A 53,892-nucleotide genomic window follows, 5' to 3' on the forward strand; every position below is an offset into this window, starting at 1 on the left:
ACCCCGACCAAACCCGCGGCCCCCACGCCCGCCGCACCGACGGTGGTCGCCGATCCGGACGACCTGCCGCCGTGGCACCAGGACGGGGCCGCCGACGACCGCGACGAAGCCCTGGCCGCCGAAATGGCCACGCCCGATGCGGCAATGGTCGCGCCGTGGGAAGCACCGCCGGAACGACCGGCCCCGTCGGCCGCTGTCCCGCATCGTCCGCAGGGGATCGCGATTGCGCCGTCGTCCGCGGCCGATGAACCGGCGGCCGCCGTTGTGGCTCCGGACGCGCCGATCGGCCTGGCCAGCGCCGAAGCCTGGCTGGAACTGGTCGCCCAGAGCCAGCTCAGCGGTCCGTCGCGGCAGCTCGCGGCGCACGCGGCGTTCATCGGCTATCAGCGCGGTGTCTTGAAATTGGCGGTATCGCCCGGATTTGAGTACCTGTGTTCGGACCGCTCGCTGGCGGCGCTGACCGACGCCCTGACCGGTCCGCTGGGCCAGGCGCCGAAGATCGTCATCGAAGCCGGTGGCGCGGAGGCCGAAACGCTGCACCAGCGTTCGGACCGCCAGCGTGGCGAACGACAACAGGCGGCCGAAGCCGTTTTCATGGCCGATCCGGATGTGCAGTTGCTGATCCAGCAACACGGCGCCCGGGTCGTGACCGATTCCATCCGTCCCTTTGATGAGTAAAGACCCATGCGTGGCAATATCGCCCAACTGATGCAGCAGGCCCAGAAGATGCAGGAGAACCTGCAGAAGGCCCAGGAAGAACTCGCCAAGCTGGAAGTCACCGGCAGCGCCGGCGGCGGCATGGTCAGCGTGACCCTGACCGGCGCCAAGGAGTGCCGCAAGGTGCGCATTGACCCGGCCGTGCTGGCTGACCCGGAAATGGCCGAAGACCTGATCGCGGCGGCGTTCAACGATGCCTCCAACAAGATCGATGCCGAATCCAAGAACCGCATGGGCTCGGCCACGGCCGGCATGCAGCTGCCTCCGGGCATGAAGCTGCCGTTCTGATCCCAACGCCGCGCCGGCCCTGCCCGGCGTCCCGCGTTGCCTGCGCCGCGAAGCCTTCGGGCTTCGCGCGTTTGTTTCTGGAGTGAGTCCGCCGCCATGAGCCTGCCCCTGCTCGAACAACTGATCGAGGCCTTCCGGGTGCTGCCCGGCGTGGGCCAGAAGACCGCACAGCGCATGGCCTACCACGTGCTGGAGCGCGAACGCGATGGCGGGCAGCGCCTGTCGGAGGTGTTGGCGCAGGCGATCGAGCGGATCGGGCATTGCGTGCAATGCCGCGATTTCAGCGAGAGCGAGCTCTGCACGGTCTGTGCCAACGGCAGCCGCGAGCGCCAGCAGCTGTGTGCGGTGGAGTCGCCGGCCGACCGCCTGGCGATCGAACACGCCACCGGCTTCCGGGGCGTGTACTTCGTGCTGCAGGGACGCCTGTCGCCGCTGGACGGCATCGGCCCGCGCGAACTCGGGCTGGACCAGCTCGACGCCCGCCTGAAACAGGGCGAGGTGCAGGAGCTGATCATCGCCACCAGTGCAACCGTCGAGGGTGAAGCGACGGCCCACTATCTGGCGCAGCTGGCGCGCACGCACAACGTGCGGCCCAGCCGCCTGGCCCAGGGCCTGCCGCTGGGCGGTGAACTGGAGTACGTGGACCGCGGCACGCTGTCGCATGCCTTCGGCACGCGCACCGACATCCAGGAATGACCGCGCGCGGGATGGGTCGAATCCGGCAGCGCATCCGCGCTACTCTCCAGGGCCCTGTTTCCTACGGTGCCCCATGAGCCACGACACCCTGTTCGGCAAGATCATCCGCCGCGAGATTCCCGCCACCATCGTCTATGAAGACGACGAGGTGCTGGCCTTCAAGGACATCGCACCGCAGGCGCCGGTGCACGTGTTGTTCATTCCGAAGAACGAAGCGATTCCGACCCTGGACGATGTGCAGCCGTCGCAGGCACACCTGATCGGCAAGCTGGCGCTGGCCGCGGCCGAGTACGCCCGCCGCGAAGGGTTCGCCGAGAACGGCTACCGCATCGTCATGAACTGCCGGGGCGATGCCGGGCAGACCGTGTTCCACATCCACCTGCATCTGCTCGCCGGCGCACCGCTGGGGCATTTCGGGGCATGAAAAAACGCCACCCTGGGGTGGCGTCTTTCTGCTGCTTGTTTACCACCAACCCCAGCCGCGGTAGCCCCAGCCCGGGCCCCATGCCGGGCCCCACGGGCCGTAGGGGTAGGCCGGCACGACGTCGACCTGGCGCTGTTCCGGCCACAGGTAGATCACGTCCGCGTTGATCTTGGGCAGGCGGTAGTCGTACTCGCCGATGCGGGTGTTCTGGTAGCCGTCGATCTTGCCGATGAAGGTCACGTCGCGGCCCGGCTCGAACACGGCCGGATCGTAGAAGCCGGCGCGGCAGGCGATGAAGCGGCCGTCGCTGGCATCGGAGGAGGTGGTGCTCGGGCGGCCACTGCCGTTGAGCGGGCGCGAGATGAGCTGGAAGCAGGTTTCGCCCTGGCCCGGCGTGGTTTCGATGATGCGTCCGCCCCAGCGGACGGGCGTACCGACCTGCTGGGTGGCCACCGAATCGCGCGGGGTGACGACGCTGAACTGTCCCTGCAGCGGTTTGGGTGCGGTTGCACAGGCGGCCAGTGCCAGGGAGGCGGCCAGGGGAAGCAGCAGTTGGATCTTCATGAGGATGCTCCGGGGTTCGGGCGATGCCTGCGCAGGTCGCGCAATAATGAAGCGAGGTCGACGTCTGCGCCAGCGTACCGCGCATGAACGAAACGGACGCTGAGTGCCAGCAGGGCGGGGTCGGGCCGTTGCGCGTGGACACGCCGCGCCCAGTCGCCGGCCGTCTCGGCCGGGGCACGGGCCAGGCCGTACCGCGCGTAGCGCCGGTTCACCCGGTGCCAGGCGCGCAGCAGCGGATCGCGCTCGCGCTCCCCGCGTGCCAACAGCCACGCCATCCAGCCTAGCGCGGCCAGTGCGAAGACCATGAAAACAGCGATCAGCTGTGACGGTTCCAGCCGCTCGATGCCCAGCGGACGCAGCAGCTGCTGTTGGCGGTTGGCATCGAAGGACAGCACCATGTCGTTCCAGCCGCGGCGCAGCCAGTCGCCGAGCTCGCCGGCCTGCAGCCAGCGCGATTGCAGGCCGCCGTCGGCGCCGGCCCCCAGACGGTCTTCCAGCGTGTCGTAGACGCGCTCGGGCGCTACAGCGGCTGTCGGATCCACCCGGACCCAGCCGCGGCCGTCCAGCCAGACTTCGGTCCAGGCATGGGCATCCATGCGCCGCACGACCCAGTAATTGCCATAGCGATTGCGGACACCGCCGGCAAAACCGGTGACCACCCGCGCGGGGATGCCGGCATTGCGCATCAGCACCACGAACGACCCGCTGAAGTGTTCACAGAAGCCAGCCTGGTGGTCGAACAGGAACTCATCCACGCCGTCGCGCCCGGGCAGCGGCGTGTCGAGGGTGTAGGCGAAACGCTGGCCGATCCAGTCCAGGGCGCGCTGCACGATCGCCGCATCGTCCTGGCCGGCATCGCGGCGCCACGCCCGGGCCAGCGCCGCCGTGCGCGGATTGAAGCCGGCCGGCAGCGCCAGCGCGAGCTGGCGCTGGTAGGGCGTCAGTGGCTGGGAGTAGGCGGTGGCCGGGGAGGACTGCAGGCGCCATCGGGTCAGGGATGCGAGCGGAGCGCGGCTGCGCAGGCTGTGGTCGGCGTTGAGTTCGCTGCCCGGCGGCGCCGCCAGTGGCAGGTCCAGGGCCACCAGCTGCCGGCGGTCGGTGGGTTCGTAGTCGATCTGGTAGTCCCAGCGCGTCGCCCCGTGGGTCACCTGCGGCGGCGGCCGTCGGTCGAGGCTGCGATCCTGTTGCCACCGCCGGCCGTCGAACCGCGTCATCACCGGGCCGCGCCAGTAGCGTTGCGACGGCGCCGGCACGGCCCCGAAGAACTGCACGCGCAGGGCAGGCGTGTCATCGGCCATCAGGTCCAGCCAGGTGCCCGGTTCCATGCTGTCAGACAGGCCCGGCTTGGACACCGCGCGCTCGGGGATGCCCCACAGCGGCTCGCTCAGGCGCGGGAACAGCCAGAACGCGGCCAGCGCCAGCGGCAGCCCCAGCGCCACCAGCCGGGCGATGCCGCGTGCCTGCCCGCGCGCGGCGGGAGGCGCGGCCTGGCCTTCCACATGCGCAAGCCGCTGCAGGGCGAGCAGGGCGGTCAACGCGGCCAGCACCGCCAGCGCAAGCGTCAGCGGCCCTTGGTCGAGCAGAAACGCGGCGAACGGGGCGAACAACGCAAAGCCGAGCAGGCTGCGGGCATCGCGCAGGGAGCGCAGCTCGCTGGATTTGATCGCCAGCATCGCCGCCAGCAGCGCGCAGCCGGTGTCGCGGCCGGGCCGGGCGCCCATCTGCCAGTAGATCGCGCCGAGCATGGCCAGGACCAGCAGCACCCGCAGCGGCGCGGGCAGCACCCGTCCGCGCGAGGCCAGCGCCGTGCCGATCGCAACCGCCGCGATTACCGCCGCCAGCGCATCGGGCAGTTGCAGCAGCAGCGGCAGCAGGCCCAGCGCGGCGCTGGCCAGGCTCCAGTCGCGCGCGCTGCGCGGCAGATCGGGGGGCAGCACGGGATCAGCCATGCGGCAGCACCGCCAGCGCGCGCTGGCACAGGTGGTGGTGGGCGTTGCCGCTGCCCGGGCCCAGCACCGGGTGGCCGGGCAGGGTCAGCGTGTAGCGGCGGCCCTCGCGTTCGGCCAGGTCCACCCAGCGTGCCAGCCGCGCGATCCGGGCTTCGGTCGGCAGCGGTGCCAGGTGCCGCCAGTCCAGCTGGACGTCCAGTCCCACCGGGCGCTCGTACTCGCGCACGAGCAGCGCATCGCGGCGGGCCGAGTGCTTCCACGCGATGCTGCGCGGCGGGTCGCCGGCGCGATAGGGGCGCAGTTGATGCAGCTCCTCGCCACTGGGATGCACGCGGGTGTGCAGCGGGTCACCGCCGCCTTCGGGCAGTGCCGGCGCCTGGGTGTCGGGCGCGGCGTAGACCAGCAGCGGCGTGTCCGGCCACACCCAGGTCCAGGCGCGCACCAGGCCCAGCGGCTGGGTGGTGGAGAGCCGGATGCGGTCCAGGTCCAGCCAGCCGCGCTGCGTGGTGGGCACATCCAGATCGACTTCGGTCTGGTCGTCGTGCGCCAGGTGCGCAAAGGCCAGGGCGTTGTGGTGTTCGATCCGCAGTCCACGCCGGGCGCGCGCGTCGCGGCGCGACAGGCTGATGCGCAGGCGCAGCGGGTGGCCGGCGGTCACCGGGTCGGCCGACACCGCGTCCACCTGCACGCCCGACAACTGCAGGTGCGCGCTGATCGCGCTGGCGATGCCGGTCGCACCCAGCAGCAGGGCCAGCAGCAGCGCGGGGTTGTTGTTGTAGTTCAGCGCGCCCAGCAGCATCGCGCCCAGCAGGACGGCCACGAACAGGCCGAAGCGGGTCGGCAGCACATAGATGCGGCGGCGGTCGATCCGCTGCGGCAACGTGTCGGGCTGGCGCGGACGCGTGTAGTGCCGGCCATTGGCCGGCAGCATCCTCTGCTTCAAGCGGTCTCCCCAGCCGCTGTGCATCTCAGTCGACCTGGACGGTCTGCAGGATCGCCCGCGCCAGCGCCGGTCCCGTGGAGGCCTCGGCCTCGGGTACCAGGCGGTGGCCTGCCACGGCGACGAACAGGGTCTGCACGTCTTCGGGCACCACATGCGCGCGCCCCAGCAGCAGTGCATGCGCCTTGGCCGCGCGCAGCAGGGCCAGGCCCGCGCGTGGCGACAGGCCGACGCGCACCCCGGCGTGCTGCCGGCTGCGGGTCAGCAGCGCCTGCACGTACCCGATCAGCGCGTCGCTGGCGTGCACCTGGCCCACGGCCTCGCGCAGCGTGCGCACGTCGGCGTCGCTCAGCTGGGCGGTCGCCCGGGCGATCAGGTGGCGGCGGTCGGTGCCGCGCAGCAGTTCGCGCTCCGATTCCGGATTGGGATAGCCCAGCGCCAGCCGCAGCAGGAAGCGGTCCAGCTGCGAGTCCGGCAACGGGAACGTGCCGGACAGGTCCACCGGATTCTGGGTCGCGATGACGAAGAACGGATCAGGCAGCGGATGGGTGGTGCCATCAAGGGTGACCTGCTGCTCGGCCATCGCTTCGAGCAGCGCGCTCTGCGTGCGGGGCGGCGCGCGGTTGATCTCGTCGGCCAGCAGCACATGGGTGAAGACCGGGCCCGGATGGAACTGGAATTGACGGCTGCCTGCGTCGTAAACCGAGACGCCGAGCACATCCGCTGGCAGAAGGTCCGAAGTGAACTGCACCCGCTGGAAGCCCAGCCCGAGGCTGGAGGCCAGCGCATGGGCGAGGGTGGTCTTGCCCAGGCCGGGCAGATCTTCGATCAACAGGTGACCGCCGGACAGCAGCGCGACGAACGCCAGCCGCACTTCGTGCTGCTTGCCCAGCAGCAGGGCGTTGACCTGGTCCTGCGCGCTGCGAAGGGACTGTCGCAGGACATCGGTTAGCATGGCTGGCACGTGGGGCGAGTTGTCCATGTCCGTCTCGTGTCGATGATTCCACTGATTCTATAGAGCAATGCAAGGCGAACAACGCGCACGCACAATTTTCCTGTTGCTATGGACGCTGGTCACCGCCGTCAAACTGGTGGTGGCCGCGCGCCTGCCCCTGTTCGTGGACGAAGCGTTCTACTGGCAGGAAGGGCAGCATCTGGCGGCCGCGTATTCGGACCTGCCCGGCCTGACGGCGTGGCTGTCGCGGCTGGGCGTGGAGATCGGTGGTCCGCATGTGCTGGCACAGCGCCTGCCGTTCCTGGCGATCGGTGCCTGGTTGCCCTGGGCGGTATCGCGGATCGCCACGCGCTGGTTCGGTGCGGTGGCAGGGTGGCAGGCCGGCAGCCTCACCCTGTTGATGCCGCTGTCTGCCACGCTGGGCATGCTGGCGGTGCCGGACGTGCCGATGGCGTTGGCGGCGGTGCTGTGCCTGGACGCCGGGGCCCGCCTGCTGCGCCAGGTGGATGCGGCGGCGGCGGTGAAGCTGGGGCTGGGCCTGATGATCGGCGCGCTCAGCCACTACCGCTTCATCGGTGTGATCGTGGTGGGGTTCATTGCGCTGCTGCTGCTGCCGCAGGGCCGCCGCATGCTGCGCGATCCGCGCGTGTGGGTGGCGCTGGCTGTCGGCGTGCTGGCCTGGCTGCCGCTGCTGGCATGGAATGCCGACAACCACGAGGCCGGCCTGAAATTCCAGGTGGTCGAACGCCATCCGTGGGCCTTCCAGTGGAGTGGCCTGTGGTTCCTGGTGATCCAGCCGATGCTGGTCACGCCGATCCTGTGCGTGGCGATGTGGAAGGTGGCACTTGCGGGCACCCGCGCTGGCGGTGGTGCGCGCGCGCAATGGCGCTACTTCGGCCTGATCGGCGCGGTATCGACAGTGGCGATCTTCGTGCTCGGCTTCTTCACCGATGTGGAGCGCATCAGTTTCCACTGGCCGCTGCCGGGCTACCTGGCGCTGCTGATCGCGGTGCCGGTGGTGTTCAATGGCTGGCCGCGCTGGCTGCGCCGCACCGGCTGGTGGATGGCCGGCGCCGGTCTGGCGCTGGCCTTCTCCTACTATCTGGTGGCCTCCACGCCGGCGCTGCGCGAGCAGTTGGCCGGCTACAAGTACTACCCGCGCAATTTCGCCGGCTGGCAGCCGTTGGCCAGCGCCGTGCGCGAGTCGCTGGCGACGATGCCGCCCGGCACGCGGGTGCTGGCCGGCAACTTCAAGGTGGGTGCGGAGCTGGGCTTCCAGTTGCGTGACCCGTCGATCGAGGTGCTGCAGCACCCGTTGAACGACAAGCACGGACGCAGTGCACAGCTCGGCCTGTGGGGGCTGCTGCACGAGGGGCAGCGGAATGCGCCCATGCTGCTGGTGCTGTCGCCCAGCGACCAGCGCTATCGCGATCTGCTGGAGCGCTACCACGATGTCTGCCGCCAGGTGGGCCCGCTGCCGCCGCCGCAGGTGGTGAGCAACGACCACGGCTTCCAGCGCTTCCTGCTGTTCAAACTGCCGGCCGAGCGCGCCGCCGGGCCCTGCGTGACGCCGGCGATGGCGTGGATCGATACGCCGGTGGCCGATGCCACGGTGGACGGCATGCTCGATGTGCGCGGCTGGGCGTTCAAGGATGGCGTCGGCCTGGCCCGGGTGGAGCTGCTGGTCGATGATCGTCCGGTGGCCGAGGCGCAGTACGGTCGGGCCTACGACGTGACCGCCTTCTGGAAGATCTCCAACGACCCGCAGCACCCCAACGTCGGCTTCGATGCGCGTATCGATACCCGCGCGCTGGCGCCCGGCCGGCATTGGCTGGGCCTGAACCTGTATGGACGCGATGGCAGTGTCGAGCGCTGGCAGGACCAGGCGTTCGTGGTCCCCGCGCGCCCCGCCGGCGAGGCTCAGGGCAAGCGATAACCGGCCAGGCGCAGCAGCTGCGCCACGGCGATCAGCGGCAGCCCGATCAACGCGGTCGGGTCGCGGTTGTCGATTGCATCGAACAGGGTGATGCCCAGGCCTTCGCACTTGAAGCTGCCGGCGCAGTCCAGCGGCTGCTCGGCGGCGACGTAGCGGGCAATCTCATCGGCGCCCAGCGTGCGGAAGCGGACCTCGGTCCGGTCGCAGGCCTGGTGGATCTCGCCATCGCGGATCAGGCAGATGGCTGTGTGGAAGGCCACCGACTGGCCGGACATCGCCGCCAGCTGGGCCTGCGCGGCGGCCACGGTGCCGGGTTTGCCCAGCGGGGCCCCGTTCAGTTCGGCGACCTGGTCCGAGCCCAGCGTCCAGCGGCCCGGATGCCGCGCGGCGACCTCGGCCGCCTTGGCCTGCGCCAGCCGCACCGCCAGCGCGCGCGGCGCCTCGCCGGGGGCGGGGGTCTCGTCCACGTCCGGGCGCGCGGTGTCCAGGGGCAGCCCGAGGCGCGCCAGCAGTTCGCGGCGGTAGCGGGAGGTGGAGGCAAGCAGGAGCGGGGTCATGCGACAATACCGGGCGCGGAAGGCCGGCAGTCTGGCTGCTCCAGGGCGGCCGCTGCAACCTGACTGAAACCGGATTTGACAGCAGGCCGGGCGATCCTTAACATTCAGCGGCTTATGTCCGCGAACGTGCCCGAATTGCTGGATGCTTGGCGGATGGTCGCAGCGCGCAGGCGCTTCGACGGCCAGGTCGATCTGGCTGAATTGACCCGCCTGCAGGGCCTTGTTGCCGATACCGAAGGCCGGTGCACCTATGCACTGGAATTCGCGCACGACGACATCCTGCGGGTATCCTATGTTGAACTGACCATCGACACCGAGTTGCCGCTGATCTGTCAGCGCAGCCTGCAGCGCTTCCTGTTGCCGGTCTCGATGGTGCAGCGGCTCGGCCTGATCCGCAGCGAAGAGGATGAATCCTCGTTGCCGGAAGGGTATGAGCCGTGGCTGGTCCCCGAGGACGGCCAACTGCGTCCGCTGGAACTGGTCGAGGACGAACTCGTCCTGGCCGTCCCGGTGGTACCGCTGTCTCCCGATGGTGAGGCAGTGGATCGCGACTGGGCACCGACCGAAGAAGAAATCAGCAAGGCCAATCCGTTCGCGGCATTGGCGGCGTTGAAAAAACAATAGCAGCCGGTTGTCGTCGGCGGCTGCGGCGAAAGCGAAGACTGTGCTGGGCGCTGGCGTCCTGTGCGACGAAACGACGAAGCAAAACGAACCGAGTTTGGAGCAATCCCATGGCTGTGCAGAAATCCCGTGTTACCCCGTCCCGCCGCGGTATGCGCCGTGCGCATGACGCCCTGAGCGCCAAGCAGCTGTCGACCGACCCGACCACGGGCGAAGTGCATCTGCGTCACCACATCACCGCTGACGGTTTCTACCGTGGCAAGAAGGTGATCACGACCAAGTCGAACTCGGCCGTCGAAGAAGATTGATTCGTGAAGGCCGCTGCCCGGTCGGGCAGCGGCCTTTGCCCCATTCTTCCCGGTCGTCGCTGTTGACGATCGTGCTACAGGACATGCAATGAGCAAGCGGATCTACTCGAGGATCGCGGGCACTGGTAGCTATTTGCCCGAAAAAGTGTTGACCAACCAGGATCTGGAGAAAATGGTCGACACCAGCGATGAGTGGATCCAATCGCGCACCGGTATCCGGGAGCGGCACATCGCCGCGGACACGGAAACCACCAGCGACCTCGGCTATCACGCCGCGGTGCGTGCGCTGGAAGCGGCGGGTATCGACGCTTCGCAGCTGGACATGATCGTGGTGGGTACGACCACCCCCGATCTGATCTTCCCGTCCACCGCGTGCCTGATCCAGGCCAAGCTCGGTGCGACCGGTTGCCCCGCTTTCGACGTCAACGCGGCCTGTTCGGGCTTCGTGTTCGCGTTGAGCGTGGCCGATAAATTCATTCGCTCCGGTGACGCACGCCATGTGCTGGTCATCGGCGCGGAAACCCTGACCCGGATCGTCGACTGGACCGAGCGCACCACCTGCGTACTGTTCGGCGATGGCGCCGGCGCGGTCGTGCTCAAGGCCGACGAAGACACCGGCATCCTCAGCACCCACCTGCATTCGGATGGCAGCAAGAAAGAGCTGCTGTGGAATCCTGTCGGCGTGTCGGCCGGTTTCGGCGAGGGCGAGAACGCCCGCGGCGCGATCCTGATGAAGGGCAACGATGTGTTCAAGTACGCCGTCAAGGCGCTGGACTCGGTCGTGGACGAAACCCTGGATGCCAATGGCCTGACCAAGGCCGATCTGGACTGGCTGATCCCGCACCAGGCCAACCTGCGCATCATCGAAGCCACCGCCAAGCGGCTGGAGATGTCGATGGAGCAGGTGGTGGTGACCGTGGACAAGCATGGCAACACCTCGTCGGCCTCGGTGCCGATGGCGCTGGATGTGGCGATACGCTCCGGTCGCGTCGAGCGCGGTCAGCTGCTGCTGCTGGAGGCCTTCGGTGGCGGCTTCACCTGGGGTTCGGCACTGCTGCGCTATTGATAGCGCACGTTACGACAACGTGATGCAGTCGTTACGGCCCCATTCGGGGCCGTAAGCATTTCAGGAGATCCGTCATGGTTGAGCCCATCGTCATTGAAGGGCAACGCGCCTGGCTGAAGCAGTACGGCGAAGGAAGTCGGGTGGTGGCCTTGGGCCTGCTCAATTTCATCGCGCGGCGGTTCCAGTTGGACGCGCTGCGTCCGCCGCCGCACCGGGGAGGCGATGCCGCCCGTGAAACCGAAGCCCGCCGCCTGGCCGAGCTGAAGGACCAGGGAGTGAATGTGCCGCCGGTGATCGGCAGTGGCCATGCCGCGCTGGTGCTGGGCGACAACGGCAGCTCGTTCAATACCTGCCTGCGCCAGGCCGACGACGCCGGCCGCGATCGGCTGGTTTCGGCCGCGATGCAGGCGATCGCGTCGGCACATCGCAACGGCGCCTATTTCGGCCAGCCGTTGCCGCGCAACCTGACCTGGGACGGACAGCAGGTGGGCTTCATCGATTTCGAGGAGGACCCGTTGGAAGTGATGGACCTGGCCCAGGCCCAGGCGCGCGACTGGCTGATGTTCGGCTATGGCGTGGCCAAGTACTACGAGGACCGCCCGCAGCGGCTGCAGCAGCTGATGGCCGATGCAATGGACGGTGCCGAGGCACCGGTCCTGGCGCACGCGCACGAAGTCTCCGGCCGCCTGCGCGGTCTGGCCCGCGCCAGCCTGAAAATGGGCCGCTCGGCCCGCGCCCTGGCCCATGCGATCCTGATCGTGCACGGCGCCACCACCCTGGGCGTGCTGATGCTGGCGGTGATCTGTTTCGACTTCTTCTCCGACGGCGACCTGGACATTCTGCAGTTGCTGGTGTGATCGAAAGCGCTGGTTGAAGTACGTCCCTGTAGGCTCCATCGCCGCATCCATGCGGCGAAGGGTCCCGTGAACCCACGCACGCCGCACCGCCGACAGTTGGCCGGCGCGCATGGGCAATCCACGTCACCGCACACAGCATTCGCTGTGCCACGCCAGCCCGCTGCACCCGCTTCTGCCCGTTCCATGCGCACCGACGCACCGTGCGGGGACCGGGCGAGTGGGGGTGTGGGACCGTAGAAAACATGGATGTTTTCTACGCGCCTACAGGGACGTATTCACGGCGTGTCCCGCACCCCCACTCGTCGCGGTCCTCATCAGGGACCGTGCAGCCTAGGTGCTGTTGCCGTTCGCTTGAAGGGGCTGTACGCGCCGCGCCCAGCCCCCTCAATACGCGTCAGTACAGACGGAGGGCGGTGTTCGCCCTTATCATTTGCCGTTCGATTTTTGCAGGCGGATGACCGCGTGACCGATTCCAATCTCGCTTTCGTGTTCCCAGGCCAGGGCTCGCAGTCCGTGGGCATGCTCGCCGAACTGGCCGAACTGCACCCCCAGGTGCGTGAGGCCTTCAGCGAAGCGTCCGACGGTGCCGGCGTGGACCTGTGGGCGCTCTCGCAGGGCGGTCCCGAGGAAATGCTCAACCGCACCGAGTACACCCAGCCGGCGCTGCTGGCCGCCAGCATTGGCGTGTGGCGTGTCTGGAATGCCGTGGGCGGTGCCCAGCCGGCGGTCCTGGCCGGCCACAGCCTGGGCGAGTACATCGCCCTGGTCGCGGCGGGCGCCCTGTCGCTGCGCGATGGCGCCCATCTGGTGCGCCTGCGCGGCCAGCTCATGCAGGATGCCGCGCCCACCGGCGTCGGCGCGATGGCTGCCGTGCTTGGTGCCGAGGATGCGCTGGTGCTGGAGGTCTGCGAGCAGGCCGCCGGCAGCCAGGTCGTGGTTCCGGCCAACTACAATTCGCCCGGCCAGATCGTGATCGGCGGCGATGCGGCCGCGGTCGACCGCGCGCTGGCGCTGCTGGCCGACAAGGGCGTGCGCAAGGCGGTCAAACTGGCCGTCAGCGTCCCCTCGCACACCCCGCTGATGCGCGAAGCCGCCAACCGCCTGGCCGAAACGATGGCCGGCCTGGACTGGCACGCCCCGGCGCTGCCGGTGGTGCAGAACGTGGATGCCCGCATCCATGACGGCATTGATGCGATCCGCCAGGCGCTGGTCCAGCAGCTGTACCTGCCGGTGCAATGGACCGGTTGCGTGCAGGCGCTGGCCGCCCGTGGCGTTGTCCGTGTGGCCGAGTGTGGCCCGGGCAAGGTCCTGAGCGGATTGATCAAGCGCATCGACAAAACGCTGGACGCGCGCACACTGTCCACGCCCGCTGATTTTGAAGCTGCCCGCGAGACCTGGGCTGCCTGATTTTTCGACTGCCTCCGCAACGGCATGGCCCTGTGCCTGCGCTGCTGACCGGTCCCGTCCGAGGAAACACAGATGAGCAAGCCCCTTCAGGGTGAAATCGCACTGGTGACCGGCGCCAGCCGTGGCATCGGCGCGGCGATCGCCGACGCACTGGCCGCGCAGGGCGCGACCGTGATCGGCACCGCCACCACCGACGCCGGTGCCGCCGCCATCGGCGAGCGCCTGGCCGCCGTGGGCGGCCACGGCCGCGCGCTGAACGTCACCGACGCGGCCGCGCTGGACGCCGTGCTGGACGGCATCGCCAAGGAATTCGGTGCGATCACCATCCTGGTCAACAATGCCGGCATCACCCGCGACAACCTGCTGCTGCGCATGAAGGACGAGGACTGGCAGGCCATCCTCGACACCAACCTCACCAGCGTGTTCCGCACCTCCAAGGCTGTCATCCGCGGCATGATGAAGGCGCGCAAGGGGCGCATCATCAACATCGCCTCGGTGATCGGCGTGACCGGCAACGCCGGCCAGGCCAATTACGCGGCGGCCAAAGCCGGCATCATTGCCTTCTCCAAGTCGCTGGCCAAGGAAATCGGTTCGCGCGGCATCACCGTCAACGTCGTGGCGCCGGGCTTCATCGATACCGACATGACCAAGGCCCTGCCGGAAGAGCAGCGCACCGGTCTGGTCAAGTCGATCGCCCTGGAGCGCCTCGGCGAACCGTCCGACATCGCCAATGCGGTGGCGTTCCTGGCCGGTCCCTCGGCCAGCTACATCACCGGCGAAACCCTCCATGTGAACGGCGGCATGTACATGCCGTAAGCATGTGGCGCAGGGATCGCGCCGCAAGTGGTTGATCTGAAAGATGTTTTGCAGCGATGCAAGGCGTCGCTGGTTTCCACTACACTATCCCACGGTCATCCCTCACCGGATGGCGTCATTTTTGAACCACTACTCCATCTGGAGCGATATCCAATGAGCACCATCGAAGAACGCGTCAAGAAAATCGTCGTCGAACAGCTTGGCGTCAAGGAAGAAGAAGTCACCAACAGCGCATCGTTCGTCGATGACCTGGGCGCTGACTCGCTGGACACCGTTGAACTGGTGATGGCGCTGGAAGAAGAGTTCGAGTGCGAGATCCCGGACGAAGAAGCCGAAAAGATCAGCACCGTCCAGGCTGCGATCGACTACATCAACGCCCACGTCAAGGCTTGATGTCAGGCGGCTTGCGCGCGGCCGTGGCAATCGCCGCGACCGCGTGCGGCAAACTCATGGGGCCGCACATGCGGCCCTGTGCATTTGAGCGTTGTACCGCGTCATACCCGCAACACCCGGGTCAGGAGAATCTGCAATGAAGCGTCGCGTCGTCGTTACCGGCATGGGCATGGTCTCGCCGTTGGGCAATGATATGGCCACCAGTTGGAAGGGCATCACCGAAGGCCGTTCCGGCATCGGTCCGCTGACCAACGTTTCGCAGTCCTACCTGGACCGTTTCACCACCAAGATCGCAGGTGAGGTCAGGGACTTCGACATCACCGCCGACAACGAACAGTTCGGCAAATTCCGGGTCAGCGGCAAGGATGCCAAGAAGATGGACCCGTTCATCCATTACGGCCTCGGTGCCTCGTTCATGGCCCTGCACGATGCGGGCCTGGAGATCACCGACGCCAATGCCGAGCGCGTGGGCGCCATCGTCGGCGCGGGCATCGGCGGTCTGCTGGGCATCGAGGAACAGACCATCGAGTTCCACGAGGGCAAGAAAATCTCGCCCTTCTACGTGCCCAAGACCATCATCAACATGCTGCCGGGCCAGCTCAGCATCATCACCGGCCTGAAGGGTCCGTCGTTCTCGGCGGTGTCGGCCTGCGCCACCTCCAACCACTCCATCGGCACCGCCATGCGCATGATCCAGTACGGCGATGCGGACGTGATGGTGGTGGGCGGCGCCGAGCGCGGCTCCTCGCCGACCGCCCTGGGCGGCTTCTGCGCGATGAAGGCCATGAGCACCCGCAACGACGCGCCGGCTGAAGCCTCGCGACCGTGGGACAAGGACCGCGACGGCTTCGTGCTGGGCGACGGTGCCGGGATTCTGATCCTGGAAGAGTACGAACACGCCAAGGCGCGTGGCGCGCGCATCTATGCCGAGCTGGCCGGTTTCGGCGCGAGTTCCGATGCGTACCACATGACCGCGCCGAGCGAGAACGGCGAAGGCGCGGCGCGCTGCATGACGATGGCCCTCAAGGACGCCGGTGTGACCCCGGACCAGGTCGGCTACCTCAATGCGCACGGCACCTCGACCCCGCTGGGTGACCTCGGCGAAACGATGGCCATGAAGACCGCGTTCGGCGACCATGCGTACAGGATGATGGTCAGTTCGACCAAGTCGATGACCGGCCACCTGCTTGGTGCCGCCGGCGGCGTCGAGGCGATCTTCTCGGTGCTGGCGCTGCGCGACAACATCATTCCGCCGACCATCAACCTGCAGCAGCCGGGCGAAGGCTGCGACCTGGATTACGTGCCCAACGTGGCGCGCCAGCAGAAGGTGGATGTGGTCATGTCCAACGGCTTCGGCTTTGGCGGTACCAACGGCACGCTGGTGTTCAAGCGCGTCTGATCCGCGCACCGTCGTACCCCGCACCCGGGCCGCCATCATGGCGGCCTTGGTGTATCTGGCCCCCGCGCTCCTTTCCGGTTCCCTGCCATGCTCCAGATCCAGCCGTTGCCCGCCACCACCGATCTGCTCGCGCTGCAGCGCGTGGACCCCTCGCGCTATCCGCTGCTGATGGAGTCCACCGCCTCGGGCACCGCCCAGGGGCGCTGGGACCTGCTGCTGATGGCCAACGGCCAGGCGCTGGCGCTGCACGCCGACGGCGTGGTCCGCGACGCTGACGGCACCGCCCACGCCGGCAGCTTTCTCGAGGCGCTGGATGCGCACTGGGCGGCCCTGCGCCTGCCCCGCGAGGAGACCATGCTGCCGTTCCGCGGCGGCTGGGCGCTGATGCTGGACTATGAACTGGCCGGGCAGATCGAAACCGTGCTGCAGGTGCCCGCGCGCGCCGACGGCCTGCCCTCCGCACTGGCCCTGCGCTGCCCGGCCGCCGTGCTGCACGACCGCGTTCTCGGCCAGTACCACGCCATCTGCGAAACCGACCACGCCGGGCTGCTGCCGACCCTGCTGGCCGATGTGCAGGCATCCACCACGCTGGCACCGCTGCCGGCCTGGCAGCCGCCGGCCGACGTGACGGAAGACGCCCCGCAGCGCTTCACCGACGGTGTTGGCAAGGTGATCGACTACCTGCGCGCCGGCGATGTGTTCCAGGTCAACCTGTCGCGCCGCTGGGCAGCGCAGTTCGCCCAGCCGCTGTCGCCGCAGGCCCTGTATGCCCAGTTGCGGGTGGCCAATCCGGCCCCGTTCGCCGGCCTGTTCATGGCGCAGGGCAGGGCAGTGGTCAGCTCCTCCCCCGAGCGCCTGGTCTCGGTGCATGGCGATGACGTGCAGACCCGTCCGATCGCCGGCACGCGCCCGCGCTTCGCCGGCGACGACGATGCCGCGCGCATCCAGGAGCTGGTGGGCCATCCCAAGGAGCGTGCCGAGCACGTCATGCTGATCGACCTGGAACGCAACGACCTGGGGCGCATCTGCACGCCCGGCAGCGTCGAGGTCGACGAGCTGATGACGGTGGAAAGCTACGCCCACGTGCATCACATCGTCAGCAACGTGCGTGGTCGCCTGCGCCAGGATGTCAGCCCCGGCGCGGTGATCGCCGCCACGTTCCCCGGCGGCACCATCACCGGCTGCCCCAAGGTGCGCTGCATGCAGATCATTGCCGAGCTGGAGCAGACCGCACGCGGCGCCTACACCGGCGCGTTCGGCTGGCTGAACCGCGATGGCGACCTGGACCTGAACATCCTGATCCGCACCGCCGAAGTGGCCGCCGACACGGCGGTGTTCCGCACCGGTGCCGGCATCGTGGTCGATTCGGACCCGGTCAAGGAACTGGATGAAACCCGTGCCAAGGCGCGTGGCCTGCTGCGTGCGCTGGGGCGGCAGGACTGAGCCACGGTATGCTGTCCGACGGGGTGCCGGCCGCTGGCCGGTGCCGCGCACTGAATAACGACACGAGGTGAACATGGCGGGTGCGAAACGGGGATGTCTGGCCGTGCTGGCGGTGCTGCTGCTGGGGGGCCTGGTGCTGGCGGCGGTGGGTGCCTGGTTCTGGCACGACCAGAGCCGCTTCGCCGACGCGCCGATCACCCCGGACCAGTCCAGCGTGGTGATCGCCTCCGGCGATGGCCTGAATACGGTGCTGGGCAAGCTGCGCGCTGCCGGTGTGGACGAAGGCAACGATACCCAGTGGACGCTGCTGGCACGGCAGCTCGATGCCGCCGGCAAGCTCAAGGTGGGCGAGTACGCGCTCGACGCCGGCCTCACCCCGCGCGAACTGCTTATCCGCATGCGTCAGGGCCGCGTGCTGCAGCACCGGCTGACCATCGTCGAAGGCTGGAACATCCGCCAGGTGCGCGCCGCGCTCAAGCGCGCCGATCCGCTGCGCCACACCACCGACGACATGGACGACGCCGCGCTGATGAAGGCGCTGGGCTTCCCCGGCGAGCACCCCGAAGGCCGTTTCCTGCCGGAGACCTACGTCTACCAGCGTGGCGACAGCGACCTGGACGTGCTCAAGCGCGCCCATGCCGCAATGGAGAAGGCGCTGACCGCCGCGTGGGACAGCCGCGCCGACGATCTGCCGCTGAATTCACCGTATGAGCTGCTGATCCTCGCCTCGATCATCGAGAAGGAAACCGCGCTGCCCAGCGAGCGCCCCCAGATCGCCGGCGTGTTCGTGCGCCGCCTGAAGATCGGCATGCGCCTGCAGACCGATCCGACGGTGATCTACGGCATCGGCAGCCGCTACGACGGCAACATCCGCAAGCGCGACCTGACCACCGACACGCCGTACAACACCTACACCCGCGCCGGCCTCACCCCGACCCCGATCGCCATGCCCGGCCGCGACGCCCTGCATGCGGCCGCGCAGCCGGCCGCCGGCGACGCGCTGTATTTCGTGGCGGTTGGCGACGGCAGCGGCGCGCATGTGTTCTCGGCCAACTACACCGACCACAACGCCGCGGTCGCGCGTTACCTGCAGCAGCTGCGCCAGCAGCGCAGCCAGGCGGCACCGCAATGACGGTTTCGCTGCTGCGCCACCCGCGCCTGATCAGCCTGGAAGGCGGCGAGGGCGCGGGCAAGACCACGGCCATCAACGCCCTGCGCGATGCCTTGCACGCGCGGGGCCACGAGGTGCTGCTGACCCGCGAGCCCGGCGGCACGCCGCTGGCCGAGCGCATCCGCGCGCTGGTGCTCACCCCCGATGCGGAGATCGCCGCCGAGCCGCTGTCGGCCGAAGCCGAGCTGCTGCTGGTGTTCGCCGCGCGCGCCCAGCATGTGCGCGAGGTGATCCAGCCAGCCCTGCAACGCGGCGGCTACGTCATCAGCGACCGTTTCACTGATTCCAGCTACGCCTACCAGGGCGGCGGACGCGGCCTCGATGCGGCCTGGATCGCCGACCTGGAGCGCCGCGCCGTCGGCCTGCTGCCGGGATTGACCCTGCTGCTGGATGTGGACGTGGCCGTGGGCCGCGCCCGCGCCAATGGCCGCGATCTGTGGCCGGACCGCATCGAGAGCGAGCAGGACGATTTCTTCCAGCGGGTGCGCGCGGTATTCCGCCAGCGCGCCAGCCATGACCCCGCGCGTTTCCGCCTGATCGACGCCGGCCAGGACCAGGCCGGCGTGGCGCGGTCGGTGGTGGCCGCGGTGGACGTGTGGCTGGCACAGGAGCCTGCCCATGACTGATACGTTCTCACCCTGGCAGCAGCGCGCCTACGACCAGACCGTGGCCGCGCTGGATGCCGGCCGCCTGGGCCACGGCCTGCTCATCTGCGGCCCGGCCGGGCTGGGCAAGCGCGCGGTTGCGCTGCGCCTGGCCGAACATGTGCTCGGGCGTGGCGAACCGGCGGCGGCCAAGCGCAGCGCGCAGCTGATTGCCGCCGGTACCCACCCGGACCTGCAACTGATCTCGTTCATTCCCAACAAGTCCGGCGACAAGCTGCGCACCGAGATCGTGATCGAGCAGGTGCGCGAGATCTCGCAGAAGCTGGCGCTCACCCCGCAGTACGGCATTGCCCAGGTCGTGATCGTCGATCCGGCCGATGCGATCAATCGCGCCGCCTGCAACGCGCTGCTCAAGACCCTCGAAGAGCCGCAGCCCGGCCGCTACCTGTGGCTGATCAGCAGCGACCCGGCGCGCCTGCCGGCGACCGTGCGCAGCCGCTGCCAGCGGCTGGAGTTCAAGCTGCCGCCGCGCGAGGAAGCACTGGCGTGGCTGCAGGCGCAGGGCCACAGCGACGCCAGTGCGCGCGAAGCCCTCGACGCCGCGCGCGGTCATCCCGGCCTGGCCGATGACTGGCTGCGCGAAGATGGCCTGGCGCTGCGCCGCCAGGTGGCCACCGATCTGGAATCGCTGGTGGCCGGCCGCGCTGGCGCGGTGGAACTGGCCCAGCGCTGGACCGGCGACGAGCACGGCGCGCTGCGCCTGCGCCATGCCGCCGACCTCGCGCTGGCCCAGGCGGCGGGCGGCGGCTTGACCGATCCGGACCGATTGCACAAGCTGGCGTCGTGGTTCGACGCCGCCAACCGAACCCGCGACCTGCTGCGCACCACCGTGCGCGCCGATCTGGCGGTGGTGGAATTGTTGTTGGCCTGGAACAAGGTCAACGAGCGGCACCCAAGGGGAACTAGAGCATGAGCGCCACCAATGCCCGCCAGGGCATCCTGTCCCTGGCCGTGAAGGACAAGGCCGCGCTGTACAGCGCATACATGCCGTTCGTGAAGAACGGCGGCATATTCGTGCCCACGCCCAAGCGTTACTTCCTCGGCGACGAGGTGTTCCTGCTGCTGACCCTGCCGGACTCCAGCGAGCGCCTGCCGGTGGCCGGCAAGGTGATCTGGGTGACCCCGGCCGGTGCGCAGGGCAACCGCGCCGCCGGCATCGGCGTACAGCTCGCCGAAGGCACCGAAGGCGAGGCCGTCCGGCACAAGATCGAGACGCTGCTGGCCGGCATCATCACCTCGGACAAGCCCACGCACACGATGTGAAGAAATTTCAGGAAAACCGTTGACGTGAAAATTTGCCGCCCTATAATGAGCGGCTCAGCAGCATCGGGCGGTTAGCTCAGCGGTAGAGCATTGCCTTCACACGGCAAGGGTCACAAGTTCGAACCTTGTACCGCCCACCATTTGTATCTTTGAAAAATCAAAGAGTTGTAGAGCAAAAAAGCCGGCGCAAGAGCCGGCTTTTTTTTCTTAAGTGCAGTGTAAGTGCAATTTCCCATCATGGATTGGGGGTGAAGCATGACGCACAACCTGGCCGGTCGCCGCCTGGGCACTCGGGTCCTGAGCGCGCGGGATAGGTTCGTCGACGCTCGGACCGTCCTTGTACTTCCCCTAGATGGTAGTCGCCAGAGGGATGTCCCTGTTGCCGGCCCCTTCAATGTCGGACTCCCCTCCGAAGATCGAATTCGGACCGGGTGCGAGCGCAGGCACCCAAATCTAGCCTTGATTGTTTGGTCCTTGATCGCGTTGCCTATGCAGCAGGTTGAGGACGCACCCACGCGTGCGGACGTCGTCTTCTCACATCCTGCGCGGATCTCAACTCTCTTTTTGAATACACATCGGCCGCCCCTGTAGCGGAGGAGACCTTATGAGCGATGAGTTTGTTGCAAGCGATGATCTCGAAGATGGCGTTGATGCACCCGAGGAAGAAAGTCAATACAAGTTCGATCTGACGTTCTACGGGGCGGACTATCCTGTCGACGGACTTGTAAAGCGGCTCAAAAGAGGGGATATCGTCGTGCCTTCTTTCGACCCCGTCAACGAAGCTGCATTCGATGTGGAGGCGTTTCAACGAAAATTTGTCTGGTCAAAGCTGCAATGTGATCGGTTCATCGAGTCGCTGCTCCTAGGTCTGCCTGTTCCGGGCATATTCCTAGTACAACAATCCAATAAGGCGCTACTGGTGCTTGACGGGCAACAGCGGTTGCTAACGCTTTCAGCATTCTACTCAGGGATTCTGAACAAGAAAGAGTTTGTTCTTGAGCATGTGCAACCGCAGTTTAAGGGGTTGACATACGACAAGCTGAAGGATGATGAAAGACGCGTCATCGATGACTCATTGATTCACGCAACGGTGATCAAGAAGACTAGCGAAGAGCAGGATCTCTCAAGTATCTACAGCTTGTTTGAACGCCTAAATTCTGGTGGCACACAGCTTTCTCCCCATGAGATTCGTGTGGCGCTGGCGCCGGGGCGATTGATGAATCTTGTTCGTGACTTGAATGCAAATGTAAAGTGGAGAGAGATCTTCGGGCCGATGTCGAAGAAGCTCAAGGATCACGAACTCATACTTCGTTTCCTTGCCCTTCGCTACTGGGCGGACAGCTATAAGAGCCCGATGAAAGACTTCCTTACAAAATTTGCGCAGAAGTACGCCGCGCTCGACGAGAGCACTGCAGCAGATTTTACGAAGTCGTTTTCCGACGCCATTGGGGTCGCCCATGAGGTCGCAGGCAAGAGGGCTTTCAAATTGACCAACGCCTTAAATGCAGCGGTCTTCGATTCCGTCATGGCTGGCATAGCCTCTCGTCTTGATGCGGGCGGTTCACCTCCCAGCATTGGCGCGTTGCAGGAGGCCTATGAAGCTCTGCTGTTAGATCCCGAATACATTGCATCGGTGAGTAAGGCTACTGCGCGCGAAGGCCAGGTTGAGGAGCGGGTTAGGCTGGCAGTAGCAGCGTTTGGCGGGGTCTGATGCCATGCGTCGAGTGTCTAGAAAGGACGCGTTGGACGCGGTTTTTGAAAGGGCCAAGAAGATTGATCTCGGCGAGTCGGAGCTCCGGGCGGATATGGCAAGGCATCTCTGTATCCTTGTGTCTGGATACGTAGACCAGTCAATAAAGGCTTTTACGAAGGAATACGTGGAGAAACGCTCCGGCCCGACGGTAGTTCGTTATGTGGAGGCGTCGAACAAAAATCTGACGAACCTGAAAGCTGAGAAGCTAACAAATCATCTTCTGTCCTTTGACAGTGCGTGGCGCGTGCCTCTGGCGGCACTGATTGCGGACGAACGTAAATCCGCGCTCGATAGCCTTATCGATGTCCGGCACAAGATCGCACATGGCAATCCAAGCGATGTAACAATTGCTAGAGTTCAAGAATATTACAATGAGATCGATAGGCTGCTAGCAGGTGTTCGGTCGCTGATGGATTTGGAGTGATGCTTATGATCCACCCACTTCATTCCCGCACCGGCATCATGGAACGAGCCTGTACGACCTCTGCTGTACGACCCCTGTGGGCGCGTGTCGCCGTTCTCACATTGCTGCTGGGGTGTGTCGCTCCCGCGCTGGCGCAGACCGCGCGCAAACCGTCGCCCTACGAGTACCGGCAGGGCAGCGATACGTCCGCCACGCCGGTGGCCGAGGGACCGGATTACCTGTCGCGCATCGACAGCCGCGCCCAGTTCATGCAGCTCGCGCGCGTGTACAACGCAGGCACCGCGCTGGAAATGCCGCACCTGATCTTCGTGATCGACCGGCGCAACGCGGCGCGCATCTACTACATCAACACCCCGCGCATTGCGCTGCACGAGCAGTTCGTACGCCGCCAGCGGCTGCTGCCGGGCATGGACAAGGCCACGCTCAATGCGCAGTACCGCGATCCGCAGCGGCGCTTCCTGTTCGGCACGATCAGTTGGCAGCAGGATCTGCCGGGCTACACCTACGAGTTCTGGGAGGGCGACCAGCTCACCGCGTCCCTGCTGCAGCAGACCGACCAGGTGGTGCGCGCCTCGTTCCGCGACCCCATCCGCTTCAAGACCAACTCCACCCGGCACGAGCAGCTGGCCAGCACCATGAAGCTGCCTTACGTCAGCCAGGAGGCCCTGCTGCGCGAGCAGCGCTTCCTGCCGCTGAACACCGGCCGCGCGGAAGGCCGGCTGCGCATCGTGCGTTCCGAGCAGCAGCTGCGCACGCTGTCGCCGCGCGATATTCCGGTGCTGGATGAGGTGCCGATCGCGCTGGCACCGGTGGCCGGCCTGGTGACGCAGCGACCGTCCACGCTGCTGTCGCACGTCAACCTGCTGGCCAAGGGCTGGGGCATCCCCAACGCATATGTGGCCGACGCGCAGAATGCGCTGCGCCAGCATGACGGGCGCTGGGTGACGCTGGAGGTGACCGCCAACAACTACCGGGTCACGCCGCTCGCGCGCCCGGCCAGAACGCCTTCCGCCACGGCGGTCCGCCCGGCGGCACGCAATCTGCCCCGCCCGGACCTGACGGTGGTGGCGCTCAAGCCGCTTGCGTCCCTGCGTGCGCGGGACAGTTCCCATTGCGGGGTAAAGGCGGCCAACCTGGGCACGCTGAAAACGGCCCTGCCGCCTGCCGCGCGCGTGCCGGACGGTTTCTGCATCCCGTTCTCGCACTACCAGGCGATGATGCAGCGGCTGCAGATCAACGAGCGGCTGCGCGCGCTGCAGCGCCGCCCCGGCTTCGGCACGGACCCGGACGTGCGCCGCGAGGCGCTGGGCACGCTGCGTGCCGAGATCGCCAATGCCGCGCCCGATCCGGCCTTCATCCGCACGTTGGAGGCGCGCTGGCGCGAGCAGCTGCAGGGAGGCGGGGTGTTCGTACGGAGCTCGTCCAACTCCGAAGATCTCCCCGGTTTCAGCGGTGCAGGCCTGTACACCACCGTTCCCAACGTGACCCGCGCCGATGACCTGGCCAAGGCCGTGCAGACGGTGTGGGCATCGGTCTACAACTTCGAGGCATACGAAGCGCGCACGGCCGCCGGGCTGCAGCAGGATGCCGTGGCGATGGCGGTACTGGTCCAGCGCGCCGCGCCTTCAGACAGTTCCGGTGTGATGATCACCCGTGACCCCTTCGATGCCGCGCGCCGCCACATCACCTACATTTCGGCCAAGCGCGGATTGGGTATCCGCGTGGTGGAGGGCAAGCGCCAGGCCGAGCAGGTGATGTACTCCAGCTGGTCCAAGGCGGTGCAGGTGCTGAGCCGCTCGGCCGAGGACACCCAGCTGGTGGCCGATGCCGCGGGTGGCGTCCGCGAGGTGCCCATCAGCGGCTCGCGCCAGGTGCTGACCGATGCACTGATTGCGCGGCTTGCCCGGATCGGGGTGACCACCAAGCAGGCATTGGGCGGCGTGGACCAGGACATCGAGTGGGCGGTGGTCGGCGATGAGGTGCTGATGCTGCAGTCGCGGCCGTATGTGGACGGAAGCGCGCGCTGACGGGCGGCTGCCTGCCCACGCCCGCTTGCCGGCCGTCCTGTGCTTGCCTATGCTCCAGCCAGATCAGGGGGATCGGGGGGCCAGGGACGATGAAGAAGATCATGATCGGCGCGGTACTGTGCCTGGTCGCCGCGTACGGCTACAGCAAGCTCAGGCACGTTGAAATTGCCGATGTTGGAACCTCCCGCAGCGCCTGGGCTGCACCTGAACCTGCCACGGCAGCACCTGCGCGCTACAGCTGCGATGGCCGCACGCACTGCTCGCACATGCGCTCGTGCGAAGAGGCCACGTATTTCATCCAGAACTGTCCCGGTACGCAGATGGACGGGGACAACGACGGCATCCCGTGTGAGCAGCAGTGGTGCGGGTGAGTGACCGGATCACGGTGAGCGACCCGGGGCACTGGCAGAGCCGGCGGGCAATGGCGTTCAATGCGGTCACCCTTGCTCACCGCCTGGAACAACGATGCCCGCGCTTGCCCTGCTGATTGCCGCTGTCGCTGCCGTGGCAGCGAACACGCCGTCCGCGCCGGATGCCGCCACACTGGCGGCCATCGAGGCCACCTGCCTGGACTATGTGGACGGCCAACTGGAGGCGGACCCGGACCGGGTGGCGCGGTCGCTGCACCCGGACCTGGCCAAGCGCAGGGTGCTGGGCGATACCCCGGACGAGCGGCTGGGCCTGCGCCGCATGAGCAGGGAGGAACTGGTGGAGCTCACCCGCCAGGGTGCGTTGAAGACCCCGAGGGAGCAGTGGAACCGCAGCTGCCGCGTGCTGGATGTGACGGCCGATGCGGCCTCGGTGCGGTTGGAGACGCCGTGGTTCGTGGACTACTTCCACATGGGGCGATTCGGCGAACGCTGGATCATCGTCAACGCGCTCTGGTACAGCAAGCCGGCGTCGACGCGCACCCCGCAGCCCTGACGCAGGGCGCGGGCGCGCGTCGCCGATGCTTACGCCACCCGCACCAGCTGGTGCTTCACGCTGGGCCACAAGGCCAGCTTGTGGGTCACGTTGGTGATGGTACGGCGCGGGTCGGTGGGATGGGGCCGGGACGAGGTGGTGGTTCTGCCCTGGCGCCACAGCCCGAACATCACGATTTCCGTCCCCACCGGGAAGGACTGCAGCCACGCCGCATCGCTGTGCCCGACGCTGATTTCATAGAAATCCCTGCGGTCGGTCACGCCGGTGTGCTGGTACTTCGGTGCGCAGTTGAGGTACACCGAACCAGGCTGGGTGGCGCGGTGCGAGCGGACCGTGCCGACCAGCGCCAGGGGCAGGTCGGTGGATGTCGCGCCCAGCCGTTCCCAGGCCTCGTCGTACCGGTCCTGCGTGTAGAAGAAGCTGCTCCAGTCGACCTTCTTCTTGCCCAGGCGCAGGGTCAGGTGCGTCGCCAGCAGCGTGTCGCTGCCGCACATCGCGCGCAGGATGAGCAGATCGGCAAGGGTGCGCAGGTAGCCCGCCAGTACCGGGTCCGCGCCGTGATGCTCAGCACCGCCACGTTTCAGGCCCTGCTGCAGGAGCAACAGCCGCAGCTCGTGCGTTCCTTCGCCAAGCGGGGGCAGGAAGTCGGCATCGGCGCCGGCGGCGAGCAGGGCCTGCAGGTGCGCCGGCGCATCGTACCGGCAGCCGGGGCGGTGCTCGGCTTCCTTGCCCAGGTCGATGTAGGCCGGCATGTGCACGGGCTCGGCATGACCGGCGTGGCGCCTGCTGTGCCCGGGCACGAACGTCACCGGAACGCTGCACCCCGGGCTGTCACACAGCAGGGTGGGCAGGGTTTGTTTTGTGTCATGGCGCTTCTGCAGGTCGTCAACACGGTGCAGGGTGCCGTGCGTACCCACGGCGGTGCGCATCTTCATGCCGCGACTCATCGTGAACCGCTGCGTGATTCGGCGGCGGGCATCGTCGCAAACCGCAGCCGGTTGTTGTCCGGATCGACCACCATCATCTCGCGCCCGCCCCACGGCATGTCTGCCGGCGCGCGCAACACCGGCGCGCCGGCCGCCACGAACGCCGCATGCACGGCATCCACGTCCGCCACGCGGAAGTACACCGCACCGCCAGGCTCGCAGTCGCCGGCGTGCTCGCTGAGGAACACCTGCTGCCCTGCGCGGCTGATCTGCACGAACAGCGGCATGCCGTCGGCGAACCGGTGCTCCCAGTCAACGGCAAACCCGAGCCGCTGATAGAACGGCACGCTGAGGGTGGCGTCGGTCATGCGCAGTTGCGGAATGACCGTCTGATGCGCGTCTGCGTCCATCAGCCCGGGTACGCCGGGAAGCGTTCGTCGGGGTGGTGCTTTTTCCATTCGGTATGGGCCACGGTGCCTTCCCAGGCGAGGAAGGCCTGGGGCACGCGGCCGCGGCCGGACCAGGTGACCTGGCTGTGCGGCAGCCAGTAGCGTGGCGGCGCCTCTGCCGCCGCTTTGGCGGGCTTGGCGCGGGGGCCGGGGTGGGTCGAGTGCTCAACGGCCACGGCGGCCCGGATCCTGCGCTGCTGTTCCGGGCTGAAGTCGGCGAAACTGGCGTTGAGCAGCACGAGGACGCGCTCATACGCCTCCTTGGTAGCTACCCGCAGCAGGGCGGCCGGGGAGGCGGAGGCGGGCGGTTTACGGGGCATGCGAATCCAGGGAAGCGGGAGCTGACGGGGGGCACGATAGCAAATGTCCCTGTGAAGCCGTGGCGGGCGGCACGATGACCGCGCGTTGCCACGCATCGGACGCGGCCGGAGCCACCCGGCAGTGGGGCCGGTGGACCCGGCGGCGGCATCGGGATGGGGCACAATAGGGGGATCGGGCTGTCGCGCTCGGGTGCGTCGCAACGGATGCACGGTGTGGCAGTCGTCCCTGCATGGAGGTTGGAATGACGTTCCGGGCATGCGTGCGTTCTGTACACGTGGCGGCGTTGCTGGCGGGGCTGTCGTTGGCAGGCTGTGGTGAGGCGCCATCGACGGCAACAAGGACGGGTGTGCCCTCCGCCCCGACGGCGTCTGCCGACCCCGCAGCGGCGCTGGTCGCGCGCTTCAGGCTCGGCAAGGGGCTGGCGCAGCTCGCCGACGAGGCGGCACGCAGCACCACCACGTTCGCGTCGATGGTCGAACAGACCGGGGCCGATGCCGCGACGCAGCGCGTGCAGGCGGAGATCGGCCGCCTGCTGCCGGCCTACCAGGCCCGCTGGGACGGCATGCTGGCGGCAATCTATGCCCGGCACTTCTCCGCGGACGCGCTGCATTCGCTGACATCGCAAGGGACCCGCTCACCGCACGCGGCGCGTTTCAACGCGCTGCAGAACACGGTGGCTGCCGAGATGCGGGCCGACGCGCAGCCGCTGCTGCGGCAGTTGGTTGCCGACGCGCTGACCCGCGCCTCGCAACCGCGCTGACACCGCGTACAGCCGTACCCGCAGTCACCAGAGAGACGCAATGGCAGACCCTTACAACAACAGCGCACATCCGCCTGCCGCCCCCCGGCTCGACGATTCGATGGTGACCACGGCAATGGAACTGCCCGGCTTCCGCGTGGTGCGCAGTCTCGGCGTGGTACGCGGCATTACCGTGCGCTCGCGCTCTATCGTGGGCAACATCCTCGGCGGCCTGCAGACGTTGTTCGGCGGCAACATCACCATCTACACCGAGCTGTGCGAGCAGGCGCGCGAGGAAACCTACCGCGACATGGCCAAGCACGCGCGGTTGCTCGGCGCCAACGCGATCATCGCCATGCGCTATGACGCGACCGACATCATGACCGGATTGACCGAGGTGCTGTGCTACGGGACGGCGGTGGTGGTGGAGCCTACCAGCCGGTGAGGTACCGTGCGGTGTACCGGAAGCGGTACGCCGCAGTTGCGTTCAACGATCTGTTCCCTTCTGAAGAAACGCAGTCAGATTCAACAAGCCGGCCAGCGCGCTTTCAAGGTAGGCGACGAAGCTGCTGTGATGCTCCTGCAATTTTGTCCAGTAGGTCACGATTTCGTTCTCTTCGCCAGGATGCATGAACGTTGGATCCAGCAAGACGAAGTCTTCACCTTTGCCGGGCGGCCCGGACAGCTGAATCGCGTCGCCAAGACGTGCCATCAGCCACGGCTCATCCTCCGATGCCTCCTCTTCAAGCATGCTCCTCCAGTCGGAGGCAATCGTCGCGTTCTCATTGCCGAATGGCTGGATCAACTCGACCGGAAGCAAGGTGCTGATGTAGTTGCCGGGCATCAAGAACCCATTGCTGACAGACAGAAACTGCTTGTAGCTTGGCGGAAGCGAGATCCCAAGCCGCGCCTCTGCAGCGAGAATGCTGGCCTTGGATGCGGGGGGCATTCCGAGCCAGACGACATCCCCCGACAGGCAGCGTCGCGCCAGATCGGCCAGTGCGGAATCCGGGTGCGTTGCGAGGAATGGACTCAGCCCAAGGTCGACATGCGCCTCTGCTGGCGAGGCTCTCCAGTGCGCGATTGCAGCAGTGTTCATTGCCTGCATCAGCTCATCCATTGCCATCATCGTTACTGTCTCCGATCAATGACTGGTGCGCCGCTGCGCTCGCGCGACGTCTCATTCGCATTACTCGACGACCTTCACCCGGAACTGCTCACCATCGAGCACGCGTGCCGCGGTGCAGAAGAAGTTGCCCAGTCTGCGCCCGACCTTCTGATTGCCTTCGCCAAGAATGTAGCGTACCGACATGGACGATTCCGGCACGACAGAGGCGCCCTGGTTCGTTGCTGCGAACGGGTATTCGTCACAGTTCAGTCCAGCGCCCGCGCTCTCTGGAAATCGCGTGCGACACAGTTTCCCGGCTGCAGTGCGGTTGGCGGTGTTTAGTCTGGCGTCACTCGTTCGTGTCAGTGCCGCGCCTCTCAGCCAAGCATCGTGATGCCAGTAGCCGATGTTCCCCGGCAGTATCGACTGTGCAACCTTGATGTGCTCGGCCGACTCATCCGTATCGGGGTTGCTCAGGCTTACCTCGAAGACGGCGGGGTAGTCGGCGAACCCTGATGCTGCTCGGGCTGGTGCTGCTGCTGGTGGCGCCGCTGCTGCTGGGCGCCAACTGAGCGCTGCGATACGCGCCAGGTATCGCAGCGGCATACAACGGGTATTGGATATCCGCGCGGTATGTAGCGTCTCCGTCGCCCGTCTGGGCTGACGTGCCGTCACCAAGCCGATGCAGGGCATGGGCTTGGCGTGCGCGTCTCATGGCAGACATCACCGCCACCGCACAGGAAACCGGGCTGCTCGGGCATGTGATGGAGCTACCTGTAATTGCAAACAAGCTCCTGGATGAGTTCGGTAAAGGTCGAACTGGCCTCATACCCTTGGCGACTGTACATGATTGTCCACAGCTCTCCTTCTGGACTTGTGTTGACCGTGTCGATAAGCGCGAACCAATCAAAGTCGCTGGGGCATGCAGAGATCTGGAGGGCCTCGCCGATATGTGCTGTGAAATCAGCTTCCTCAAGATACGGGTCGGCTTCGTGCAGATCATTCCACATTGCCACAATCGGGTAGTTGTCGTCGCTAAACCGCCGTACAAGTTCAATCGGCAGTAGTACGCAGCAGTAAGTGCCGGGAACAAGGAATCCGTTCGACTCCAGCAGGAACTCACGGTAGCTCGCAGGGAGAATCACGCCAAGACGTTGTTCGGCTTCGCGAATCTGCTCAAGTGATGCTCCCGGTTGCCCGAGCCATCCAACATGTTCCTTGCCGATCCGGGCGGCAAGTTGAGCCAGCGGACTGTCCGGAAAACCATTGATGAACGGCTCAAGGCCAAGATGCTCGCTTGGTTCGAGCCGCTTTCGCTCAATGTTTGCGAGAGCTGCGGCGTTCAATTCGTCAAGTAACTGCTTCCACATGATGAGCCTCTATCCGGCGGTTCAATCCACAACCTTGACCCAGAACTCTTCTCCATCCAGAAGCCGCGCATGCGTGCAGTAGAACGCGCCCAGCTTTCCACCCACCTTCTTGTTGTCTTCGCCGAGAATGTAACGGACAGACATGGATGTCTCCGGTACGAGAGATGCGCCCTCATGCGTTTCTGCGAAAGGATACTCGTCGCAGTTCAGTCCAGTCGCGGCTCCATCAGGAAAGCGTGCTCTGCACAGCGCCCCGGATACGTTGCGATTCTCTCCTGCAACTCTCTTGTTCCTCAAGCGTCGCAAAGGTACACCCCGTGCATCAGGATTTTCATGCCACCTGCCGATCGTGCCGGGGAGCGTCGACTGTGCAACCTTGATGTGCTCGGCCGACTCATCCGTATCGGGATCGCTCAGGCTTACCTCGAAGACGGCAGGGTAGTCGGCGAATCGACACCCGGACGTACTGCTCCTGGCTACTTTGTCGCAGCGAAGTGTCGGTGCCGAACTCTGAATCAGTGATTGGTCGTTGTTGAAGCGCGACAGCACCAGCTGGGTGTCCTGGCCGGTCTTTCCTTCATCGGTATTGAATCCCAGGGGGACGGCAAAGTCGTACGTACCTGGGCCCGAAAGGGTCAGGGGAGCGAAGGGCTGCTTGTCGGTGCAGCTCCCGCAGTAAGGCTCGGGCGTAACCACCAGCCCGGCCATTGCATTGCCCTGCACGGCATCGAACACCACGCGGACGCGATGCATCCATGTCTGGCCGTTGCGGGGCAGGGACACGTAGTCGTACAGCGTAACGGTGGCGGTTTCGGTCTTGCCGGTGTCGGGGTTGTGGGAGGAATAGGGTGCAGTTCGCTTCACGCAGTAGTGCAGGCGCGAGCCTGCAGCGTCTGCTTCGTCCTGGTCGCTGGCGTCCTTGCAGACCTCGTCGAAGGGAAGCTCTGGATTCTCCAGCGCGGCCTCGTACTGCCGAAGCTCGGCCATCGACATGCTGGCGATCATCTGCGCGTCGGACGGGCAGTCGTCGTCTTCGCGTGCGTTCACAGAGACGCTGAAAAGCAGGGCGACCCGCGCCAGTGCAAGCGGTGTGCGGTCATGGTGGGCTCCTTGGGTACGACGGCGAGAGGCGCACTGCGGTGCGCGGTGCCGTGGGTGATACGCCGGAACCCGGGACCTGCGATGTAGGGGAAGTACGGGGCGAGCGCGAAGCGTGACGGGCCGTGGAGGTCGTTTACGACTACCGGCACGCTTCGGGTGCCGCTCCCAGCGGCAACGGTGCCGATGCTGTGAGCCCGTTCCGATCCCTGCTGCGCCGCAATCGGCGCGTTCTGATGCGGTGGCTGCGGCTATGATCGACGCGGCCGCCACCACGGCGCATGCCGACGCCCGCCGTTCAAAGGAAGCTGATGCCGACGACCGTCCCCCGTGTTTTCCCGCCCGGCCTGCGTGTCTGCGTGGCCGTGGCCGCCTGCCTGCCGCTGCCGGCGATGGCCTCGGATTTCACCGGCATGCTGACCGGGATGACCCTGATGCTGCTCGCGCTGGTGCTGCTGGTGGTGGCCCCTCTGCTGCTGGTGCGCCGGCATGCCTGGGCGCGGTGGCTGGGTACCGGGCTGGGCGGTCTGGCGATGCTGGTGGGGGTGGGGACCTTCTGCGTGGATACGTGGCGGGTGCTGGCCCGAATCAGGGCGCATACCGCAATGCCGACGCTGCTGTACCTGGGGCTGTACATCGCACTGTGGTTGGCCATTGCGTATGTCATCTGGCGGCTTCGCCGCCGGCCGCTCCCTGGCGCCAGCTGAGCGGCACGATACGCGCCACGTATCGCGGCGGCACGCAACAGGTATTGGATGCGGCGACGCCGTCCAACCGATGCTGTGCGGATGAGAGCACACAACAGGATTTCTTTCGATGGCCAGGTCGGTCTGATCACCGGTGCCGCCGGTGGCCTCGGCCTGGCGTACAGCCGGCTGCTGGCCCAGCGTGGCGCGCACGTGGTGATGCAGGACGTGGGGGCCGGGATGGATGGCACGGGCGGCGATCCGCAGCGGATCGCGATGGCGGCCGCGCAGTTGGACGGAGAGGGCCTGACGGTGCAGGCGGAGTCCGCAGGCATCGCCAGCCGCAGCGACTGCCACGCGCGGGTGGCGGCCATCCTGCAGCAGCACGGCCGGCTGGACTTCATCATCCACAACGCCGGATGGGTGCAGTACCAGCCGATCGATGCGCTGGACGAAGACGGCTTCGACCCGATGATGGCCATCGCGGCGAAGGCCCCGCTGTGGCTGGCGCAAGCGGCCTGGCCGGCGATGCGGGCCGCCGGTTACGGGCGGATCGTGCTGACCACGTCCGACCGCGCGCTGTATCCGCAGTACGTGCAGAAGGGACTGGCGGCATACGCAGCAGCGAAGCTCGCCGCAGTGGGCATCGTCAATGTGCTGGCCGACGAGGGCGCGGCGCATGGCATCGTGGTGAATGCCGTGTCGCCGGTGGCCAAGACCCGGATGTGGGGCATTCAGGGCGAGCCGGATGAACTGCACCCGGCCGCGGTGGCGCCGGGTGCGGCGTTCCTCGCATCGGCCGCGTGCCGTGAGGGGGGCTGGATCCTGCGTGCCAGCAATGGCCAGTTCCATGCCACGCGGAACGTGGAAGCGGCCGCAGTCACCTATCCGCGCGATCTGCACGCGGTGAGCGCCGGCAGCGTCGAGGCGGTGGCCGCGCAGTGGCCGGCGATTGCGCAGGCGACGATCGAGCCACGCTGACCGCACGCGGTTTACGCTTGGGGCTGTGTTCCGGGACAACATCGCACATGGTCGATCTCCGCCAGCTCCGTCAGTTCGTCGCCGTCGCCGAGGAGCTGCACTTCCACCGTGCGGCCGCGCGCCTGCACATGTCGCAGCCACCGTTGACCGCGGCCATCCGGCGGCTGGAGGAAGCGATCGGCAGCGAGCTCATCCAACGTGGCAACCGCACGCTGGGACTGACTGCGGCCGGCAAGGTGCTGCTGGAGGAGGCACGCGCGACCCTGCAGCAGGCCGACCATGCGTTGGTGGCCACCCGTGATGCGGCGGCCGGGCGCACCGGTACGGTACGGGTGGGGTATGTGGGCAGTGCGCTGTACGGGCGCCTGCCGCGGGTGATCCGTGCGTTCCGGGTCAGCCATCCACAGGTGCGGCTGGAACTGATCGAGGCGACGTCCGCACGCCAGGTCGCGCTGCTGCGCGGGCAGCGGCTGGATGTCGGGGTGCTGATTCCACCGGTGCACGAGGCCGGCGACATGCAGCTGCGCGCGTTCGATACGGACCTGCTGGCGATCGCGTTGCCGCGAAGCCATCCGCGTGCCGGCGATGCCTCCCTTGCCTTGTCCGCACTGGCCGCGGAGCCGTTCGTACTGTGGCCCGCGCGCGAAGGACAGGGCTTCCATGCGCAGGTGGTGCGGCTGTGCGCTGCCGCCGGCTTCGTGCCGCATGTGGTGCAGGAGGCGCACGGCATGCATGCGGTGCTGTCGCTGGTGGCGGTCGGCGCGGGCATCGCGATCGTGCCGGCGAGCATGCGCGGCTTCCGCGCGGAGGATATCCACTACCAGCCGCTGGCCGATGCGGACGCGTCGTTCGATCTGCAGTTGTGCCTGCGTGGCGGTGAGCGGGCGCCGGCGCTGCAGCAATGGATGCAGGCAGCGGCGATGACGGCAGGGAAATAGCCGCATTCATGCGGATGCCACATGCCCTCCACGGCGCGTACGCACGCACGGCCGTAACGTGGATCGTCCCCACTGCTGCTGGAGACCCCCATGAATCCCTTGCAGGCTGCGAGCCGCGTGATGCGCGACGGTCTGGTGGAGATCGCCGCGCTGCTGTTCGGCGAGCGCGCCGACGCGCTGCGCCGCGATGACGCTCCCGCTCCGGGCGTGGGCATCGCGCTGCCGCGTCGCCCGCCGTTGAAGCGTCCGCTGCTGCATGGGCGAAAGGGCATGGCGCCGTGGCAGAAGGTTGCAGGCGGTCCTCGCCGGCGCGACTGAGCGGCCCATTCTGATGCGGCCCCGACAAACCTGAACACGCAAACGTGTTGCCTTCGGCGGGGTTGTGGCTAACTAGCGCCCCGGATCATCAACGACGGAACGACGCGTGTGAAGAAAGCAGGACGATGGGGGCTGGCCGCCCTGATGCTGGTGGCGGCCCTGTGGGTGAGCGGCTGGCTGGCCTTCCAGTTCCCCGGGCCCGCGTGGGTGCGTTACGGGGTGGTCGGGGCCTGGGCGTTGTTTGCCGTCGGTACTGCGGTGGCGGTGGGCCGCGCCCGCGCCGGCCGTTGGCCCGGGCCGGTGTTCGTGACGGTGCTGGTGGTGACCGGGGTGTGGTGGCTGCTGGTGGCGCCGCGCCAGGACCGGGTCTGGGCCGACGATGTCGCCCAGCGGCTCAAGGTGGTCGCGTTCGACGGCAACCACGTGGTGCTCGACAACGTGCGCAACTTCACCTGGCGCAGCGAGGACGATCACGATGTGCGCTGGGAGCGCCGCGCCTATGACCTCGACCAGTTGCGCTCTGCCGATCTGATCCTGTCCTACTGGATGGGCCCGACGATCGCGCACACGCTGGTGTCCTTTGGCTTCGCCGATGGCCGCTACCTGGTGTTCTCGCTGGAGATCCGCAAGGAGCGGGGCGAGTCGTTCTCGGCACTGGGTGGGTTCTTCCGCAAGTTCGAGATGACCCTGGTGGCCTCGGAGGAAACCGACATCGTGCGCGTGCGCAGCAATGTGCGTGGCGAAGATGTGTATCTGTACCGCCTGCAGGGCATGACCCGGGAGCAGCTCAAGGGGCTGTTCGTGTCCTACCTGGGCGAGGCGCGCAAGCTGGATGCCGCACCGGCGTTCTACAACACGCTGACCAGCAACTGCACCACGATCGTCTACGAACTGGCCAGGCAGATCGCGCCGGGCCTGCCACTGGACTACCGGCTGCTGGTATCGGGCTATTTCGCCGAGTACGCGCGCGATCTGGGCGTGCTGACCCCAGGCGTGCCGTTCGCCACGCTGAAGGCGCGTGGGCGCATTACTGAACGGGCCCGCGCCGCCGGCGACGCGCCCGATTTCTCCCGCCAGATCCGCCGCGGTGTCCCCGGCATCGAGCAAGGAATCGAACCATGATGCTGCGTGTGAATGGCCTGTCGCGGCGCGTGCTGCCGTTGCTGGCGATGGTGCTGTCGCTGCTGTTGTCCAGCGGTTGCGCGATGGTGACGATGAAACAGGTGGCGCCTACCGACTACCTGGCCAACAAGCGCGGCGACGTACTGACGTCAGGCAAGTTGAGCGCCGCCTCGCAGGAAACGCTGAGCGTCATCGGCCTGGATGAGGATCTGTGCGCCAAGGACACGGTGGCCTGCCAGAAGACGCTCGAGGACACCGTGGTCCTGCCCGAGGAACAGCGGTTGTCGGCGCTGTCCGAGCTGTGGGTGAAGACGGCGCTGGGCCTGAGCCCCAAGCCGAAGGACCGCGACAAACACCCGATGTCCGATGCGGCGCTGGATGCGTGGCTGGAAGCGGCACGCTATGCCTATGCCTACCTCTTCTTCAGCGGGCGTACGCCGTCCGATCGCGCGTTCGAGGACCGGCAGACCCAGGTTCGCGACTACTACAACTACGCTGCCGAACAGACGGCGGCGGTAGTGTTCAAACGTGCCCGCGCGCGCGCGCTGGAAGGCGAGGACTACAACGCACCAGTGGCCGGCGAGCGCTGGACGCTGACCTCGGACTTCGATGAACTGCGGATGCCCAGCATCCCCACCAGCATGGTCTCGGCCTCCTCGGTGAGCTTCGCCGGGCTGCGCAGCACGTATCGCCGTGATGGTTTCGGCGCCGAACTGGTGGTGGTCATGGACCCGCCCAAGCTGGTGGCGCCGGCGGACGGCCAGAAGGCCGCGATTCCGCAGTACAGCGAGATGTCGGCGATCAATGCCACCGCCCTGCTGCGCTTCAAGGGCGATACCCTGCAGCAGGTGCTGGATACCACCCAGGTGCTGTTCGATGTGTACTCGCCGGAGTCCACCGAAAGCGTGGACCTGCACGGCGAAAAGGTGCCGCTGGCCGGCAACTTCACGGCCGCCTACGGCATGTGGCTGGCCCAGTCGGGATTCGCCACGCAGTCGCTGCGCACGTTGTTCGGACTGAGCGAAGGCATCGCCGAGCCGCACATGTACCTGATGCAGCCGTGGGACCCGAACCGCCGCATCATCTTCATGCTGCACGGCCTGGGCAGCAGTCCGGAGGCGTGGGTCAACGTGGCCAACGAGGTCATGGGCGATCCTGAGCTGCGCCGGCATTTCCAGGTGTGGCAGGTGTACTACCCGACCAATGCGCCGATCGCGTTGAACCGGTTCGAGATCAACCAGGCGTTCAACAACACGCTGAAACACTTCGATCCCACCGGCAGCAGCCCGGCCTCCAAAGAGATGGTGTTCATCGGCCACAGCATGGGCGGCGTGCTGGCGCGCCTGCTGGTGACCTCATCCGGCGACGCACTGTGGGACCAGCTTCTGGCCAACTACGATCTCAAGGGCGAACGGCTGAAGCGGGTGGAGGCCAAGCTCGGGCCACTGCTGCACTTCACCGCCGAGCCCAGCGTGGAGCGTGCGATCTTCATCGCCGCGCCGCACAAGGGCACCGACATCGCCGGCAACCGGATCGGTCGCCTGATCGGGCGGCTGGTGCGTCTGCCGATCACCCTCCTGGGCAAGTTCGAGGATGTGTTCCAGACCCTGCAGCAGGCCGAGACGCAGTCGGCGCAGCCGACCAAGCTGCAGATTCCCAACAGCATCGACAACCTCAAGGCCAGCGATCCATTCGTGAAGGCGGCCGGTGCGCTGCCGATCATGCCGGGGCTGAAGTACCACTCGATCATCGCCCAGCGCAAACCCGAGGTGCCGCTGGAACAGTCCGACGATGGGCTGGTGCCGTACTGGAGCGCGCACCTGGAGGGGGCGGTGTCGGAGAAGGTGATCATCTCCGGCCACAGCGTGCAGGAAACCCCGCAGGCCGTGCTGGAAATCCGCCGCATCCTGCGCGAGGACCTCAAGGAAGTGGGCGACGCGCACCCGTAGCGCGGGGCTTTGCCCCGCTGCGATGGGCCGATGCGAAAGGCAGCCGGGTAGAACCCGGCTCTACGGGGGCCTCAACGGTTGCCGGGTAGAACCCGGCTCTACAGGGGCCTTCAACGGTTGCCGGAGTGAAACCGGTGCGCGGTTGGGCGCGCTCCCGTAGAGCGGGGCTCTGCCCCGCTGCGTTGGGCCGATGCGAAGGGCAGCCGGGTAGAACCCGGCTCTACAGGGGCCTTCAACGGTTGCCGGGTGGAACCCGGCGCGCGGTTGGGCGCGCTCCCGTAGAGCGGGGCTCTGCCCCGCTGCGTTGGGCCGATGCGAAAGGCAGCCGGGTAGAACCCGGCTCTACAGGGGCCTTCAACGGTTGCCGGAGGGAAACCGGCGCGCGGTTGGGCGCGCTCCCGTAGAGCGGGGCTCTGCCCCGCTGCGTTGGGCCGATGCGAAGGGCAGCCGGGTAGAACCCGGCTCTACAGGGGCCTTCAACGGTTGCCGGAGGGAAACCGGCGCGCGGTTGGGCGCGCTCCCGTAGAGCGGGGCTCTGCCCCGCTGCGATGGGCCGATGCGAAAGGCAGCCGGGTAGAACCCGGCTCTACGGGGGACTTCAACGGCAGCCGGGTAGAACCCGGCTCTACAGGGGCCTTCAACGGTTGCCGGGCGCTACACGCGCCGTGCCACGGCTGCGCTGGCCACGGCGAGGAGCAGCATGATGGCGTAGGTGAGCAGGTAGCCGACCATCACGTTGCCCTGCAGGAACAGGGCGAACAGCGAGCCGGAGATGGCCAGCGTGGTCGCCACGCCGAGCGCTTCGCTCAACTGCAGGGCCGACGTGTTGGCGCCCTGTTCGGCCGGCGGCGACAGTGACAGCGTGAGCACCGACAGGCTCGGGTAGATCAGGCCCATGCCGAGTCCGGTCAGCGACCAGCCGGCCAGCGCCAGCCACAGCGGCACGCCGGGCTGGATCGCCAGTGATGTGGCGAGGATGCCTGCGCACATCAGCAGGGCGCCGCTCTGCAGCAGTTGCCGGCGTGACCAGCCGCGCTGCTGATGGCCCTGCAACCAGGAGCCACTGAACCAGCCCAGTGCGCCCAGGCTCAATGCCACGCCCGCCAGCAACGGGGTCAGGCCGCGTTCGCGCTGCAGCAGCAGCGGCAGGAAGGCTTCGCAGCCGAAGAAGGCCGAGGCGGCGATGCCGCGCAACGCGATCACGCTGGGCAGGCCGCGATGCAGGCGCAGGGTGCCGCGCGGCAGCAGCCTCCAACTGCACAGCGCGAGCAACGCCAGGGCCGGCAGCAGCAGGCCCAGGGCTGCCCAGCCGGACTGCTGGCCGCCGATATACAGCAGCAGCGCGCCGATCGACGCACCGATGGCCCAACGCACCACCGTGGGGTGGCTGTCGGCAGCGGCGCCGGTGGGCGGCAGCTTGCGCAGCGCCGGGCGCAGCAGCAGGGCGGCCGGGATGGCGAGCAGAGGCACGGCGAGGAACACCCAGCGCCAGCCCAGATGCTGCACGATCAGCCCGCTGATGCTGGGGCCGATCAGCGAAGGCACCACCCAACCGGCGGAAAATGCGGCGAACACGCGTGGGCGCATTGCCTCTGGAAATGTGCGGCCGACCAGGACATACAGCGCCACCGAGATCGCACCGGCGCCCAAGCCCTGCATCAGCCGGCCCAGCACCAGTATCGGCATGTGCTGGGCCAGCCCGGCCACCAGCAGGCCGGCGATGAAGCAGGCCAGACCCAGCCACAGCGGCCGCGCCGGACCGCGCTGATCGCTCCAGCGTCCGGCCAGGGTCATGCCGATGACGCTGGTGGCCAGCGTTCCGCCGAAGGCGAGTGCGTAGAGCCGCAGGCCATCCAGGTCATGCGCGACAGTGGGCATGGCGGCGGCCACTGCCAACGCCTCAAACCCGTGCAGCGACACGAGGGCGACCATGCCGATGGTGGTGGCGCGGTAGGTCGGGGACAGGATCGACGGCGATGGGGCACGATCGGGGGCGGACGCGGTGACGCTGACATCGGAAGACATGGGAACATCCAGGCAACAGGGGGGCAGGGCGCTTGCAGGGCGCCGGCGCACAGCGCAGGATGTCACCTGAACCAAGGTTGAGGTCAAGCAGTGATCGCGCAGGAATTGAGTGTAGGCGAAGTGGCCAGGCGCAGTGGCGTGGCGGTATCGGCGCTGCACTTCTACGAGCGCAAAGGGCTGATCCGCAGTCTGCGCACGGCGGGCAACCAGCGCCGTTTCGCCCGCGATGTACTGCGCCGGCTGGCGGTGATCCGCGTCGCGCAGCGGGTGGGAATGCCGTTGGAGGCCGTCTCCGCCGCCTTTGCCGCGCTACCGGAGAACAAGACCCCGACCAAGGCCGAATGGGCACGGATGTCGGCGCTGTGGCGCAGTGAGCTGGATCAGCGGATCGAGCAGCTGCTGCTGTTGCGCGACCAGCTCACCGACTGCATCGGCTGCGGCTGCCTGTCGCTCAAGCGCTGCCGGCTGACCAACCCGGGCGATGCACTGGGCGAGCAGGGCGACGGCCCGCGGCGCTGGGAATGAACACGTACCGGCCAGCGGCCGGCACGGCCGGGCCTGGGCGTCGGCTCACCAGACGGTAAGCACCTGGCCGCTCTGCACACCTTCCACGCTGCGCTGGTAGGCCAGTGACGCACGCTGCGCGGTCACCGGTTCAAACCCGGGGAAGTACGCGCCGTAGTTGTCCATCGACTCGACCAGCACGTTCGGGCTGACCACATTGATGCGCAGCCCGCGCGGCAGCAGTTCGCAGGCGGCACCGCGCACGAAGCCTTCCAGCGCCGCATTGACGGCGGTGGCGTTGGCGCCGTCGCGGATCGGCTGGGCGCTGACGATGCCGCTGGTCAGCGTGATCGATCCCCCCACCCGCAGATGGCGCTGTGCGGCCAGTGCCAGCCGCACCTGGCCGAGCAGTTTGTCCTGCAGGCCCAGGTTGAACTGGTCGGCACGCATGTCGGCCAGTGGACCGAAGTGCAGGCGGCCGGTCGTGGCGACCACCGCATCCAGCGTGCCGACCTGGTCGAACATCGCCTGCACGCTGGCATCGTCGGTGAGGTCCACCTGCACGTCGCCGCCGTGCCGGCCGGCACGAATCAGTTCATGGTGCGCGCCCAGGGTGGCGGCAACGGCCTGGCCGAGGGTACCGCTGGCGCCGACAAGCAGAATTTTCATGGGGCTCGCTCCGGGTGAGGAAAGCCCAGTCTGCGCTGCTGCGAGTGGTTCGGTAACCGGCGTATGCTTTGCAGATTGCAAAGCAGGGGTTTCCAATGGATACGTTGCGCTGCATGCAGGCGTTCGTGGCCGTGGTTGAACAGGGCAGCTTCAACGCCGCCGCCGAGCAGTTGGCGGTGTCGTCAGTGATGGTCGGCAAGTACATCCAGCAGCTGGAGACGCACCTTGGCGTGCGCCTGCTGCAGCGGAACACACGCCGCCAGAGTCTCACCGATGCCGGCCGCAATTACCTGGCCGGCTGCCGGGCGGTGCTCGAGCAGGTGCAGCAGGCCGAAGCCAGTGTGGAAGGCCTCCAGGCGCAACCGCAGGGTGTGCTGCGGATCAGCGCGCCGGTGACCTGGGGCAGCTGCGTGCTGGCGCCGCTGGTGGCGCGCTACCTGGCCGCGTATCCGCAGGTGACGGTGGAATTGGACCTCAACAACCGCCGCGTGGACATGATCGAAGAGCAGTTCGACGCGGTGGTGCGGATGGGCCAGCTCGGGTCGGCCGAATGGGTGGCGCGACCGCTGCCGCCGTATGCGATGCAGATCTGCGCGGCGCCGTCCTACCTCGCGCGCAAGGGCATTCCGCAGCATCCGGGTGACCTGCGCGACCACGATTGCCTGACCCACCTGGCCTGGCGCGGGGGGCATGGCTGGCGGTTGCGCGGGCACCCCGAGCAGGACTGGTCGGAGCATTCGCGGCTGCTGTGCAACGACGGCGACGGCCTGCGTCGCGCCGCATTGGCCGGCGCCGGGCTGATCCTGCAGCCGGCGGTGCTGCTGGCCGAGGATGTGGCGGCGGGGCGATTGCAGCCGGTGCTGGCCGATTACCTGCCCGAGCCGCGTCCGTTGCATCTGGCCTACCTGCCGGATCGCCGGCCGCGGCCGAAGCTGTCCAGCTTCGTGGCGTTTCTGCTGGACAGCGTCGGCGCGGCAGCGCCGGCCTGAGGGCCGTCAGTCGTTGGCGGCCGACAACGCCTGGCCGCGGCGGGTGGCGGCCTCGATCGCCCGTCCGACGATGGCCTCGAAACCGTCGGCCTGGAACGATTCGATGGCCGCCTGGGTGGTGCCGTTCGGCGAGGTCACGCGGCGGCGCAGCTCGGCGGGCGCTTCGCCGGATTCATCGAGCATGCGCGACGCACCGAGCAGCGTCTGCACAACCAGCACGCGCGCGGCATCCGGAGCGAGGCCCTGCGCTTGCGCGGCCGCCTCCATCGCTTCGGCCAGCAGGAAGACATACGCGGGGCCGCTGCCGGAGACGGCGGTGACCGCGTCCATCCGCGCTTCGTCGTCGATCCAGACCGTGCGCCCGGCGCTGGCCAGCAGCGTGTCGGCCTGCTGGCGCTGGGCGTGGCTGACACCGGCGGTGGCGAACAGCCCGGTGACGCCGGCGCCGAGCAGGGCGGGGGTGTTGGGCATGGCGCGGACCACCGCCGGGCTGCCCCCCAGCCAGCGCACCAGCTGCGCGCTGGTGATGCCGGCTGCGATGGAGACCACCAGGGGGGCCTGTGCTGCGGCACTCTCTTCCAGCGACGCGCAGACGTCGCGCAGCACCTGCGGTTTCACCGCCAGCAGCCAGACCTGCCCCTGCGCGGCGGCTTCGCTGGCGCTGGCGTAGGTGTGCACGCCGAAGTCGGCGGTGAGCTGGCTGCGCAGCTCGGCCACCGGTTCGGCGACATGCAGATGGGCGGGGGCGACCCCTTGGCGGATCAAGCCGGCGATCAGGCTGCGGGCCATGTTGCCGCCGCCGATGAAGGTGATCGAAGTGCTGGTCATGAGGCGTCCTTGGTCAGAGGGGAGCGCCGGGGGCAACCCGGCTGCGTGGTGCGAGGCAGATCGTAGCGGCGGGTTCCACGGGGCTGCGGGTGCCGTGTGCGGGAAGCCGCGGGGCAGGGCCCCGCTCTTCGGATCAATGGCGTGCGCCGAACAGGGCGGTGCCGATGCGGACCAGGGTGGCACCGTGGGCGATGGCCTCGGGGTAGTCGCCGCTCATGCCCATCGACAGCGTATCCACCGCCGGATGGGTGGCCGACAGTGCCTGGAACAGCCCGCCCATGCGCTCGAACGCCGCCGCTCGGCGCGATGCTTCGGGCCACGGCGCGGGGATGGCCATCAGGCCGCGCAGGCGCAGGGTGGGCGCGGCATCGATTGCTGCCGCCAGCGCCGGGATCGCCTCGGGCGTGCAGCCGTGCTTGCTGTCTTCATCGTCGATGTTGACCTGGATCAGCACGTTCAGCGGCGTGAGGGAGGCCGGGCGATGTGCGGCCAGCGCGGCGACCAGTTTTGGCCGATCCACGCTCTGCACCCAGTCGAAGTGCTGTGCCGCCAGTTCGGCCTTGTTCGACTGCAGGTGACCGATCAGGTGCCACTCCAGGCCCAGCGCGGCCAACGCGTCGATCTTGGCCACCGCTTCCTGCACGTAGTTCTCGCCGAACGCACGCTGCCCCTGTGCGGCCAGTGCGGCGACCGCGTCGGCCGGCTGGGTCTTGGAGACGGCCAGAAGACGGGGATCTGGCCGCCCGGCGGCCGAGGCCGCGTTGTGCAGGTTCATCAGGAGGGTGGACAGAGGCAGCGCGGACACGGGCGTATTCCGGTAGATCAGGAACGCTATACTGCCGCCCGGGGAAAGAACCTTCCAGTCGCAGCAGTCATGGGGAGTAGCAGCGCATGGATATCGCCGAACTGTTGGCGTTTTCCGTAAAGAACAAAGCGTCGGATCTGCATCTGTCGGCCGGCCTGCCGCCGATGATCCGCGTGGACGGCGATGTCCGTCGCATCAACATTCCGGCCCTGGACCACAAGCAGGTGCATGCGCTGGTGTACGACATCATGTCGGACAAGCAGCGCCGCGATTTCGAAGAGTTTCTCGAGGTCGACTTCTCGTTCGAGATCCCGTCGCTGGCGCGCTTCCGTGTCAACGCGTTCAACCAGAACCGGGGCGCCGGTGCGGTGTTCCGTACCATTCCCTCGGAAGTGCTCACGCTGGAAGACCTGGCGTGCCCGCCGATCTTCCGCGAGCTGATCGACCAGCCGCAGGGCCTGATTCTGGTCACCGGCCCGACCGGTTCGGGCAAGTCGACCACGCTGGCGGCGATGATCGACCACATCAACAAGAACGAATACGGCCACATCCTCACCGTCGAGGATCCGATCGAATTCGTCCACACCTCGCAGAAGTGCCTGATCAACCAGCGTGAAGTCCATCGCGATACGCATGGCTTCAACGAAGCGCTGCGTTCGGCCCTCCGCGAAGATCCGGACATCATCCTGGTCGGCGAACTCCGCGACCTGGAGACCATCCGTCTGGCACTGACCGCTGCCGAAACCGGTCACCTGGTGTTCGGTACGCTGCACACCAGCTCGGCGGCCAAGACCATCGACCGCATCATCGACGTGTTCCCCGCCGGCGAGAAGTCGATGGTGCGCTCGATGCTGTCCGAGTCGCTGCGTGCGGTGATCTCGCAGGCGCTGTTGAAGAAAGTCGGCGGCGGGCGTACCGCCGCGTGGGAAATCATGGTGGGCACCCCGGCCATCCGCAACCTGATCCGCGAGGACAAGGTGGCGCAGATGTACTCGGCGATCCAGACCGGCCAGCAGATGGGCATGATGACGCTCGACCAGCATCTCCAGGACCTGGTCAAGCGCAGCCTGATCACGCGCAACCAGGCCAAGGATTACGCCAAGGACAAGCGCATTTTCGAATAGAGGTCGCGCCGGGCCCGGCCCGGTTCGATACGTTCGGTAGTGCCGGCCGCTGGCCGGCACCTGGCAATCTTCGGAGCACACCGCGATGAGCACCACCACCATCGACTTCACCTCGTTCCTCAAGCTGATGGCGCACCAGAAGGCGTCGGACCTGTTCATCACCGCCGGCATGCCGCCGGCGATCAAGGTCAACGGCAAGATCTCGCCGATCACCCAGACCCCGCTGACGCCGCAGCAGAGCCGCGACCTGGTGCTCAACGTGATGACGCCGGCGCAGCGCGAGGAGTTCGAGAAGACCCACGAATGCAACTTCGCCATCGGTCTGTCCGGTGTCGGCCGTTTCCGCGTGAGCTGCTTCTACCAGCGCAACCAGGTGGGGATGGTGCTGCGTCGGATCGAGACGCGCATTCCCACCGTGGAAGAGCTGAGCCTGCCGCCGATCATCAAGACGCTGGCGATGACCAAGCGCGGCATCATCCTGTTCGTCGGCGCGACCGGCACCGGCAAGTCGACCTCGCTGGCGGCGATGATCGGCTACCGCAACCACAACTCCACCGGGCACATCATCACCATCGAAGACCCGATCGAGTTTGTGCACAAGCACGAAGGCTGCATCATCACCCAGCGTGAAGTGGGCATCGATACCGACAGCTGGGAAGCGGCGCTGAAAAACACGCTGCGCCAGGCACCGGACGTCATCATGATCGGCGAGGTGCGGACCCGCGAAGGCATGGACCACGCCATCGCATTTGCCGAGACCGGCCACCTGGTGCTGTGTACGCTGCATGCCAACAACGCCAACCAGGCGATGGACCGCATCATCAACTTCTTCCCTGAGGACCGCCGCAACCAGCTGCTGATGGATCTGTCGCTGAATCTCAAGGGCGTGGTGGCCCAGCAGTTGATTCCCTCGCCGGACGGCAAGTCGCGCAAGGTGGCGATGGAGATCATGCTTGGCACGCCGCTGGTGCAGGATTACATCCGCGACGGCGAGATCCACAAGCTCAAGGAAGTGATGAAGGAGTCCGTGCAGCTGGGCATGCGCACGTTCGACCAGAGCCTGTTCGAGCTGTACCAGGCCGGCGAGATCAGCTACGAGGATGCCCTGCGCTACGCCGACTCGCAGAACGAAGTACGCCTGCGCATCAAGCTGTCGCAGGGCGGCGACGCGCGCACGCTGTCGCAGGGTCTGGATGGGGTGGAGATTTCCGAGATCCGCTGACGCGGCGGGGTCGGACGCGGGCGCGCGCGGTGCATGACCGGCGCGCCCTTGACCCGGTGCGTTTACCTCATCCGCGGATGAACGCCAGCAGATCCGGATTGATCACGTCGGCGTGGGTGGTGCACATGCCGTGCGGATAGCCTTTGTAGACCTTCAACGTGCCGTGCTTGAGCAGCTTGATCGCCAGCTCCGCCGAGTCGGCGATCGGCACGATCTGGTCGTCGTCGCCGTGCATCACCAGCACCGGCACGTCGATCTTCTTCAGGTCCTCGGTGAAGTCGGTTTCCGAGAAGGCCTTGATGCAGTCGTAGTGCGCGTTGATCGCGCCCATCATGCCCTGGCGCCACCAGTTGTCGATGATGCCCTGCACCGGCGGGGTGCCGTCGCGGTTGAAACCATAGAAGGGAATCGGTACCTCGCGGTAGAACGCGGCGCGCCCGGCTGCCAGCTGCGCGCGGAAGCCGTCGAACACCTCCCTGGGCGTGCCGCCCGGGTTGGTGGCGCTCTTGATCATGACCGGCGGCACCGCGCCGATCAGGACGGCCTTGGCAACGCGCCCGGGCTTGGCCTGGGCCACGTAATGGGCCACCTCCCCGCCGCCGGTGGAATGCCCCACGTGCACGGCGTCGCGCAGGTCCAGGTGCTCGGCCAGGGCATTGACGTCGGCCACATAGGTGTCCATCTCGTGGCCGTCACGGGGCTGCGAGGAGCGGCCGTGGCCACGCCGGTCGTGGGCGATCACGCGGTAGCCCTGCAGCAGGAAGAACTGCAGCTGGCTGTCCCAGTCGTCGGCGCTGAGCGGCCAGCCGTGGTGGAAGACGATCGGCTGGCCCTTGCCCCAGTCCTTGTAGAAGATCTGGGTGTTGTCCGGGGTGGTGACATACGGCATGACGCGAACTCCTTTGGGGGTGGGGGATACGCGGGGTGAGGCCAGCATGCTGCCGCAGCCGGGTGTTCAGCCGGCATGAAAAGAACCGGCGGCCGGCGGCGTGTCGATTCTCCACCCGCTGCAGCGTCGAACCGATGACAGGCGTGCCCTCCGGCCCGCCGCCCTGCGGAGTACCGAGATGAGCGACACCCCGATCAAAGGCCCTGCGTCCTACTTCCCGTCCATCGAGAAAACCTATGGCCAGCCGGTCGGCCACTGGCTGGCGCTGCTGGTTACCCAGGGCGGGCTCAAGCACATGGAACTGGTGGCGTTCCTGAAAACCGAGCACGGGCTGGGCCACGGCCACGCCAATGCGCTGGTGGCCCACCACCTGCGCGGTGGGGGCGGCTGAACGGCCCGGCCAGCTGGCTGAACGATTTCAACTGCAACTGTCACGTAGATCGTGTCTAATACCGCCCCCACCCGCGGTACCCCCACGTGACTTCCCTTGATTCCCACAGCCCCGAGCCGTGCGGCGACGCTGACGGCCACCTGGTCACCGCCGGCCCGCTGACCCCGCCGCCGGACAGTGCCGGCACCGTCGCCGACGAGAAGGCGCTGCGCCATTCCGTTGCCGAGGACGTGCAGGGCATGCTGCTGGCCACGCTGGTGGCCTCGCTGGGCCTGGCCATCTTCGCCAAGGGCGGGCTGATGATCGGGGGCATGGCCGGGTTGGCGTTCCTGGCCCATTACGCCTTCGGCTGGAACTTCGGCCTGGTGTTCGTGCTGGTCAACCTGCCGTTCTACTGGGTGGCGGTGCGACGCATGGGCTGGGAGTTCACGCTCAAGACCTTCGCGGCGGTGACCGCCTGTGGCGTGCTGACCGACCTGCTGCCGCGCTGGGCCGATTTCGCCCACATCAGCTCGCTGTACTCGGCCATCGTCGGTGGCGCGCTGGCTGGCCTGGGCATCCTGTTCTACATCCGCCACCGTGCCAGCCTCGGCGGCATCGGCATCCTGGCGGTGTACCTGCAGCGCACCCGTGGCTGGAGCGCGGGCAAGGTGCAGATGTCCTTCGACACGCTGCTGATGTGCGTGGCCTTCTTCGTGCTGTCCCCGTCGAAGGTGATGTACTCGGCGATCGGCGCGGTGGTGCTCAGCCTGGTGCTGATGTTCAACCACCGCCCCGGCCGTTACATGGGCGTGTGACCCGAGGCGGCTGCCAGCCGCGCGAACACCGGGCAGTCCGGGCTGTGCGCGCCTGGCAGGTAGCCCAGGCTCATCAGGAACTCGCCGGTGATCTCACCCCCGGTGAAGCGGAAGGTCTTCTTGAACAGCTTCACCCAGGCCGCCTTGTCCTGCGGATGGTGCGCGTCCAGCCAGGCGGCGAAACTGCCGTGGCTGGCCCGCAGCTGCTGGATGACCTGCGCGTTGTGGACGGCGGCATGCACCTTGAGCCGGTTGCGGATGATGCCGGCGTCGCCCAGCAGGCGTTCGATGTCGCGCTCGCCATAGGCGGCCACGGTGTCCACATCGAAACCGTCGTAGGCGGCACGGAAGCCCTCGCGTTTCTTCAGGATGGTCTCCCAGCTCAGCCCAGCCTGGTTGATCTCCAGGATCAGCCGTTCGAACAGCTCGCGTTCGTCGCGTTGCGGGAAGCCGTACTCGTGGTCGTGGTAGTGGCCATGCACGGGATGGCCAGGGGCGATCAGGCAGTAGCCGCTCACGGGGTGTCCTCGGACGAAGGGGGAGGGGTCTGGATGTCCTGCGGCTCGCCGCCATCCAGTGATACCTGCGGCCAGCGCGGGCGATGCAGCGTGATGTTGCCCTGGCGCACTGCGGTCTGGATGCGGCCGGTGCTGCCGGCCCAGAAGGTGAGGGTACCGCCGTCACGCCACTGTGCGCCTTCCAGGACATGCAGCTGGCAGGACGATCCCACCGTGCCGCTCACATCGCACAACAGCATCTCGTCGCGGCCGTCGCCATCCAGATCGCGGCGCAGGGCGACGCACGGATGGCCGGGCCGCAGGCAGTCGTTGGCGGACACCTTGCCGGCGAGCAGCGCGTCCCACCAGGCGGTATCCGGTGCCGGGCTGTTGGCGGCAGGCACGAGCTGGCGCTGCAGCACCGCGCGCTCGGTGACCGCCGCCACCGACGACGACGACGTCGCACGGTCGCCATGCCAGCGCGACTGGCGCGCCAGCGCGGCATCGATCACCGCCACGGCGGCGGGAGCGTCCTTGAAGCCCGGGGCGTCACGCAGCGCCTGCAGGGCCTGGTAGCCGCGCCGGCCGAGCTCGAAACGCAGTACGCGTGCGTCATCTTCCTCGATCTGCGGCGCCTGCGCCTGCAGGCGGGCGACCTGGCTGTGCACGCTCAGCCGCACCGGGTCCAGCAGGGGCGTATGCGGCAGCACCGCAGCGGCCAGCACGGCCCAGCAGACCCATCGGTTGATCGTCTCGATGCCCTGCAACCAGCGCGGGAACCGGCGCAGCGCGGCCCACGCGTAGCCGAGCGCGTACCCGGCCAGCAGCAGCGCGATCAGCGCCACCCACACCCGCGGCAGCGTCCAGCCATGCTGCTCCACGCGCAGGGCCACTGCGTAGAGGGCCAATCCGGCGTAGACCGGCAACGCCAGCAGGCTGGCATCCACCAGCCGCCGCAACCACGCCGGATACGGTGTCACGTCGCTGTCCTGCTGGTAAACCGCATTGGTGAACACCACCAGCAGCGCCACGATGGACAGCAGCAGGGCGGCAGCCGAGCGGGTCTTCCACAGCGGTTCCAACCCGGTGAACGGCAGGCTGCACACGAACAGCACCGCGATGAACGCCAGCAGTGGCAGCAGTCCCTTGCACACCGCGAACAGCACCTGCCGGGTGACCTGCACCGCGCGCTGCTGGGTGCGTCCGATCAGGATGCCAAAGCCCATCAGCGTGCCGGTGGCCAATGCGATGAAGGCGCCCTGCTGGAACAGGTCGCGGAAGAAGCGGATATCCACCAGCATGAACAGCAGTGCCCACAACGACAGCAGCAGCCAGGTCAGTCCGGTGAACGCCACCGCCAGGGCCAGCGTCAGGGCGTTCTGCCAGGCGTGTTCAAACAACGCGGTGTAGGTGGCGCGCCAATGGCCGCTGGCGAGCCGGTACTGCCACCACGGCAGCAGCACGAAGAAGCCCACCGCCATGCTCAAGGCGAATGGCGTCACCAGCGGGCCTTCGGCCAGGCCGGGCGCGCCCTGCAGATTCCAGCCGATCCAGCCGGACAGCGCCAGCACACCCAGCAGGCCGACGGCGGCGTGCGCCCAGAGACGGCGGTCGTTGAGCCGTGTTGCCGCCAGTACGATCGCGCCCGGTACCAGCAGGACGGCCGCGTTCCAGCACAACTGGCCGGTGATGCTGTCGAACGGCCAGGTGGTATCTGCCTGGGTGGCGATGTACAGCAGCAGTCCCTGCAACAAGGCAATCAGCACGATCGCGCTGCGGGTGTTCAGCGGCAGCGGCGGGCTGTCGTTCATGGAGGCTCTCCTTGCGTGAGTGCGTGCATCGTAGCGGAGGGCTCACGCCGGTGCGCAGGCCAGCGGGTAGAATGGCCCCATGTCCGAGCTTTCCACCTCTCTCGCCCATCATTTCCTGGTCGCGCTGCCGTCGCTGAGCGATCCCCCGTTCGCGCGCGGCGTTGCGCTGATCTGCCAGCACGACGACAACGGTGCGATGGGAGTACTGGTCAACCAGCCTTCCGAGTACACCCTCGGCGACGTGCTGGCGCAGATGGAGATCCCGACCGATGACGGCGCGCTGCGTGGGCAGATCGTGCTCAACGGCGGACCGGTGCATCCCGAACGCGGCTTTGTGATCCATGACGATGCGCGACCGTGGGATTCCAGCCTCAACGTGGGCCAGGGTGTGTACCTGACCACCTCGCGCGACATCCTCGAAGCGATGGCCCGCGGCGAAGGCCCGCGCAACGCGCTGGTCACGCTGGGCTGCGCGGGATGGAGCGAAGGCCAGCTTGAAAGCGAACTGGCCGACAACAGCTGGCTCACCGTGCCGGCCGACGAGGAGCTGCTGTTCACCACGCCGCTGGAGCAGCGCTGGCAGGGCGCGGCCTCGCGCATCGGCGTGGATCTGTTCCGCCTCACCGACTACAGCGGCCATGTCTGAGCCGACCGCCACCGCGCCCGGCACCATCCGCCGAGACGGCACCGTGCTCGGTTTCGACGTGGGCTCGCGCCGGATCGGTGTGGCCATCGGCAGTTCGTTCGGCACGCATGCCCGGGCCATCGCGGTTGTGGATGTGCATGGCAATGGGCCGGACTGGGCAGCGGTCGAGCGCCTGCTCAAGGAATGGCGCCCGGACGGGCTGGTGGTTGGCGATCCGCTGACCCTGGACGGCCAGGACCAGCCCAACCGCAAGCGCGCGCAGGGTTTCGCGCGGCAGCTGCGCGAACGTTTCAAACTGCCGGTGGTGCTGATCGACGAGCGCTCCAGCTCGGTCGAGGCGGCACGCCGGTTTGCGGTCGAGCGCGCCGAAGGCCGCAAGCGTCGCCGTGATGCCGCCACCCTGGATGCGGTGGCCGCAGCGGTGATCATCGAACGCTGGCTGTCTTCGCCCGACGACGCCACCCCCGTTTCCTGACCCCCAGACCTAGCCCATGACCGCCTCGCAACTCGATTCCGATGGACGCCTGCGCCACCTGCTGACCCTGGAAGGGCTTCCCCGCCAGACCCTGCTGCAGCTGCTCGACCGGGCCGGCCAGATCCGCGACGCCGCGGTCGGCCGGGTCGGCAACAAGCGTCACGTGCTGGGGGGCTCGGCGGTGTGCACCCTGTTCTTCGAACCGTCCACGCGCACGCGCAGTTCGTTCCAGCTGGCTGCACAGCGACTGGGCGCGGATGTGCTGAACTTCGACGCGTCGACCTCGTCCACGCGCAAGGGCGAAACCGCATGCGATACGCTGAAGAACCTGGAAGCGATGGGCGTGCGCGGCTTTGTCGTACGCCATCCCGATGACGGCGCCGTGGCTGCGCTGGCCGCGGCCGCAGGCGAGGGCACGGCCCTGGTCAATGCCGGTGACGGCCGCAGCGCGCACCCGACCCAGGGCCTGCTCGACATGTTGACCCTGCGCCAGGCCAAGGGCAGCGATTTCTCGAAAATGAAGGTGATCATCGTCGGCGACGTGAAGCACTCGCGCGTGGCCCGTACCGATCTGCATGCGCTGCGCACGCTGGGCGTGGGCGAGATCCGCGTGTGCGGCCCGCAGTCGCTGCTGCCGGACGACGACACCCTGAAAGGCTGCATCGTCGGCCAGGATTTCGACGCCATGCTGGAAGGCGCCGATGCGCTGATGATGCTGCGCCTGCAGCGCGAGCGCATGGAAGAAGGCCTGGTGCCGTCGCTCGAGCAGTATCACGCGCAGTACGGCCTGGATGCCGCGCGCCTGAAGCGTGCCGGCCAGGAGGCCGCCGTGCTGCACCCCGGCCCGATCAACCGCGGCGTGGAAGTCACCGACGAAGTGGCCGACGGCCCGCAGTCGTGGGTGCTGCGCCAGGTCGCCAACGGCGTCGCCGTGCGCATGGCGGTGCTGGAAACGCTGCTGGGGTAAGGACCGCTCGCCGGCACTCCGGTGCCTGTGGACCGCATCAAGCGCCGGCCAGCGGCCGGCCATGCCCGGACGTCGCGGGCCCCGTGGTCCGGATGGCGGGCGGCCTGAGGTGGGTTCAGTTGGGTGGAGTGGATGGGTGCCGGCCGGCGGCCTGCTCCAGCTGGTCGATGTAGATCAGTTCGTTCCTGGCGGTCTTGCTGTCGGGGTCGATTTTCTGCGAGGCGAGGTAGGCGGCGCGCGCGCTTGGGAGATCGCCCAGTTCGATGTGGGCGAAGCCGACGCCACGCAGGGCGAGGGCTTCCATGCGGCGGTTCTCGGGTTGGCTGCGGGCCAGCTCGAGGGCGCGGGTGTAGGCGTCCATCGCGCCCTGCCAATCCTTGCGCCGGACCAGGGCCGCGCCGCGTTCGCACAGCGCTTCGGCATCGTAGGGCGCCACCGCGATGGCCTTGTCCAGCCACCGCAGCGCGGCGTCCACGTCGCCGTGCTCCAGAGCGATGTAGCCCAGGTGGTTGTAGGCCTTGGCACAGGCCAGGTCCAGCCATTCGGTCGGCGTGCCACGCCCCGGGCCTTCCATGTACATCGTGTACTGGCGGTGGGTCTGGAAACTCAGTGCACGGCGCCCGGGTACCGCCTGCTGCGCATCGCAGTAGCGCACGGCGTCGGTGAGCACCGGTGCGGCGGCGGCGGGGTTGCCGGCCAGACTGAGGTCCACGGCGTCCTGCACGGCAGTGCGGTACTGCGTGCCCAGCGCGGGTTCGCCCTGCGCGGCGGGCAGCGCGGTGGTGACGCTGTAGCTGGAGGACGGCGGTTCCTGGGCCAGCCCCAGGGGCGGAACGGCAAGGGCAATCAACAGTACCTGCGGGCGCACACGCATCGTCAGCTTCCATGCAACCAGTGTGGCGGCGACGATACCGCGTCTTCGGGCCGGATGTCAGTGCTGCGTCTGCGCCCAGAGCCACGACCACATCGCCGGATCGGCATAGGTCGCATCCCAGGCGTTGTGGTTGCCCTGCGGGTACTCGGTATAGCGCACGTCGCGGGCACCGGCCTGCTGGAAGGCGGCGTAGAGCCGGCGGTCGTCGTCGGGCAGCACCACGTCGTCCAGCGCGCCGTGGAAGATCCAGATCGGGGTCTGCTTCAGGCGCTGGGCGATGGTGGCATACGGGTCGCTTTCGTGCGCGACGTCCTCTACGCGCAGGGTGGGGCGTACCGCGCGCGGGGCCGCTACCGCGCCGCACACCGGGACGATCGCGGCGAAGCGGGTGGGGACGTCCAGAGCGATGTTCCAACTGCCGTAGCCCCCCATCGACATGCCGGTCAGGTATTGCCGGCGGGGATCGGCCCCGAACTCGGCGATGGTCGCATCGAGGGCGGCCAGGGCGATGCGGTTGTTGTCGTCGGACCAGTGCTGGTTCTGCGGCACCTGCGGCAACACGACCAGACCCGGGAAGCTGTCCGCGTTCTGGCGGAGGTACGGCCCAAGCCCGGCCAGCGTCTGGCGGCGGCCATCACGACCGCGTTCGCCCGAGCCATGCAGGAACAGCACCACCGGCAGCGCACCGCGCGAGGCCGCCGCGCCGCGTGGCACGAAGACCTGGTAGTACGAGGTTCGGCCATCGACCTTGACCGCGCGGCCGACGAAGGTGCCGGTCGCGTCGTCCGGGGTGGACGCGCATCCGGTCACC

At 67.4% G+C, this 53,892-nt stretch carries 61 protein-coding genes and 1 tRNA gene (1 of these 62 only partly in view); 41 read left to right on the forward strand and 21 right to left on the reverse strand.

The genetic code is table 11. The features are described 5' to 3' along the window. From OC534_RS15410 to OC534_RS15425, 4 genes are all read left to right on the forward strand, one after another. Window positions 1–678: DNA polymerase III subunit gamma/tau C-terminal domain-containing protein (locus OC534_RS15410; RefSeq protein ID WP_287251639.1), on the forward strand; the 678-nt coding region annotated here is incomplete at its 5' end. Window positions 679–684: 6 nt separating this feature from the next. Beyond that, window positions 685–1,005, forward strand: a complete 321-nt coding sequence (locus OC534_RS15415) for a YbaB/EbfC family nucleoid-associated protein (protein ID WP_017355155.1) — start codon at window positions 685–687, stop codon at window positions 1,003–1,005. Window positions 1,006–1,101: 96 nt separating this feature from the next. Further along, on the forward strand, window positions 1,102–1,701 hold the full coding sequence (gene recR / locus OC534_RS15420) for a recombination mediator RecR (protein WP_017355154.1): 600 nt from the start codon (window positions 1,102–1,104) through the stop codon (window positions 1,699–1,701). 73 nt (window positions 1,702–1,774) lie between these two features. Then, window positions 1,775–2,125 (forward strand): histidine triad nucleotide-binding protein, encoded by a 351-nt coding sequence (locus OC534_RS15425; protein WP_017355153.1) that lies wholly within the window; start codon window positions 1,775–1,777, stop codon window positions 2,123–2,125. 39 nt (window positions 2,126–2,164) lie between these two features. On the opposite strand, the gene OC534_RS15430 is transcribed toward OC534_RS15425, so the two are convergent. The 4 genes from OC534_RS15430 to OC534_RS15445 are packed head-to-tail and all read right to left on the reverse strand — an operon-like array spanning window position 2,165 to window position 6,533. Continuing rightward, window positions 2,165–2,689 carry a Slp family lipoprotein gene (locus tag OC534_RS15430; protein ID WP_017355152.1) on the reverse strand — a complete coding sequence of 175 codons (525 nt, stop codon included), beginning with the start codon at window positions 2,687–2,689 and terminating at the stop codon, window positions 2,165–2,167. Continuing rightward, on the reverse strand, window positions 2,686–4,638 hold the full coding sequence (locus OC534_RS15435; protein ID WP_136005596.1) for a DUF3488 and transglutaminase-like domain-containing protein: 1,953 nt from the start codon (window positions 4,636–4,638) through the stop codon (window positions 2,686–2,688). The genes OC534_RS15430 and OC534_RS15435 overlap by 4 nt, the downstream gene beginning before the upstream one ends. After that, window positions 4,631–5,569 (reverse strand): DUF58 domain-containing protein, encoded by a 939-nt coding sequence (locus tag OC534_RS15440; RefSeq protein ID WP_136005655.1) that lies wholly within the window; start codon window positions 5,567–5,569, stop codon window positions 4,631–4,633. Before OC534_RS15440 ends, OC534_RS15435 begins: the two co-directional genes overlap by 8 nt. Before the next feature lie 37 nt (window positions 5,570–5,606). Beyond that, window positions 5,607–6,533: a MoxR family ATPase gene (locus OC534_RS15445; protein WP_136005600.1), complete on the reverse strand. Its 927-nt coding sequence runs from the start codon at window positions 6,531–6,533 to the stop codon at window positions 5,607–5,609. 67 nt (window positions 6,534–6,600) lie between these two features. On the opposite strand from OC534_RS15445, the gene OC534_RS15450 reads away from it, so the two are divergent. Next, a complete protein-coding gene (locus OC534_RS15450) occupies window positions 6,601–8,469 on the forward strand; it encodes a glycosyltransferase family 39 protein (RefSeq protein ID WP_166472658.1) in 1,869 nt (622 codons plus the stop codon). On the opposite strand, the gene OC534_RS15455 is transcribed toward OC534_RS15450, so the two are convergent. Next, entirely contained in the window at window positions 8,454–9,026 is a 573-nt protein-coding gene (locus tag OC534_RS15455) for a Maf family nucleotide pyrophosphatase (protein WP_262072109.1), read from the reverse strand. The two genes, OC534_RS15450 and OC534_RS15455, sit on opposite strands and share 16 nt — an antisense overlap. Before the next feature lie 114 nt (window positions 9,027–9,140). On the opposite strand from OC534_RS15455, the gene OC534_RS15460 reads away from it, so the two are divergent. The 19 genes from OC534_RS15460 to OC534_RS15550 all read left to right on the forward strand — a co-directional run bounded on the left by OC534_RS15460 (window position 9,141) and on the right by OC534_RS15550 (window position 25,563). After that, window positions 9,141–9,650 (forward strand): YceD family protein, encoded by a 510-nt coding sequence (locus OC534_RS15460; protein ID WP_136005608.1) that lies wholly within the window; start codon window positions 9,141–9,143, stop codon window positions 9,648–9,650. A 107-nt stretch (window positions 9,651–9,757) separates the two neighbouring features. Then, complete coding sequence (gene rpmF, locus OC534_RS15465; RefSeq protein WP_017357626.1) at window positions 9,758–9,955, forward strand: 50S ribosomal protein L32; 198 nt, start codon at window positions 9,758–9,760, stop codon at window positions 9,953–9,955. Between the two features lie 88 nt (window positions 9,956–10,043). Next, window positions 10,044–11,021: a beta-ketoacyl-ACP synthase III gene (locus OC534_RS15470; protein WP_017357625.1), complete on the forward strand. Its 978-nt coding sequence runs from the start codon at window positions 10,044–10,046 to the stop codon at window positions 11,019–11,021. Between the two features lie 74 nt (window positions 11,022–11,095). Beyond that, window positions 11,096–11,878 carry a serine/threonine protein kinase gene (locus OC534_RS15475; protein ID WP_017357624.1) on the forward strand — a complete coding sequence of 261 codons (783 nt, stop codon included), beginning with the start codon at window positions 11,096–11,098 and terminating at the stop codon, window positions 11,876–11,878. Window positions 11,879–12,340: 462 nt separating this feature from the next. Then, the gene (gene fabD / locus OC534_RS15480) at window positions 12,341–13,285 is read left to right on the forward strand and encodes an ACP S-malonyltransferase (RefSeq protein WP_262072110.1); all 945 of its coding nucleotides are present in this window, start codon (window positions 12,341–12,343) and stop codon (window positions 13,283–13,285) included. A 72-nt stretch (window positions 13,286–13,357) separates the two neighbouring features. After that, on the forward strand, window positions 13,358–14,101 hold the full coding sequence (fabG, locus tag OC534_RS15485) for a 3-oxoacyl-ACP reductase FabG (protein WP_136005609.1): 744 nt from the start codon (window positions 13,358–13,360) through the stop codon (window positions 14,099–14,101). A gap of 153 nt (window positions 14,102–14,254) precedes the next feature. Beyond that, window positions 14,255–14,494: an acyl carrier protein gene (gene acpP / locus OC534_RS15490; RefSeq protein ID WP_017357544.1), complete on the forward strand. Its 240-nt coding sequence runs from the start codon at window positions 14,255–14,257 to the stop codon at window positions 14,492–14,494. 136 nt (window positions 14,495–14,630) lie between these two features. Then, entirely contained in the window at window positions 14,631–15,893 is a 1,263-nt protein-coding gene (gene fabF, locus OC534_RS15495; RefSeq protein ID WP_017357545.1) for a beta-ketoacyl-ACP synthase II, read from the forward strand. Between the two features lie 87 nt (window positions 15,894–15,980). Further along, window positions 15,981–17,336 (forward strand): aminodeoxychorismate synthase component I, encoded by a 1,356-nt coding sequence (locus OC534_RS15500; protein WP_017357546.1) that lies wholly within the window; start codon window positions 15,981–15,983, stop codon window positions 17,334–17,336. Window positions 17,337–17,409: 73 nt separating this feature from the next. Beyond that, a complete protein-coding gene (gene mltG / locus OC534_RS15505) occupies window positions 17,410–18,468 on the forward strand; it encodes an endolytic transglycosylase MltG (protein WP_136005613.1) in 1,059 nt (352 codons plus the stop codon). Further along, window positions 18,465–19,133 (forward strand): dTMP kinase, encoded by a 669-nt coding sequence (tmk, locus tag OC534_RS15510; RefSeq protein ID WP_262072111.1) that lies wholly within the window; start codon window positions 18,465–18,467, stop codon window positions 19,131–19,133. The genes mltG and tmk overlap by 4 nt, the downstream gene beginning before the upstream one ends. Further along, complete coding sequence (locus tag OC534_RS15515) at window positions 19,126–20,085, forward strand: DNA polymerase III subunit delta' (RefSeq protein WP_136005615.1); 960 nt, start codon at window positions 19,126–19,128, stop codon at window positions 20,083–20,085. The genes tmk and OC534_RS15515 overlap by 8 nt, the downstream gene beginning before the upstream one ends. After that, window positions 20,082–20,435 (forward strand): PilZ domain-containing protein, encoded by a 354-nt coding sequence (locus OC534_RS15520; RefSeq protein WP_136005617.1) that lies wholly within the window; start codon window positions 20,082–20,084, stop codon window positions 20,433–20,435. The genes OC534_RS15515 and OC534_RS15520 overlap by 4 nt, the downstream gene beginning before the upstream one ends. Before the next feature lie 65 nt (window positions 20,436–20,500). Beyond that, a tRNA-Val gene (locus OC534_RS15525) sits at window positions 20,501–20,575 on the forward strand. 464 nt (window positions 20,576–21,039) lie between these two features. Next, window positions 21,040–22,146 carry a DUF262 domain-containing protein gene (locus OC534_RS15530; protein ID WP_262072112.1) on the forward strand — a complete coding sequence of 369 codons (1,107 nt, stop codon included), beginning with the start codon at window positions 21,040–21,042 and terminating at the stop codon, window positions 22,144–22,146. A 4-nt stretch (window positions 22,147–22,150) separates the two neighbouring features. Next, window positions 22,151–22,612 carry an MAE_28990/MAE_18760 family HEPN-like nuclease gene (locus tag OC534_RS15535; protein WP_262072113.1) on the forward strand — a complete coding sequence of 154 codons (462 nt, stop codon included), beginning with the start codon at window positions 22,151–22,153 and terminating at the stop codon, window positions 22,610–22,612. A 38-nt stretch (window positions 22,613–22,650) separates the two neighbouring features. Next, window positions 22,651–24,639 (forward strand): PEP/pyruvate-binding domain-containing protein, encoded by a 1,989-nt coding sequence (locus OC534_RS15540; protein ID WP_262072114.1) that lies wholly within the window; start codon window positions 22,651–22,653, stop codon window positions 24,637–24,639. Between the two features lie 89 nt (window positions 24,640–24,728). Next, on the forward strand, window positions 24,729–25,010 hold the full coding sequence (locus OC534_RS15545) for an excalibur calcium-binding domain-containing protein (protein WP_262072115.1): 282 nt from the start codon (window positions 24,729–24,731) through the stop codon (window positions 25,008–25,010). Window positions 25,011–25,104: 94 nt separating this feature from the next. Then, window positions 25,105–25,563, forward strand: a complete 459-nt coding sequence (locus tag OC534_RS15550; RefSeq protein ID WP_017356312.1) for a nuclear transport factor 2 family protein — start codon at window positions 25,105–25,107, stop codon at window positions 25,561–25,563. A 29-nt stretch (window positions 25,564–25,592) separates the two neighbouring features. Here the strand turns inward: OC534_RS15550 and OC534_RS15555 are convergent, their stop codons facing one another. The 3 genes from OC534_RS15555 to OC534_RS15565 are packed head-to-tail and all read right to left on the reverse strand — an operon-like array spanning window position 25,593 to window position 27,258. Further along, window positions 25,593–26,498, reverse strand: a complete 906-nt coding sequence (locus OC534_RS15555; RefSeq protein ID WP_262072116.1) for a hypothetical protein — start codon at window positions 26,496–26,498, stop codon at window positions 25,593–25,595. Window positions 26,499–26,506: 8 nt separating this feature from the next. Then, window positions 26,507–26,899 (reverse strand): VOC family protein, encoded by a 393-nt coding sequence (locus tag OC534_RS15560; protein ID WP_017356310.1) that lies wholly within the window; start codon window positions 26,897–26,899, stop codon window positions 26,507–26,509. Then, on the reverse strand, window positions 26,899–27,258 hold the full coding sequence (locus tag OC534_RS15565) for an H-NS family nucleoid-associated regulatory protein (protein ID WP_136005625.1): 360 nt from the start codon (window positions 27,256–27,258) through the stop codon (window positions 26,899–26,901). Before OC534_RS15565 ends, OC534_RS15560 begins: the two co-directional genes overlap by 1 nt. 242 nt (window positions 27,259–27,500) lie before the next feature. Between OC534_RS15565 and OC534_RS15570 the strand changes: the two genes are divergently transcribed. After that, entirely contained in the window at window positions 27,501–28,019 is a 519-nt protein-coding gene (locus OC534_RS15570; RefSeq protein WP_262072117.1) for a hypothetical protein, read from the forward strand. Window positions 28,020–28,059: 40 nt separating this feature from the next. Next, window positions 28,060–28,443 carry a YbjQ family protein gene (locus OC534_RS15575; RefSeq protein WP_017356307.1) on the forward strand — a complete coding sequence of 128 codons (384 nt, stop codon included), beginning with the start codon at window positions 28,060–28,062 and terminating at the stop codon, window positions 28,441–28,443. A gap of 42 nt (window positions 28,444–28,485) precedes the next feature. Here the strand turns inward: OC534_RS15575 and OC534_RS15580 are convergent, their stop codons facing one another. The 4 genes from OC534_RS15580 to OC534_RS15595 all read right to left on the reverse strand — a co-directional run bounded on the left by OC534_RS15580 (window position 28,486) and on the right by OC534_RS15595 (window position 31,523). Next, window positions 28,486–29,118, reverse strand: a complete 633-nt coding sequence (locus OC534_RS15580) for an SMI1/KNR4 family protein (protein WP_262072118.1) — start codon at window positions 29,116–29,118, stop codon at window positions 28,486–28,488. Between the two features lie 69 nt (window positions 29,119–29,187). Then, window positions 29,188–29,799, reverse strand: a complete 612-nt coding sequence (locus OC534_RS15585; RefSeq protein WP_316044089.1) for a NucA/NucB deoxyribonuclease domain-containing protein — start codon at window positions 29,797–29,799, stop codon at window positions 29,188–29,190. A 77-nt stretch (window positions 29,800–29,876) separates the two neighbouring features. Then, complete coding sequence (locus OC534_RS15590) at window positions 29,877–30,476, reverse strand: SMI1/KNR4 family protein (RefSeq protein ID WP_136005636.1); 600 nt, start codon at window positions 30,474–30,476, stop codon at window positions 29,877–29,879. A gap of 21 nt (window positions 30,477–30,497) precedes the next feature. Then, the gene (locus OC534_RS15595; protein ID WP_262072120.1) at window positions 30,498–31,523 is read right to left on the reverse strand and encodes a NucA/NucB deoxyribonuclease domain-containing protein; all 1,026 of its coding nucleotides are present in this window, start codon (window positions 31,521–31,523) and stop codon (window positions 30,498–30,500) included. Window positions 31,524–31,885: 362 nt separating this feature from the next. Between OC534_RS15595 and OC534_RS15600 the strand changes: the two genes are divergently transcribed. From OC534_RS15600 to OC534_RS15625, 6 genes are all read left to right on the forward strand, one after another. After that, window positions 31,886–32,281, forward strand: a complete 396-nt coding sequence (locus tag OC534_RS15600) for a hypothetical protein (RefSeq protein WP_262072121.1) — start codon at window positions 31,886–31,888, stop codon at window positions 32,279–32,281. Window positions 32,282–32,362: 81 nt separating this feature from the next. Next, window positions 32,363–33,241: an SDR family NAD(P)-dependent oxidoreductase gene (locus OC534_RS15605; protein ID WP_136005642.1), complete on the forward strand. Its 879-nt coding sequence runs from the start codon at window positions 32,363–32,365 to the stop codon at window positions 33,239–33,241. 47 nt (window positions 33,242–33,288) lie between these two features. After that, entirely contained in the window at window positions 33,289–34,179 is an 891-nt protein-coding gene (locus tag OC534_RS15610; RefSeq protein ID WP_262072122.1) for a LysR substrate-binding domain-containing protein, read from the forward strand. 90 nt (window positions 34,180–34,269) lie between these two features. Further along, window positions 34,270–34,497 carry a hypothetical protein gene (locus OC534_RS15615; protein ID WP_262072123.1) on the forward strand — a complete coding sequence of 76 codons (228 nt, stop codon included), beginning with the start codon at window positions 34,270–34,272 and terminating at the stop codon, window positions 34,495–34,497. Between the two features lie 144 nt (window positions 34,498–34,641). Then, complete coding sequence (locus OC534_RS15620) at window positions 34,642–35,619, forward strand: DUF4105 domain-containing protein (protein WP_017356299.1); 978 nt, start codon at window positions 34,642–34,644, stop codon at window positions 35,617–35,619. Then, complete coding sequence (locus OC534_RS15625; protein WP_262072124.1) at window positions 35,616–37,568, forward strand: alpha/beta fold hydrolase; 1,953 nt, start codon at window positions 35,616–35,618, stop codon at window positions 37,566–37,568. The genes OC534_RS15620 and OC534_RS15625 overlap by 4 nt, the downstream gene beginning before the upstream one ends. Before the next feature lie 654 nt (window positions 37,569–38,222). Here the strand turns inward: OC534_RS15625 and OC534_RS15630 are convergent. Continuing rightward, a complete protein-coding gene (locus tag OC534_RS15630) occupies window positions 38,223–39,593 on the reverse strand; it encodes an MFS transporter (protein ID WP_262072125.1) in 1,371 nt (456 codons plus the stop codon). A gap of 90 nt (window positions 39,594–39,683) precedes the next feature. Here OC534_RS15630 and soxR point away from each other — a divergent pair, with 90 nt between their 5' ends. Continuing rightward, complete coding sequence (gene soxR / locus OC534_RS15635; protein ID WP_017355465.1) at window positions 39,684–40,118, forward strand: redox-sensitive transcriptional activator SoxR; 435 nt, start codon at window positions 39,684–39,686, stop codon at window positions 40,116–40,118. Window positions 40,119–40,163: 45 nt separating this feature from the next. Here the strand turns inward: soxR and OC534_RS15640 are convergent, their stop codons facing one another. After that, window positions 40,164–40,766, reverse strand: coding sequence for a short chain dehydrogenase (locus OC534_RS15640; RefSeq protein ID WP_017355466.1), 603 nt, complete (start codon window positions 40,764–40,766; stop codon window positions 40,164–40,166). A 95-nt stretch (window positions 40,767–40,861) separates the two neighbouring features. Between OC534_RS15640 and OC534_RS15645 the strand changes: the two genes are divergently transcribed. Next, on the forward strand, window positions 40,862–41,755 hold the full coding sequence (locus OC534_RS15645) for a LysR substrate-binding domain-containing protein (RefSeq protein WP_017355467.1): 894 nt from the start codon (window positions 40,862–40,864) through the stop codon (window positions 41,753–41,755). Window positions 41,756–41,761: 6 nt separating this feature from the next. Here OC534_RS15645 and proC read toward each other — a convergent pair whose 3' ends face one another. Together proC and OC534_RS15655 are read right to left on the reverse strand one after the other, a co-directional pair. Next, on the reverse strand, window positions 41,762–42,583 hold the full coding sequence (gene proC / locus OC534_RS15650; RefSeq protein WP_136006506.1) for a pyrroline-5-carboxylate reductase: 822 nt from the start codon (window positions 42,581–42,583) through the stop codon (window positions 41,762–41,764). Between the two features lie 133 nt (window positions 42,584–42,716). Then, a complete protein-coding gene (locus OC534_RS15655) occupies window positions 42,717–43,358 on the reverse strand; it encodes a YggS family pyridoxal phosphate-dependent enzyme (RefSeq protein WP_136006597.1) in 642 nt (213 codons plus the stop codon). A 116-nt stretch (window positions 43,359–43,474) separates the two neighbouring features. Between OC534_RS15655 and OC534_RS15660 the strand changes: the two genes are divergently transcribed. Together OC534_RS15660 and OC534_RS15665 are read left to right on the forward strand one after the other, a co-directional pair. Next, window positions 43,475–44,512, forward strand: coding sequence for a type IV pilus twitching motility protein PilT (locus OC534_RS15660; RefSeq protein WP_017354961.1), 1,038 nt, complete (start codon window positions 43,475–43,477; stop codon window positions 44,510–44,512). An 85-nt stretch (window positions 44,513–44,597) separates the two neighbouring features. After that, complete coding sequence (locus OC534_RS15665; protein WP_017354960.1) at window positions 44,598–45,734, forward strand: PilT/PilU family type 4a pilus ATPase; 1,137 nt, start codon at window positions 44,598–44,600, stop codon at window positions 45,732–45,734. A gap of 67 nt (window positions 45,735–45,801) precedes the next feature. On the opposite strand, the gene OC534_RS15670 is transcribed toward OC534_RS15665, so the two are convergent. After that, window positions 45,802–46,623 (reverse strand): alpha/beta hydrolase, encoded by an 822-nt coding sequence (locus OC534_RS15670; RefSeq protein WP_262072126.1) that lies wholly within the window; start codon window positions 46,621–46,623, stop codon window positions 45,802–45,804. 178 nt (window positions 46,624–46,801) lie between these two features. On the opposite strand from OC534_RS15670, the gene OC534_RS15675 reads away from it, so the two are divergent. Then, complete coding sequence (locus OC534_RS15675) at window positions 46,802–47,014, forward strand: DUF4287 domain-containing protein (RefSeq protein WP_017354958.1); 213 nt, start codon at window positions 46,802–46,804, stop codon at window positions 47,012–47,014. Window positions 47,015–47,100: 86 nt separating this feature from the next. Beyond that, window positions 47,101–47,811, forward strand: a complete 711-nt coding sequence (locus OC534_RS15680) for a YitT family protein (protein WP_017354957.1) — start codon at window positions 47,101–47,103, stop codon at window positions 47,809–47,811. Here OC534_RS15680 and OC534_RS15685 read toward each other — a convergent pair. Both OC534_RS15685 and OC534_RS15690 read right to left on the reverse strand, forming a co-directional pair. Then, entirely contained in the window at window positions 47,796–48,329 is a 534-nt protein-coding gene (locus OC534_RS15685; protein WP_017354956.1) for a DNA-3-methyladenine glycosylase I, read from the reverse strand. The two genes, OC534_RS15680 and OC534_RS15685, sit on opposite strands and share 16 nt — an antisense overlap. Next, window positions 48,326–50,119 carry a DUF4153 domain-containing protein gene (locus OC534_RS15690; RefSeq protein ID WP_262072127.1) on the reverse strand — a complete coding sequence of 598 codons (1,794 nt, stop codon included), beginning with the start codon at window positions 50,117–50,119 and terminating at the stop codon, window positions 48,326–48,328. The genes OC534_RS15685 and OC534_RS15690 overlap by 4 nt, the downstream gene beginning before the upstream one ends. A gap of 79 nt (window positions 50,120–50,198) precedes the next feature. On the opposite strand from OC534_RS15690, the gene OC534_RS15695 reads away from it, so the two are divergent. From OC534_RS15695 to OC534_RS15705, 3 genes are read left to right on the forward strand one after another with little or no spacing between them, the layout of a single operon-like run. Further along, window positions 50,199–50,765: a YqgE/AlgH family protein gene (locus OC534_RS15695; RefSeq protein ID WP_017354954.1), complete on the forward strand. Its 567-nt coding sequence runs from the start codon at window positions 50,199–50,201 to the stop codon at window positions 50,763–50,765. Beyond that, window positions 50,758–51,240 carry a Holliday junction resolvase RuvX gene (gene ruvX / locus OC534_RS15700; protein ID WP_017354953.1) on the forward strand — a complete coding sequence of 161 codons (483 nt, stop codon included), beginning with the start codon at window positions 50,758–50,760 and terminating at the stop codon, window positions 51,238–51,240. Before OC534_RS15695 ends, ruvX begins: the two co-directional genes overlap by 8 nt. Window positions 51,241–51,256: 16 nt before the next feature. Further along, window positions 51,257–52,207, forward strand: a complete 951-nt coding sequence (locus OC534_RS15705; protein ID WP_017354952.1) for an aspartate carbamoyltransferase catalytic subunit — start codon at window positions 51,257–51,259, stop codon at window positions 52,205–52,207. A 115-nt stretch (window positions 52,208–52,322) separates the two neighbouring features. On the opposite strand, the gene OC534_RS15710 is transcribed toward OC534_RS15705, so the two are convergent. Together OC534_RS15710 and OC534_RS15715 are read right to left on the reverse strand one after the other, a co-directional pair. Next, entirely contained in the window at window positions 52,323–53,081 is a 759-nt protein-coding gene (locus tag OC534_RS15710; RefSeq protein WP_262072128.1) for a tetratricopeptide repeat protein, read from the reverse strand. Window positions 53,082–53,138: 57 nt separating this feature from the next. Further along, on the reverse strand, window positions 53,139–53,892 hold the 3' portion of the coding sequence (locus OC534_RS15715; protein WP_017354950.1) for a prolyl oligopeptidase family serine peptidase. Its footprint extends 50 nt past the window's final position; 754 of the gene's 804 nt are visible here — the last part of the coding sequence; its start codon lies beyond the right edge, outside the window; the stop codon is at window positions 53,139–53,141.

This window comes from Stenotrophomonas sp. Marseille-Q5258, assembly GCF_946900935.1.
Taxonomy (GTDB): domain Bacteria; phylum Pseudomonadota; class Gammaproteobacteria; order Xanthomonadales; family Xanthomonadaceae; genus Stenotrophomonas; species Stenotrophomonas nematodicola.

Excerpts from the sequence above, each read along its gene's own strand:
- OC534_RS15415 (WP_017355155.1), top strand. The coding sequence starts at position 685 with ATGCGTGGCAATATCGCCCAACTGATGCAGCAGGCCCAGAAGATGCAG.
- recR (WP_017355154.1), top strand. The coding sequence starts at position 1,102 with ATGAGCCTGCCCCTGCTCGAACAACTGATCGAGGCCTTCCGGGTGCTG.
- OC534_RS15425 (WP_017355153.1), top strand. The coding sequence starts at position 1,775 with ATGAGCCACGACACCCTGTTCGGCAAGATCATCCGCCGCGAGATTCCC.
- OC534_RS15430 (WP_017355152.1), bottom strand. The coding sequence starts at position 2,689 with ATGAAGATCCAACTGCTGCTTCCCCTGGCCGCCTCCCTGGCACTGGCC.
- OC534_RS15435 (WP_136005596.1), bottom strand. The coding sequence starts at position 4,638 with ATGGCTGATCCCGTGCTGCCCCCCGATCTGCCGCGCAGCGCGCGCGAC.
- OC534_RS15440 (WP_136005655.1), bottom strand. The coding sequence starts at position 5,569 with ATGCTGCCGGCCAATGGCCGGCACTACACGCGTCCGCGCCAGCCCGAC.
- OC534_RS15445 (WP_136005600.1), bottom strand. The coding sequence starts at position 6,533 with ATGCTAACCGATGTCCTGCGACAGTCCCTTCGCAGCGCGCAGGACCAG.
- OC534_RS15450 (WP_166472658.1), top strand. The coding sequence starts at position 6,601 with ATGCAAGGCGAACAACGCGCACGCACAATTTTCCTGTTGCTATGGACG.
- OC534_RS15455 (WP_262072109.1), bottom strand. The coding sequence starts at position 9,026 with ATGACCCCGCTCCTGCTTGCCTCCACCTCCCGCTACCGCCGCGAACTG.
- OC534_RS15460 (WP_136005608.1), top strand. The coding sequence starts at position 9,141 with ATGTCCGCGAACGTGCCCGAATTGCTGGATGCTTGGCGGATGGTCGCA.
- rpmF (WP_017357626.1), top strand. The coding sequence starts at position 9,758 with ATGGCTGTGCAGAAATCCCGTGTTACCCCGTCCCGCCGCGGTATGCGC.
- OC534_RS15470 (WP_017357625.1), top strand. The coding sequence starts at position 10,044 with ATGAGCAAGCGGATCTACTCGAGGATCGCGGGCACTGGTAGCTATTTG.
- OC534_RS15475 (WP_017357624.1), top strand. The coding sequence starts at position 11,096 with ATGGTTGAGCCCATCGTCATTGAAGGGCAACGCGCCTGGCTGAAGCAG.
- fabG (WP_136005609.1), top strand. The coding sequence starts at position 13,358 with ATGAGCAAGCCCCTTCAGGGTGAAATCGCACTGGTGACCGGCGCCAGC.
- acpP (WP_017357544.1), top strand. The coding sequence starts at position 14,255 with ATGAGCACCATCGAAGAACGCGTCAAGAAAATCGTCGTCGAACAGCTT.
- fabF (WP_017357545.1), top strand. The coding sequence starts at position 14,631 with ATGAAGCGTCGCGTCGTCGTTACCGGCATGGGCATGGTCTCGCCGTTG.
- OC534_RS15500 (WP_017357546.1), top strand. The coding sequence starts at position 15,981 with ATGCTCCAGATCCAGCCGTTGCCCGCCACCACCGATCTGCTCGCGCTG.
- mltG (WP_136005613.1), top strand. The coding sequence starts at position 17,410 with ATGGCGGGTGCGAAACGGGGATGTCTGGCCGTGCTGGCGGTGCTGCTG.
- tmk (WP_262072111.1), top strand. The coding sequence starts at position 18,465 with ATGACGGTTTCGCTGCTGCGCCACCCGCGCCTGATCAGCCTGGAAGGC.
- OC534_RS15515 (WP_136005615.1), top strand. The coding sequence starts at position 19,126 with ATGACTGATACGTTCTCACCCTGGCAGCAGCGCGCCTACGACCAGACC.
- OC534_RS15520 (WP_136005617.1), top strand. The coding sequence starts at position 20,082 with ATGAGCGCCACCAATGCCCGCCAGGGCATCCTGTCCCTGGCCGTGAAG.
- OC534_RS15530 (WP_262072112.1), top strand. The coding sequence starts at position 21,040 with ATGAGCGATGAGTTTGTTGCAAGCGATGATCTCGAAGATGGCGTTGAT.
- OC534_RS15535 (WP_262072113.1), top strand. The coding sequence starts at position 22,151 with ATGCGTCGAGTGTCTAGAAAGGACGCGTTGGACGCGGTTTTTGAAAGG.
- OC534_RS15540 (WP_262072114.1), top strand. The coding sequence starts at position 22,651 with ATGGAACGAGCCTGTACGACCTCTGCTGTACGACCCCTGTGGGCGCGT.
- OC534_RS15545 (WP_262072115.1), top strand. The coding sequence starts at position 24,729 with ATGAAGAAGATCATGATCGGCGCGGTACTGTGCCTGGTCGCCGCGTAC.
- OC534_RS15550 (WP_017356312.1), top strand. The coding sequence starts at position 25,105 with ATGCCCGCGCTTGCCCTGCTGATTGCCGCTGTCGCTGCCGTGGCAGCG.
- OC534_RS15555 (WP_262072116.1), bottom strand. The coding sequence starts at position 26,498 with ATGAAGATGCGCACCGCCGTGGGTACGCACGGCACCCTGCACCGTGTT.
- OC534_RS15560 (WP_017356310.1), bottom strand. The coding sequence starts at position 26,899 with ATGGACGCAGACGCGCATCAGACGGTCATTCCGCAACTGCGCATGACC.
- OC534_RS15565 (WP_136005625.1), bottom strand. The coding sequence starts at position 27,258 with ATGCCCCGTAAACCGCCCGCCTCCGCCTCCCCGGCCGCCCTGCTGCGG.
- OC534_RS15570 (WP_262072117.1), top strand. The coding sequence starts at position 27,501 with ATGACGTTCCGGGCATGCGTGCGTTCTGTACACGTGGCGGCGTTGCTG.
- OC534_RS15575 (WP_017356307.1), top strand. The coding sequence starts at position 28,060 with ATGGCAGACCCTTACAACAACAGCGCACATCCGCCTGCCGCCCCCCGG.
- OC534_RS15580 (WP_262072118.1), bottom strand. The coding sequence starts at position 29,118 with ATGGATGAGCTGATGCAGGCAATGAACACTGCTGCAATCGCGCACTGG.
- OC534_RS15585 (WP_316044089.1), bottom strand. The coding sequence starts at position 29,799 with ATGCCCTGCATCGGCTTGGTGACGGCACGTCAGCCCAGACGGGCGACG.
- OC534_RS15590 (WP_136005636.1), bottom strand. The coding sequence starts at position 30,476 with ATGTGGAAGCAGTTACTTGACGAATTGAACGCCGCAGCTCTCGCAAAC.
- OC534_RS15600 (WP_262072121.1), top strand. The coding sequence starts at position 31,886 with ATGCCGACGACCGTCCCCCGTGTTTTCCCGCCCGGCCTGCGTGTCTGC.
- OC534_RS15605 (WP_136005642.1), top strand. The coding sequence starts at position 32,363 with ATGAGAGCACACAACAGGATTTCTTTCGATGGCCAGGTCGGTCTGATC.
- OC534_RS15610 (WP_262072122.1), top strand. The coding sequence starts at position 33,289 with ATGGTCGATCTCCGCCAGCTCCGTCAGTTCGTCGCCGTCGCCGAGGAG.
- OC534_RS15615 (WP_262072123.1), top strand. The coding sequence starts at position 34,270 with ATGAATCCCTTGCAGGCTGCGAGCCGCGTGATGCGCGACGGTCTGGTG.
- OC534_RS15620 (WP_017356299.1), top strand. The coding sequence starts at position 34,642 with ATGCTGGTGGCGGCCCTGTGGGTGAGCGGCTGGCTGGCCTTCCAGTTC.
- OC534_RS15625 (WP_262072124.1), top strand. The coding sequence starts at position 35,616 with ATGATGCTGCGTGTGAATGGCCTGTCGCGGCGCGTGCTGCCGTTGCTG.
- OC534_RS15630 (WP_262072125.1), bottom strand. The coding sequence starts at position 39,593 with ATGTCTTCCGATGTCAGCGTCACCGCGTCCGCCCCCGATCGTGCCCCA.
- OC534_RS15640 (WP_017355466.1), bottom strand. The coding sequence starts at position 40,766 with ATGAAAATTCTGCTTGTCGGCGCCAGCGGTACCCTCGGCCAGGCCGTT.
- OC534_RS15645 (WP_017355467.1), top strand. The coding sequence starts at position 40,862 with ATGGATACGTTGCGCTGCATGCAGGCGTTCGTGGCCGTGGTTGAACAG.
- proC (WP_136006506.1), bottom strand. The coding sequence starts at position 42,583 with ATGACCAGCACTTCGATCACCTTCATCGGCGGCGGCAACATGGCCCGC.
- OC534_RS15655 (WP_136006597.1), bottom strand. The coding sequence starts at position 43,358 with ATGAACCTGCACAACGCGGCCTCGGCCGCCGGGCGGCCAGATCCCCGT.
- OC534_RS15660 (WP_017354961.1), top strand. The coding sequence starts at position 43,475 with ATGGATATCGCCGAACTGTTGGCGTTTTCCGTAAAGAACAAAGCGTCG.
- OC534_RS15665 (WP_017354960.1), top strand. The coding sequence starts at position 44,598 with ATGAGCACCACCACCATCGACTTCACCTCGTTCCTCAAGCTGATGGCG.
- OC534_RS15670 (WP_262072126.1), bottom strand. The coding sequence starts at position 46,623 with ATGCCGTATGTCACCACCCCGGACAACACCCAGATCTTCTACAAGGAC.
- OC534_RS15675 (WP_017354958.1), top strand. The coding sequence starts at position 46,802 with ATGAGCGACACCCCGATCAAAGGCCCTGCGTCCTACTTCCCGTCCATC.
- OC534_RS15690 (WP_262072127.1), bottom strand. The coding sequence starts at position 50,119 with ATGAACGACAGCCCGCCGCTGCCGCTGAACACCCGCAGCGCGATCGTG.
- OC534_RS15695 (WP_017354954.1), top strand. The coding sequence starts at position 50,199 with ATGTCCGAGCTTTCCACCTCTCTCGCCCATCATTTCCTGGTCGCGCTG.
- ruvX (WP_017354953.1), top strand. The coding sequence starts at position 50,758 with ATGTCTGAGCCGACCGCCACCGCGCCCGGCACCATCCGCCGAGACGGC.
- OC534_RS15705 (WP_017354952.1), top strand. The coding sequence starts at position 51,257 with ATGACCGCCTCGCAACTCGATTCCGATGGACGCCTGCGCCACCTGCTG.
- OC534_RS15710 (WP_262072128.1), bottom strand. The coding sequence starts at position 53,081 with ATGCGTGTGCGCCCGCAGGTACTGTTGATTGCCCTTGCCGTTCCGCCC.